We start from the raw sequence: 46,618 nt of genomic DNA, 5'->3' as shown, positions 1-46,618 counted from the left end.
ATCTTGCTTGATGATGTGAATCCGCAGATGCCGCAGGCGCGCAAGGACATTCAGCGGTTGGCGGCGTTGGGGGATACGTATGCGAATGCGTCGCCGGATTTGTTCGATTTTTTGAACAATGCGGTGATCACCTCGCGCACGATCAACGCTCAGCAGAAGGATTTGGATCAGGCGTTGTTGTCGGCGGCCGGGTTCGGCAATACCGGTGCCGAGTTGTTCAACAAGGGTGGGCCGTATCTGGCGCGCGGTTCTGCCGACCTGGTGCCCACCGCCCAGCTGCTGGACACCTACAGCCCGGAAATCTATTGCCTGATGCGCAGCGAAAACGATGCGCTGGCCGCCACCGGCGCCTCCGAGGGCGGATTCAACGGCTACTCGCTCAACATGGACACCGAGGTGCTCTCCGGGCTGGGACTGATCGCGAACCCGGTGTCCGCGGTGCCCGTCATCGCGTCACTGGTTGGTGGGGTCGCCGGAGTGGTCGGTGGCGCGCCGAACCCCTACATCTACCCCGAGAACCTGCCGCGGGTGAACGCGCGCGGCGGACCCGGCGGGGCGCCGGGGTGCTGGCAGAAAATCACCCGCGATCTGTGGCCGGCACCCGAGCTGATCATGGACACCGGCAACAGCATCGCCCCCTATAACCACCTGGACACCGGATCGCCCTATGCGATCGAGTATGTCTGGGGCCGCCAGGTCGGCGACAACACAATCAACCCATAGCGGTGTGCGCCGGCCGGCGCACACCGCTGTGAGAACGCTTACCGGGCAAGCCATTTCGTCCTGCCTCAAGCCTGGGAGGCCGCCTCCGCCCGAGCGCTGGATTTCACGTCACGTCCCGCGCCGGCCGACATGGAGGCGGCCTCACCGCGAGCCAGACCGACCGTCGCGACGATCACCACCACCGCCGTCGCCGCGAGAACAAACCACTCCCAGCCGGCGGTCTCCAAAGTCTCGCCGAGCACGATGATCCCGAGCACCCCACCCACCACGGGCTTCGCCACGATGATCGTGGGCAGCGAGGCGGTGAGCGCGCCGGCCCGATATGCCGATTGGTGATAGACCATCCCCGCCGCCCCGCAGAACACCAGTGCATACACGTCAAATGAGTGCCACCATTGCCCAGGGCTGTGTTCCAGGATGTCTACGACGCCCTTCATCAGCACCGCAAACATCGCCAAGAACGAACCGGCCACCGCCGCCAACAGCACCGCCGCGACCGGGCGGTCCGCCCAGATGCGAGCCCCCAGCAAACCGAGCACCAACACCGGGCCGATCACCGCCGCCACCACGATCCAGATGTGCAGCGGCGCCCGCTGCTGGCCGCCGGTCGGATCTCCGACCGCGATGACTGCCGCAAGCGCGACCGCCAACAACAGCGCCCACGTCCACTCTCGCCGGGTGATCGAGTTACCGGTCATCCGGGAGTAGATCGGCAGGGCGAACAGCAGCGCCGTCACCTGCAACGACATGACGAGCAACACCGAGCCCTTGTCGAGCGCGGCGGCCAGCAGCACGTAACTGCCGATGTCTCCCAAACCGCCCAGCCACCAACGCTTATCGCGCAGCAACATGCCGAACAACGTCAGGTGGCCCACCCGTTCCTCGGTGACCTCCTGCGCGGACCGTTGCCGGACGACGTTGCCGATTGCGGACGCCAGCGCGGCGCACAGCGCGAGAATGGCCGCCAGATTCCCATCCGACATGGCATTACCTCCTCGCTGGGTGCCGTTGCGTTACCCATCCAATCTAGCCGCGACCTGTGCGACCGGCGCGTAGAAGGTTGCCCGGCCGAGCGGCGACACAGCGCGGCCCGGGTCAGAGCGGAAATTTCGTCCCGGTCAGCCGCTCGGACAGTTCCCAGAGAGCGGTGGCGGTGCCCGCGCGCTTTGCCGGCCAGTTCCGCCAGGTCGGCTGGGTGCGGCCGTACAGTCCGAATCGTGGGCCGACGAAGGTGTCGCCCGGCAAATCCTGCGATGCCGCGTACAACGTCTGGCGGGCGCCGAAGTCGGCGTCGGTGGACACGATGCGGTCGACCGCCAGGACCGCCGCGTCGCCCAGTTTGCGACCGGAGTTGCCCTGCAGGTTGGTGTGCGACCAGCCGGGGTGGGCGGCCAGGGCCCGCAGCGATGTGGGGACGCCGTTCAGCCGCCGCTGCAGCTCCTTGGTGAACAACAGGTTGGCCAGCTTCGATTGGCTGTAGGCCAGCCAGGCCGAATACGGGCGGGAGTCGAAATTCAAATCTTTGAGACTGATGTAGCCGAAGTGGTGCATCAGTGAGGACACCGTCACCACGCGGTCGGTCAGCTTGGGCAACAGCAGGTTGGTCAACGCGAAATGGCCGAGGTGGTTGGTGCCGATCTGCCCCTCGAAACCATCGACGGTCACCGCGTGTTTGGTGGCCATGATGCCGGCGTTGTTGATCAGAACGTCGACCTTGTCGATGCCCTCGGCAAAGTGCCGCACCGAGGACAGGTCTTGCAGATCGAGCCGCCGCACCTCGGCGTTCCCGGTCGCGGGGCCGGTTGCCGAAGCGGTCATGCGCGCGGCGGCCGCGTGACCCTTGTCGGTGTTGCGGACCGCAAGGATGACGTGGCCACCGACCCGCATCAATTCGCGCGCGGTGACCTCGCCCAGGCCGGCGTTGGCCCCGGTGATGATGATGGTTCGTCCGGCGAACGAGGGCAGCTGTGCTGCGGTCCAATCGGCCATGGCAGACACCCTAACTTCGCAATTGCGACGGCGGCTGTTGGCCCGAGGGGCCTTGCGGCGCCGTGCAGCAGCGTTGTTGGTCCACCGGTACGCCCGGGTATCGTGCCTGGGATGACCAGCGAAATCCCGGCTGAGCGGTTGCCACACACCCGGCAAAGGCGGAATTGTGTCAGGTACGCAGCGGGGATCGCCGGATGTATCTAGGCGTCATCGTCAATCCGAAAGCGCGGAAGAATCGCGCCGCTTCACGCGATCGCATCGCCGAACTGCGCCGCATCGTCGGTCCGTGGGGCCAGGTGCACGAGACCAACTCGATCGAGGAGCTGCGCGACACCATCCAGCAGATCGCGCCACGGGTCACCCACCTGGTGGGCGACGGCGGCGACGGCGCGCTGCACTGGTTGATCAACGAGATCGAGCACTGCATCAGCGATCCGCGGCGCTGGCCCACGTTCGTGCCGACCAACGGCGGCAGCGTCAACGCCGTCGCGCGCAAGGCCCGGGTGCGCGGGCGGCCCGAAGCGATCATCCGTGCGCTGACGGCGGCAGCCGAAACGGATCAGCCTCCGCCCGAGGTGAGTCTGGACACGTTGGTGCTCGACGGCGAAACCTCCGACGGCGCGGCGTTTCATCGGGTCTGCTTCGGGCTGGCGGCAGGGGGTGTCGGGAACCGTTTCTACGACCGATATTACGACTCACCCGATCACGGTCGGCTGGCCGTCGCGCGAGTGATCGCCCGCAGCTTCGGCGATTACCTCACCTCCAAGATCGCCCCAAGCCGCGTCAAGACGCCGAATTACGCCTCCATCCTGTTCACTCCGACGCGAGCGCGCGTGGTGATCGACGGCGATGAGGTTCCGTCGCGCACGCACAGCCTGCTGCACGCCGGTGCGATCGACCTGCGCATCGGGGGCCCGTTTCGGTTGTTCCCCAAGGCTTCCGAGCCCGGTGCGCTGCATTTTCAGGCGGGGCACCTACGGCCATCCAGGATCGTGGCGCAGCTTCCAACGGCCCTGACCAACGGCATGCTCCGCGGCGACGGGCTACGCGATGTCAACGGCCACGAGATGATCATCGAAGCCGAGGACGAGCCGCTGTCGCCGATCATCGACGGCGAGCGGTTCCTCGGCATCGTGAAACTGGTGGCTCGCGCGGGCCCGCGGATCCGCATCGCCCAGCCCGCGTAGTCGCGCAGGCAGGCGGCTCGGCGGCGCGGACGGGCCACGGCTTCCCGGGCGCGAATCAAATTGCGTTTTCCGATTTGCAATTTCGCCATTCGGCGCGATGTGCGGAATAAATTTCGGGGCCCACGTCCGTTCGACAGGGAATGCAGAATACGTGAATTCGTAGATACGTAGTTCAGTATCTCAGGCCGCAGAGCAGGCATAACGCCTGGTGGGTGCCCACTGAGATACTGAAGTCCGTAAGCACGTAGATCAGCATCCGTGCAATTAATTCCCCCGGTTAAGTTTCGCCTGTGAATGTGGTGTACGAAGGCCGCTAATGCTGCTCAACGCTTTGCTCGGGACGGGCTTGCGGCGCTACATTGGTGTTTATATTTAACGACGGAAGTCGTTCTCGGGCTAAGCCAACGTGGAAGGGGGATCACTCCTACGATGGAGACGCTGATCGATTACCTGCAGATGTGGGAAGCGCAGAAACCGGACCAGACCCTCTTCCGATTCGTCGACGGCGACGGCCGCGAACTCGAGCACTACACCTACCAGGCCTTCGCCGAGCGCACCCGCGAGCTGGCCGCCTATCTGTCCAACGAGGCCGGACTCGAGTCAGGCGATCGTGCGCTGCTGGTCTACCCGCCAGGCTTGGAAATGATCGCGGCGCTGTACGCGTGCGCGCGCATCGGAGTGATCGCCGTTCCGGTCAGCCCTCCGTTGCCGATGTCCTTCGATTCCGGGCTGGCCAAGCTGAGCTTCATAGCCCGCGATTGCCGGGCCACGGCCGTGCTGTCGACGAAGCAGTTCGAGTACGACTTCCGCCTGCTGCTCGCTCAGCGCCACGGCGAGCAGGTCTGGACAGACGAGTCCGGCGCCGGCCTGCCGGACCTGCCCTGGTATGCGACCGACGGTGCCCAGGAGTTCGGCGGTGCCCCGGTTGAGGACACGCCCGGCGACGTTTTCTTCCTGCAGTACACCTCGGGGTCGACCAGCAATCCCAAGGGTGTGATCGTCACCCACGCCAACGTCATCGCCAACGGCTCCGCCTTCACCGGCGACGTGGTGCTGGCGTCGTGGCTGCCGCAGCACCACGACATGGGCCTGATCTCGGCCTACATGTTCATCGTGCTGCTGGGCGGGACCACCCATGCGATGTCGCCCCTGGACTTCCTCGCCCGGCCATCGTCCTGGCTTCGACTCATCAGCGACGTGCGCGCCACTCACACGCCGGGACCGAACTTCGCCCTCGAATACTGCCTGCGCGAGGACAAGCTGCCCGCCGCCGAATTGGCCGGCGTCGATTTGAGCAGCCTCGAATGCATCGTGGTGGGCGCAGAGCCACTGCGCGCCAGCACCTTCGCCCACTTCCGGCAGCGGTTCGCCGAGTACGGTCTGCGGCCCGAGGCGCTCACCGGCGCCTACGGCATGGCCGAGTCCACCCTGATCGTGTCGATCCGCGGGCGCCAGACCATCGCCGTCAACAAGCGCGGGCTGGAGCGCAACGTCGCGCGTATCGAGAAGGCGCTGCCGGAAAACAGCAACCAGGTCCCGTTGGTCAGCTGCGGCAAGCCCATCGAGGAGACACTGGTTCGTATCGTCGATCCCGAATCGCGCCAAGCAATGCCTGACGGGCGGGTCGGCGAGGTTTGGCTGACCGGACCCTCGAAGGGGGCCGGCTACTGGAACCGTCCGGAGCTCACCGCGGAGATGTTCGGCGCCCGCATCGCCGGCGATGACCAGCACACCTATCTGCGGACCGGCGATCTCGGATTCCTTTACGAGGGTGAGCTTTTCGTCTGTGGGCGCAGCAAGGACCTGATCATCGTCCGCGGCGTCAACTGCTACCCCTCCGACATCGAAGCCGTCGTCGAGCGCACGGCAGCGCACGTCCGCAGCGGCTGCGTCGCCGCCTTCTCGGTCGAGCACGACGAGCAGGAAGCCTTGATCGTCGTCGCCGAGGTGCGAGACGAGCACAACCTTCCGGACGCCAAGGCGCTGGCCCGGGCGATCCGGCGGCACTGCCACATCGATCCGCACGCGATCGTCTTCGCTCCGCCGCGCAGCATTCCCAAGACCACCTCGGGGAAGATCCGGCGCGCTTCCACGCGCCAGTTGTGGCTGGATGGCGCGCTGCCCGCCTTCACCAGCTGGGTCAACCCGTCGGCGAACCGAACTGACGGTGTCCTGCGCGCCGGCGCCGGTCCGCTGGAGCGCTTCCGCAACCTCATCGAGAGCTACGACCTCACCGGCGACGAGGACTGCTCGTTCGCCGATCTCGGCATCGACTCGCTGGCATTGGCCGAACTCCGCACGGACCTGCAGGCCTTGCTGGAGGAGAACGGCGCGGGGGAGCTGGCCGAAGAGGTCAACACCCGCCTACTGCAGCGGCTGACGGTGTCCGAATTCTTCGGGCTGATAAGCCAATTCGGCGAGGGATCCGGGCAGCCGCTCGACGCCCTGCGCCGGGCCCTGGATCAGATTTCCGCGGAATACGAGGCCCACGAGGCAGCCCAGATGCGGGCCGACGCGGCACTGCCGTTGCCGGAGCTGGCGCCCGCGCGCCCGGGTGAGCCCACCGATCTGCTGCTCACCGGCGCGACCGGATTCCTCGGGCCGTTCCTGGTGAGCAGCCTGCTGGGGCGGACCTCCTACACGGTGCACGCGCTGGTGCGTGCCACGGACGCCGCGCACGGTCTCGACCGGATCGTCGCGTCGCTGCGCCGCGCCCAGCTCTGGACGCCGGCGCTGGAAGCCGATGTTCGCGCACGGGTACGCATCATCTGTGGTGATCTCGCCCAGCCCGCGCTGGGCATTGGGGAGGCGGCCTTCCAGCAACTGGCGCAGGACGTGGATGCCGTCGTGCACAACGGTGCCCTGGTCAACTACGTACGCACCTACGACGCCCTGCGTCCCGCCAACGTGGAGGGCACCCGCGAGCTGTTGCGGCTGGCGATGACGGCCCACCGCAAGGCTTTTCACCTCGTCTCCAGCACGTTCATCTACGGCTGGAGCACCGAGCCGGTGGTCGGGGAGTGGGATGCGAACGAAAAGATGGCCGGGCTGGACTTCGGTTACTCGCAGACCAAATGGGTCGCCGAGCAGTTGGCGCTGGCCGCGCAGCGCAAGGGGCTCGACGTCCGCATCTACCGCCCCTCGCTGATCTCGCCCACCCGCGCGGGCTTCGGCAGCCAGGACGACATCCTGGTGCGCCTGACCGCGTTCATGATCGAGCACGGGGTCGCCGTCAACGCGCTCAACCAGATCAGCCTGCTGCCGGCCGACTTGATCGCGGATCACATCGTCACGCTGATGGGCCTGCCGGATGAGTCGGGCAGCGTCTTCAACATGACCGCGGACGACTACTACAACCTCACCGACGTCACCCGGATCCTGTCCGAACGCTACGGATATCGGTTCGACTACTACGACATCCCGTCCTTCACCGAGCAGCTGAACCGCCGCTGCACGCCGAATGATCAGATGTATCCGCTGGTCGACTTCCTCACCCGGTCGGCGGACAAGATCGCGGCGATGCGGGACAAGCGCTACGACAACACCCAGTACCGCCACCGGCGGGGGCTGACCAAGGTCCGTCTGCGCGAGCCCGCCCTCACCGAAACGGTCGATCATCTGGTCCGGTTCTTGCGCAGCGAGCGTTTGATCACTGAGGTAGAGGACGAGGAACAGCGCAGCGCCTAGCGGCGATCGCAAGCGCGGCGACGCCGGGCGCAGCGGGTCGCCGCGAGAGGACCTGACGACGACCTGACGACGGAAAGGGGATGGCACGATGTTCACCGTCGATGACAAGGCAACGGGCCCGCATGACGCCTCGCTCGACCACGAGCGGATCGTCCTGCAGGCGCGTGACGTCGACTTCGACTGGTCGACGCTGCCGTTCTACTACGTGCCCAACGAACCCTTCACCACCCACTTCTGCAATGTGCTGCACCTGTTGCTGCCGGCTGGTGAGGAATTCATCGTCAACGCATTCAAGGACACCTTGCCGTTGATCAAGGACGACCAATTGCGGCGCGATGTGCAGGGTTTCATCAGCCAGGAGGCCATGCACTCCCAGGCGCACGCGGGGGTGCTGGGACACTTCGCGGCCAAAGGCATCGACGTGACGCCGTTCACCGACCAAATGCGTTGGCTATTCACCCAACTCATCGGCGACCGGCCGCGGTGGAGCCCGCGCCGGCGACAGAGCTGGCTGCTCGAGCGGGTGTCGATGGTCGCCGCCCTCGAGCACTACACCGCCATTCTGGGAGAATGGATTCTCGACACCCCGCAGCACGACGCCATGGGCACCGATCCGGTGATGCTGGACCTGTTGCGCTGGCACGGCGCCGAGGAAGTCGAGCACAAGGCGGTCGCCTTCGACACCATGAAGCATCTGCGTGCCGGGTATTGGCGGCAGGTACGCACCCAGCTGCTGATCACGCCGGCGTTGCTGTGGTTGTTCGTCCGCGGCGTGCGATTCATGTACTCGGTCGACCCATACCTGCCGCCCGGCACCAAGCCGCGCTGGCGGGACTACTTCCGCGCGGCGCGCCGGGGTTTGGTGCCCGGGCCCTTCCAGTTCCTCCGGGTCATCGGCGCCTACTACACACCCAGTTTCCATCCGTCCCAGCTGGGCGGGGTGGGTCGCGCCGTGGACTACCTGGCCCGTTCGCCCGCCGCCCGCGCGTCGCACTGATGACGACCGAAGTCGCATCAACCACGGTCGCGGCCTCCGACGGCGTGCGACTGGCGGTGCACGCCTACACCGACATCGACCCGGGGCGGCCGACCATCCTGGCCATCCACGGCTACCCGGACAACCACCACGTGTGGGATCCGGTGGCAACGACATTGGGGACATTGGGTCACCGATTCAACGTCGTGGCCTACGACGTGCGTGGCGCCGGCCAATCCTCCGCGCCGGCAGGCCGTTCCGGGTATCGGCTTGCGCAGCTGGTCGCCGACATCGGCGCGGTGATCGAGCGCCTCGGCGTTGACTCGGTGCACCTGCTGGCCCACGACTGGGGGTCGATCCAGGCCTGGGCGGCGGTCACCGACGACGCGGTGATGGGCAAGATCGCCTCATTCACGTCGGTCTCCGGGCCCCACCTGAACTACGCGGGCAGGTTCCTGCGGTCGGCGTGCACGCCGCGCGCGCTCCTCGACGTCGTCAAGCAGATCCTGGCCTCGTCCTACATCTGGTTTTTCCTGTGCCCGGGCATTCCGGAGTTGGCGATCCGGTCCCGGGCGACGGTGAAAGTCTTTGAGGCGGTTGAGCGTATCGGGGGATCGACCACCCGCAGCGAGCGCGGTGCGGCATATCGCTCGAGCGAGGACTACCTCAACGGGCTCAACCTGTACCGCGCGAACATGCCAAAGCCGATCCTGTCCCCCCCGGCGCAATTGCCGCAGACGACCGTTCCGGTGCAGGTCCTCGTCGCGCGCCAGGACTACTTCGTATCGCCTGCCCTGCAACGGTTTACCGGCTCCATCCCGGAGAACAGCAGCGTCGTCCCGATCGAGGGCGGCCATTGGGTGGTTACCGCGCACCCCGACGTGGTCGCCCGGCTCACCGGTGAGTGGGTAGACCTGATCGCCCGCTCCGCAGACCGTCGCGGCATCGGTCAGATGTGAGGATGACTGTGGCACAGACTATTTGGGACGGCATTCCGGCCGACCTCTACGGCCGCCGCAAACGTGACCGCATGTACACGGCGTTGTACGGGGTCGGGACGCTGTTCGGCGGCATGGCGACGGCGTCGCGGTGGACCTCCTCTCGCGTCGAGCCCGTGCAGCGCACCACCACCGCGGTGGTTATCAAACGCGAGCTGCTCACCCCCGATGTGGTCGCGTTGACGCTGGCCGACCCGGCCGGTGGGCTGTTGCCGTCCTGGACGCCCGGCGCGCATATCGACGTTCGGCTGCCGTCGGGCCGCCGACGGCAGTACTCGCTGTGTGGTTCGCCCGGCCGGCGCACCGACTATCGCATCGCGGTGCGCCGCATCGCCGAAGGCGGCGGCGGCTCGATCGAGATGCACGACACCTTCAAGGTGGGGGACAGGTTCGAGTTCGAGGGGCCCCGCAACGCGTTCTATCTCGTCACCGACGAGCGCGAGGTGTTGTTCGTGATCGGCGGCATCGGGGTGACACCGATTCTGCCCATGATCCAGACGGCTCAGCAGCGCGGAATCACTTGGCGTGCCGTGTATGCCGGCCGCAGCCGCGACTACATGCCGCTGCTGGATGAAGTGGTGGCGGTGGCCCCCGAACGGGTTACGGTGTGGTCCGACGACGAGCGCGGCGGAGTCCCCACCGTAGCGGACTTGCTTGCCGACGCCGGGCCGAGCACGGCGGTCTATGTGTGTGGCCCCACCGCCATGCTGGAATCGGTGCGCACCGCACGTAACGAACACGCGAACGCGCCACTGCACTACGAACGTTTCGGCCCTCCTCCGGTGGTCGACGGGGTCCCCTTCGAGCTGGAACTGGCCCGCTCGCAGCGGGTGCTCAGGGTGCCGGCAAACCGGTCGGCGCTGGACGTCATGCTCGATCGCGACTCGACCACCGCGTACTCCTGCCAGCAGGGGTTTTGCGGCACGTGCAAGGTGAAAGTCCTTGGCGGGCAAGTCGATCGCCGCGGGCGCAGCACCGAAGGTGACGGCGAAATGCTGGTCTGCGTTTCCCGCGCAAAGACCGGTCGCGTGGTGATCGACGCCTGAGTGCGGTGATGGGCCGCCAAGGCCATCCCTCAAGGCGTTAACGCCACGAAACAATGAGGTATCTGTGCAGTCGGTTTCGGGACGGTCTAGATGGGCCCTGGAAGTTCCCCTAGGCTGCAAAGCTCTGCATGGACGGATTGGATGGCTGCTTGGTATTGCTCCTCGCTGAGGCTTTTTGCGTAGTAGCGGTCCATGCGAAGCCGGTATTGCTGGTCTCGGAGTTGCCGGATGCGGTCGAGCCTGGCGGCGTCGGTTGCGGAGAATTTGAGCTGCTCGACGCTGATTTGGCCGGCCATGACTCGTTCAATCGGTGAGAGCCGGTAGCCGCAATGGGCGAGTAGCTCCAGATAGGCCTTGCAGTACGGCCGTTCTCCGACTCGCCACGTGTCGCGTTGGGTTCCCCATTCGAAAGCGGCCAGCACCATCGCCAGGATCACGACCTTGGGGCGCGCGTCGGCGTTGGCCAGCGCAGCCAAGTCCTCATCGCGGGATTCGTTGATTCCGAGCAAGTTTGCGGCCAAGCTCATGCTGGCCGGGCAGTGTAACTCGGTCAGATAGTGGAAGTTGCGGGCAATGAAGATGTCGATCCACGGCGGCAGTGCCGCTAGGAGATTGGTCCGAACCCAGTCGCGGCGCGCGTTGGCGACCGCCGCGGCGTGTCGGTCCAGTTCGCGCATCATCACCCAGTCACGCTTGGCATCGGCGGCCGCCTCGGATTCCAGCTTGACAGGCCGGCACCCGGTGAATGTGGGGCCGCTCATCACCTCGTCGAGGCTTAATGGTCGCCCTTGATCAAAGGTCAGGTACGAAGCGTAGACATCCAGATCCCGCGATCCAGTCCATCGGGCCAACTCGCCCAACGTTTTCTCGCCGGGCAAAAGCCTGCAGATGTTGTCCTGCTGTTTGAGGTCGTCGCGGGTATAGATGAGGCCGATGTCCCCGTGCTGCCCCTCGCGACGAGTGCCGAGGTACACGCGCCAACCGGCCGGTCCGGCGATTCCCGGTACGTAGTGCGAGGAGATTTCGACCAGCAGGTCATCGATGGTGGCCGAGGCGGGGAAGACCCAGAACTCGCGGTGAGAATCGACATCGTCGCCCATGGCGACCGAGCTTCGGTCGACAGCTACCTTTACCGTGTCAGACATGTTTGAGTCCTAACTACCTTTGACCGCGGGGCTTACAAAGCTATCGAAATCGCGTCGCGTTCACCGGATCAATTGCGTGGCCGCTGCGTCATGCTTAGGCGATGCCGAAGAAATCGTTGCCCGCGCCCGCGCAGCCGGAATCCGGGTCGGGGGAGTCCGTACTGGGGACCTGGCAAGCCGCCGGCCTGAGCATGGCCGTGATTGTGTCCGCAGTGGTGTACGGATTGGGCGCCCTGCTCGGGGCGGCGGTCACGATTCCGGTCATCTACGCCTTGGTGCGGCTGCGTGCCCACGCGCCAAACGCGCACAGTACCGCCGAGATGATTGGTGCCACCCTGGGCCGGCGGGCTGGGACGGCCGCGGGCATCGTTCAGCTGTGCGCCTACGTGGTGCTGGCCGCGAAGTTCGCCACTACCCTCGGACTGGAACTGGTGCAGCTGTTTTCCTCAACCGAAGACCCCGCGCAGATCGTTTCTCGGCTACCCCTCGGCGCCGTTGTCGCAGCCGTCGCTGCCGGGGCAACCGTGTGCCTGGCGCCGACTCGGGCAATCGCATCGGTAGTGGCGCCGCTGGTGATCGCAGGCCTGCTCGTCTACGTCTACCTCGCGGTGGCGGTCACCGCCCGCGTCGCCGCAGGCAGTGACGCGGTCGTCATCGGTACGGCGGCGACGCCGGGCCAGCTGTCCGGCCAGCTCGTCGGCTTCGGCCTGGGGATGGTGGGCATTGAACTCATCACGGTTCGCAGCGCGCGCATAGCCAGGCCGGGCAGATCCATGTTGCTGGCCGTCGCGGTGGTGGCGGTGGCGGCGGTGACGGTGTGGGTCGGCGATCACCAAAGTGTGGTGGGCCCGTGGCGGTGGAGCGCCAAACATCTGGCCGAAGCGGTGCCACAGTTCTACGCCGGCCCGGGTCAGACATGGATGGTCATCGCGGGCGTCAGCCTGGCCGTGGCCGCCGCGTTGTCCTCGGGGTGGGCGGCGGTGCGCGCCGCCGGGGGTCTGGTGGTCATGCGCGGGGCGACACCGAACGCCGGTTTGCGAGTGGCGGTGGTGGCGATCGTCGCGTTGGTTGCCGCCGTGATCTCGGCGCACGGCGCGCGCTGGATCGGGCTGGTCATCCTGGGCGCGGCGCCCCTGCTGCTGATGGCACTGTATGTGTTTGCCACAGAGGCGAATTCACGGATTCCCGGTGACAGCGTGGTGACGTGGTGGGTCCGGCTGGTGATGCCCGCGCTGGGCGTGGTGGCCGTGGCCAAACCGCTCGCGGACTCCGCGTTTGCTTCGGTGGAGGTGGCGACGGTGGTTGCCGCGGCGGCCGCAGTGTGTGCCGCGGGCGCCGCGGCGGTGCTGCTGACCCCGTCCGCCAAATCTGAGTAGTCTTACGGATCCCCGCCAACGGCGTGCTGCCGCAGGCTTATTGGCATGACCGTTCCCAACAGCACATCGAAAACCACCGCCGCCTTCTTCGTCCAGGCCGCCGTCGCGTTCGCGATCAGCTTCCTGGCCGCGCTCGGCGGAATCTACTTCCTGCCGCTTGACCCGTGGCCACGGTTGTTCCTCGGCGTCACCTTTCTCTTCCTGGTGTCGAGTGCATTCACCCTGGCCAAGGTGATCCGCGACCAACAGGAAGCCACAACCGTGCGGGTACGACTCGACGAGGCCCGCATCGAAAAGCTGCTGGCCGATTACGATCCGCTCAATGCCGCGAGCTGAGTAGTACTACTCAGGGACAACGCGTAGAAGTGCGCAGGCCCGTGCCCGCGCGATCGGCGATGCTTCTTGCATCGCATGACTTCCTCTCCACCACAAGGCTTTAATCCACCACACAGAAGGGCAATTTCGCTCCCATGACGACTCTTGTCAGGTTCCCCGACGTCGCCGAGGTGGCCGCACGCACACCGGCCGAACGCGATCGCGTCCTGGACGTCATCCGCATCACCTCCCTGGTCGGGGTGGTGCTCGGCCATACCGTGATGGCGGCGAGCATCATCGAAAACCACGTCTTGATCTGGGACAACCTGCTTACCTCCTCGATGTTGTTTCAGGCGATGACGTGGCTGCTGCAGATCATGCCGCTGTTCTTCTTCGCCGGCGCGGCCGCCTGCGTGTCCTCCTGGACTCCCGGCACCAACTGGGGAGATTGGCTGATGAGACGCTGCACCAGACTGTTCCGGCCGGTGTTCTACTATCTGGCATTCTGGGCCGTGACACTGACCGTGCTGTATCGGGCACTGCCGCAACACATCTACGAGCCGGTCGCCGGCGTCAGCACGCAGCTGCTGTGGTTCCTGGGTGCCTACGTCCTGGTGCTGGCCGCCATGCCGGTGCTGCACCGCATCACCACTGCCGGGCGCCTGGCCGCCGGGGTGGCTACGGTCTACGGGGCAATCGCGCTGATCGACGTGATCCGGCTGCACTGGCCGGCGATGATGCCGCTGGGTTACCTCAACCTGGCCGTCTGGCTCATTCCCGCCATGTTCGGCGTGGCCTACCGCCGCGGGCTGCTCAGCGGCCGCGCCGCGCTGGCCGTCGCCGCCGTCTTCTTCACCTTCGACGTCGCACTGGTGCACTGGGGGCCGTATCAGGTCAGCATGGTCGGCACCGGTGACCACCACCTCTCCAACACCAGCCCGCCGTCACTGTTGCTGGCTGGGCACGCAATCATCCTGAGCGCATTGGCGATCGCGGCCGCGCCGGCGATCGCGCGCTGGGCGCAGCGGCCGCGGGTGTGGTGGTGGACCGCCATCGGCAACTCCGGCGCGATGACCCTGTACCTGTGGCACATGCCGGTGCTGCTAGGCGTGCATCTGGTCTTCGATTACCTTGGCTGCCCTCGCTTTCCGGGCGCGCGGGACTTCCTCGCCATCAGCCTCGCGCAGGTGCTCATCGTGGTCGTCGCGGTGGCGGTGCTGTTCGTCGCGCTGCGGCCGCTGGAGAACAACCCGCTGTCCGGCTGGGACGGCGCGCCCGCGGTGACGTCGCGCGGGCGCGGCGCAGCCATGGGTGCGCTGTTGTGCGTGGCCGGCGTGGCGCTGCTCGCCGCGATCAGGTGGGGCCTCAAAGACGACGGGCTGGTGTGCATGGCCGTGGTGGTGACCGCGCTGGTGACCGCGCGAATCGTGGCCACGGTGCGATTAGGGTGCCACGCGGTAACCCGGTAGCCCAAATTCGTTGACCCGCGGGGTAAGTGGTGCGGTTATGCGCCCACCCCGCGGGTCACGGCGCTTCGTCCAGACCGTGCTCAATGGCATAGCGAGCCAGTTCCACCCGATTGGCGAGTTGAAGCTTGCGAAATGTCGCCTGCACGTGGTTTTCCACCGTGCGGTGGCTCAACGAGAGCTTCTCGGCGATCTGTTTGGCGGACAGCCCTTTTGCGACGTACCGCAACACCTCTGTTTCGCGTTCGGTGAGACTGGGACGAGCGGGACCGTCGGCCTTGCTCTGCGCGATACGCCGGTATTCACCCAGGACGAGTCCGGCCAGGCTCGGGGTGAACACGGCCCGCCCGGCCGCGGTGGCCGCGACCGCTTGCGCCAGTTCGGATTTCGAGGCGCTCTTGACCAGGTACCCGGTCGCGCCGGCCTTGACCGCCTCCAGGACGTCGTCGCGTTCGTCGGAGGCCGACAGCACCAGCACCCGCGACGATGGCGAGACGGCCAGCACCGCGGCGGTGGCCTGTGCACCGTCGCCGTCGGTCAGTTGCATGTCCATCACCACCACGTCGGGCTTGACCACGGCCGCCCGCCGCTGTGCGGCAGCCACACCGTCAGCGGTGGCCAGCACGGTGAAGCCGCCCTCGGCCAGGTCGCGAGCGACCGCGTCACGCCAGATCGGGTGGTCGTCGACGACCATCACCGTCGTCGGCGTCTCGTCATCCCCCATGGCGTCCCTCCCGGCGTGGCACGCACAACTGCCACTCGGTGCCTTCGCCGGGCTCGCTGTGCAATTCGGCGCTGCCGCCCAGCGACGTCAACCGTCCCACGATCGATTGGGAGATGCCGAGGCGTCCCTGACGGGCCGCTTCCTCGAGCCGGCCGGCGGCAATGCCCACCCCGTCGTCGCGGACGCTGACCAGGACGGCATCGCCGAGGTCCTCCACGAGCACGAACGCGTGCGCATCCGGGCCGGCGTGGGCGACTACATTGTCCAACACGTTGCCCACCGCGGCGTCGAGTTCGGTTCCCGCCCAACGCCCCAACGGTACCGGTGTGCCGGGCAGGCTGAGGGATACCCGATCGGATTCCCGGCACCGCAGCAGCGTGCGCAGGTCGATCCCGGCGCCGTCGGCGTCCCGATCGATGTCCGTGCACGCCAGCCAGCGTCGCAGCGCGCGTTCTTGCTCGCTCGCCAGATCGGCGAGTTCTGCTGTGGCGCCGCCAATCTCATGCCCCTTCTTGGCGACCAGCCAGCACCTGGATGGCTCCGTCGTGTACCTGCCGGGACAGCCGGTCGCGTTCCTGCACCGCGGCCGTCAATTGGGCCGCTCGCTGCAGCTCATCGTGGGCGCGCCGCGCGGTTTGCGCGGCCATCCCGATCGCCATGCCGATCGCCAGTTCGATGATGACGGTGGCGTTGTGCCCGAGGTTGAGCGCGAAGTAGTTCTTGACGGCGAAATTGGTGGCCATCACCGCCAGGCCCGTCAGCATTCCGCCCGCGGGGCCGAACTGGATGGCGGCGGAAATGGTGGGATTGGTGGCCCACAACGTCGTCGGCCAGGTCTGGTTCTCGGCCGCCCAGTGCGGGCTCGCGACAAGGTTGTTCGACCACATCAGCAAGACAACGATCACGAGCTCGGCGAGCACCCACGCCGGTTTGCGGCCGAACCCGCGAAGGTAGGCGAACGCGCAGGCCGCGCTCCATACGATCACTCCGGCGAAAAGCACCCAACCCAGCACTGGCCGAATCAGATCCGGATTGATCGCGATTTGAAAGCCGGTGGCATAGATGCAGCTCAGCAGCCGGAATACTTGCGCCGCGCGCCATAGCGGCGTCGCGGGATCGGGGCCTTGTTTCGCCATCGTGGTCAGCATAAGGGCGGATGGCCCCGCGGCGGACCGACCACCGATATTGGCCGAAAGTCCCTTGAGCTTGTCGCCACGCCGAAACGGTCACCGCCGAAGCCGTCAGGCAATGCCCTGCGTCATTCGGGAGTGCCGCGACTGAACAGACCACTGAGGAACGGAAATCCTTGGCGTGCCGGCTTTTACTCGCTGCCGTTGGTCTGTCGGACGCGTTCGTGCGCGGTCATCAGCAGGTGGTCGAATTCCGTCTGGGTGTTCAGCGCCAAGCCGGCACCGCGGAAGTCTCGGGCGATTTGCTCGGCGAGCGGTCGCAGCTTGATATTCGCTTCCTGGGACAGCCATTTGAGCAACTCGAAGGCCGCGCTGTCGCTGATGTCGTAGACCAGCATCAGCATGCCTTTGGCTTGCTCGATGCCGGCCCGGTTCTCGCTGATCGCAGCCAGTTTGGCGCTCATCGCGTCCTCGTGCACTTGTTCGTGCTGTTCAGAGACGTCGATGTAGAACCCGTGGGTCCCGATCACGTCACCGTCGTCGTCGAACATCCGGTCGCCGACGACGACCACGTGGTGCACATTTCCCCGGGTATCGATGATCCGGTGGCGCGTGCTGAACGCCTGGCGCTTATGAACGATTTGATCGATGGTGGCCGCGACGTGTCCGCGGTCGTCGGGATGCTTGTGGGAGAGCACCAGTTCGGTGGTCGGAGTCACGCTGCCGGCCTCATACCCGTGCATCCGTTGCACTTGTTCCGACCATTCCCAGCGCTGGTCGGTGAAGTAGAACCGAAACCACCCCGCCGGCTGCCCAGCGCCGCCCGCCAGCGCCTGTTCGACGCTGGCAGTCTGGCCGTCGAGTTCCCATTTCATCGTTTATCCGCCTCCCTGGCACCGGGCGAACGTTCGCACCGGTGGCCTGGAGCCGGCGGCGTGCGGCGGCCATAACGCGCATGCGCATGCGTGCCACGTGCGGCCGCCGCCCTGCCGCCGGTCGGTCAGGCGTTGATGACCTCGCGCGGGGCGGTGCCTTCTCTGACGGACCGCGTAGCACCGCCGCGGCCGACCGAGATCTTGCGCGGCTTGGCCTTCTCGGCCACCGGGACATGCAGGCGCAGAACGCCTTCGGAATAGGAGGCCTCGATCTTGTCGGTGTCGAGGTTTTCGCCGAGCACCAGCTGGCGGCTGAACACGCCGCGCGGCCGCTCGGTGGCCAGCATCTCGCGGTTGGGATCGACGGCCGGTCGTTCGGCGCGCACGGTCACCACATTGCGCTCGATGTCGATGTCCAGCGAGTCGGCATCGATGCCGGGCAGGTCGAACTCGACGACGAAATTCTCGCCTTCGCGCCAGGCGTCCATCGGCATCACTGCCGGCCGGGCTGCGGTACCGAGGACCTGCTGGGCGAAGCGGTCGAGTTCACGGAACGGATCTGAACGCATCAGCATGGTGGTCACCTCTCACTCCAATCTAGGCGGTGGTTCAGGCAATCCTATGTCCAGCGACATAGATTTTATATAGCACCGTCGACAGAAGCGCGCAAGTGTGCTAAACAGATTTCCTGAAGAGGTAACTACGGGGAGGCGCGCGATGGTCGACTACCGCGGAAACGCGGGTACCCCGGCGTCCGACCATGGGGTGTATGGCATCTCGGTGGCCGCCGAACTGTCCGGGATCCCGGTGCAGTCGCTGCGGCTCTACGAGCGCTACGGCTTGATCACGCCGTCGCGCAGCCAGGGCGGTACCCGCCGCTACAGCGCCGACGACCTGGTCAGGATCAAGCGCATCAGCGCGCTGGTCGACTCCGGGGTCAACCTGGCCGGCGTCTCGCGCATTCTCGATCTCGAAGACCATAACGCCACGTTGTCGGCGGTCAACACCGATCTGCGGTCCACCAACCGCACCTTGCGAGAAGCCGCGAAAACGGCGAAGCCCGTCGAGCAGGGCACAGTCTGAGGCCATCGCGGATTGCACCGGCCCACGTCGGGTACTCGTCCCGCTATGCCTTTAAGGAGAAGCGATGGGTGAGTTGACGGAAACCGGCGCCGCGGCCGTCGATGGTGCACGGCAGGAAGCGGACGCCTATCGCGGCGACAATGACCGACCGCTGGGAGGCTACGTGGCGGTCATGGCCGTCTACAGCGTTGTGGTGGTCGCCGCGGTGCTGGCCGCGCTGGCCACCGGACGCGCGTTGCCGAACCGGTGGCGGGCCCAGGACCTCCTCATCCTTACCCTCGGCACCCACAAACTGTCGCGAACTCTGACCAAGGATGCGGTGACGAGTCCGCTGCGCGCGCCCTTTACGCAGTATGCGGGCACCGGCGGCCCGGCCGAAGTCCAGGAAGAGGTTCGCGAGCAAAGCCAGCTGCGGCACAGCCTGGGGGAGCTGCTGACCTGCCCGTTCTGCCTGGACATGTGGGTCGCCACCGGGTTCGCCATCGGCCTGGTGTTCGCCCCGCGGTTCACCCGCCTGATCGCCGGCGTATTCAGCGCGCTGGCCGGTGCGGACTTTCTTCAGCTCGCCTACGCGATGGCGCAACAGTCGGCCGAAGACTGAGGCGTCACCGCGTCAGCTCGTCTTCGGCATCGGGATGCCTTCGCTGGCCATGAATTGCGCGTCGTCCTCGGATGTCAACCCGATCGAGACGACGGAGCGGGTGAACAGTGCGTCGGTCAGGTAGGCCAGCGACACCGCCCACCGGTTGACGCCGCGGGGAATCGCGTACAGGTGGTAGGACCTGGTGACGGCTTTGGCGGGCAGTCCGGACAGGTGGATGTTGAGCGGATTGGCAACCGCGTGGCGCGGTCCGAGGTCGACCACCAGACCCAGGTTGCGATGCTTGTATTCCTTGCTGCTGCCGTAACCGAGGCTGGCCGCGACGTTGCGGGCCAGCGCTTTGCCCTGGCGGGTCGCGTGTTGAGCGGTCGGCGGGGTGATCTTTCCCGGTTGGGTCAGATCGGGCACCGCGGCCGCGTCACCGGCCGCGAACACCTCGGGGTGACCCGGAACCTGCAGGTCAGCCTGAACCGTGAGCCGGCCCTTTTCGGTCGGTAGGCCCAGGTCTTGGATCAACGGTGCGCCGGTCACCCCCGTCACCCATGCGATCGTGCGCGTATCGATACGCGAATCATCGCTCAGCACCACGTGATCGGCATGCGCCTCCTTGAGGGTGATGCCGAGCCGGACATCGATACCACGCTTGCGTAACAACTTGAGCGCGGCGTCACCCAGCTTCTTTCCCACCTCGGGCATCACCTGGTCGGCCAGGTCCAGCAGCAGAAACCGCACCTCGGCGGGGCTGAAGCCCATTTGTTTGGCCGCCGCGTCGGCCAGCGCCCGCAGCTGGGCCACCAGCTCGGTGCCCGAATACGACGCGCCGACCACCACGACGGTGCGCCGGGCTGCGGCCACGCGAGGATCATCCTCGATGTTGGCCAGCTCCAGTTGTTCGACGAAGTGGTCTCGCAGGTAGAGGGCCTCGGCGGTGGTCTTCAATCCGCGCGCGTGTTTCGCGAGCCCCGGGATATCGAACAAGCGCGTCACCGAACCCGGCGTCAGCACCAGCCGATCCCAGGACATCGAATGGCTGCGCTCTTCTGGGTCGCAATAGGTCAGTGTGTTCTGGGTGAAGTCCACGGCATCCACGCGACCGCGTAATGCGCGCACACCCTTGAGCGAATTAGCCAGTGGGACAGCGACAAAGCGAGCATCGACTACGCCGCCGGCGACGTCGGGCAACAGCGGCGTGTACAGCATGTAGTCGACGGGGGAGATTATCGTGATGTCGACCGGCGCACGCCGTCGGCGCAGAATTCGGGCCAGCCGGCGGGCGCAGGTGAATCCGGTGAAGCCGCTTCCCACGATCACAATGGAGGTCACCGATCCGATTGTAGGCGGCTTCGCCAGATGCGCCGTGGTTCCTCGTCGCATCTGCGTGCTCAGTCGCCGTGAAATACGTTGGCTGGGAAGGTTTTACGATGCTGGGGGTCGGCGATAGACGGTTACCGATCGTCTCGTGTGCTGGGCCACTGGGCGGCGTCCCGACCAGTTTCGGCGTCTGGCCTTGCGCTTCGTTGTATGGCCAATAGACTTCTTTTGGGGGCGTTCGCAGACGTGTGAATGTGCCACAAGTTGAGAAAGGGCTCTGCGGGCCAGTGCGGCTCCGGGGGTGGTCTTATGCGGGATGGCAGTGCGACGATCGTCACTCAGCTCGTAGAGCTGGTGGCCAATCTGCAGCGTGAACAAAGCGATACCGCGTCGGGGCTGCACGAGCTCATCGAGCATGGGGTCGACCACGTGATCGGCTCCCAGTACGCCGGGATCACCTTGGCCGAGAAGAACAAGTCGGTCAGCAGTGTGGCCGCCACGCATCGTTACCCGATGGTCCTCGACGCGATCCAGAACAGGTGCGGCGAAGGGCCTTGCCTGGCTGCGGCGTGGGAGCACCACATCATGCACATCGCCGACCTGAACGCCGAACAGCGCTGGTTGTGTTACCGGCGGTATGCGCTCGAGCAGACGCCCATCCGCTCGATCCTGTCCTATGAGCTCTACGTCGACCACAGCAGCATGGCCGCGCTCAACTTCTATGCCGACCGTCCGCAGGCATTCAGCGAGGAATCCGTGGAGGTCGGCGCGGTTTTCGCAACGCATACCGCCTTGGCGTGGTCGATGATGCGCCGGCAAGAGCAATTCCGCAGCGCCTTGGCCTCACGAGACATCATCGGGCAGGCCAAAGGGGTGGTCATGGAGCGCTTCAATCTCGACGCCGTCGAAGCGTTCGAGCTGCTCACCCGGGTTTCGCAGAAATCCAACATCAGGCTGACCGACGTCGCGGCGACACTGATAAACAGTGAGCATCCCCTCAAAGGCCACCGGCGCTGAATAACGACTTCCGCGACCGGTCGGCGCAACGACCAACAATCCCGGCCCCCAGTCCATTTCATCCGACGGTGCACTGCACGTTGCCGCGTCCGCCCCGGCCGGGCCGCTGCCCACCACGCTCGCGTCGCGTTAAGTCACCGCGGGGGTTACCCGTGCCCGCGCGGACCCACCCCTTGCGTGCCGTTTCGACGAGTTAGGGACGGGTATGCGCCACCCGTATGAAGGCTGTTACCTGGCACGGCAAGCGCGATGTACGGGTGGATTCGGTGCCCGATCCGAAGATCGAGCAGCCCACCGATGCCATCATCGAAGTCACCTCGACCAACATCTGCGGATCCGACCTGCATCTGTATGAGATTCTCGGGGCTTTCATGAACCCAGGGGACATCCTCGGTCACGAACCGATGGGCATCGTGCGGGAGGTTGGCACGGAGACCGGCGACCTGCGGGTGGGCGACCGGGTCGTCATCCCGTTCCAAATCTCTTGCGGCAGTTGCCACATGTGCGGTCAGCAGCTCTATACCCAGTGTGAGACCACCCAGGTGCGCGACCAGGGCATGGGAGCGCCGCTGTTCGGTTATTCGGAGCTCTACGGCTCGGTCCCCGGCGGACAAGCCCAACTGCTCCGCGTCCCGCAGGCGCAGTTCACTCACATCAAAGTCCCTGTGGGCCCGCCCGATTCGCGGTTTGTCTACTTGTCGGACGTGCTGCCCACCGCGTGGCAGGCGGTCGACTACGCCAACATCCCCGACGGTGGCTCGGTGACCGTGCTCGGGTTGGGTCCCATCGGGGACATGGCCGCGCGCATCGCCGATCACCTGGGCTACCGCGTCATCGCGGTCGACCTGGTGCCCGAGCGGCTGGGCCGGGCCGCAAAACGCGGGATTCACACCATCGATTTGGGGCGGCTCGACTCCTCCCTCGGTGACGCGATCCGCGACCGGACCGACGGACGGGGAACAGACTCGGTCATCGACGCGGTGGGCATGGAGGCGCACGGCTCGCCGGCCGCCAAACTGGCGCAGCAAGTCGCCGGGGTGTTGCCGGATGTGTTGGGCAAGCGGCTGATGCAAACCGCCGGCGTGGATCGTCTCAGTGCCTTGTACTCGGCCATCGACATCGTGCGGCGCGGCGGAACGATCTCGCTGATCGGCGTGTACGGCGGAATGGCCGACCCGCTACCGATGCTCACCCTGTTCGACAAGCAACTGACGCTGCGGATGGGCCAGGCCAACGTCAAGCGGTGGGTCGATGACATCATGCCGCTGCTGACCGATGACGACCCGCTTGGCGTCGACACCTTCGCCACTCACGTGTTGCCGCTGGACCAGGCCCCGCACGCCTACGAGATCTTCCAGAAGAAGCAGGACGGTGCGGTGAAGGTCATACTCAAGCCGTGATCACCTATGCCACAAGGCTTTCCACTTAGCCACGGTAACGCGAGGCGCGGTACCCAGTTTGACGGCCGTGACCGCAGGGTATTGATTGCGCCATGACCACCGCAGACGCTCTCGCTCCCACACCGACCGGAGAGGTGTGGCCGGGCAGGGCCTACCCGCTGGGCGCGACGTACGACGGTGCGGGCACCAATTTCGCCGTGTTCAGCGAGGTTGCCGAGCGGGTGGAGTTGTGCCTGTTCGACGCCGAGGGCACCGAGAGTCGCATCACCCTGCCTGAGATCGACGGCTTCATCTGGCACGCCTACATACCCAGCATCGAACCGGGCCAGCGCTACGGCTACCGCGTCTATGGTCCGTACGACCCACCGGCGGGGCTGCGATGCAACCCGAACAAGCTGCTGGTGGACCCGTATTCCAAAGCCATCGACGGCTCGTTCGAGTGGAACCAGTCGCTGTTCAGCTACAACTTCGGCGACCCCGACAGCCGCAACGACGACGACTCGGCGGAGAGCATGCCCAAGTCCGTCGTGATCAGCCCCTACTTCGACTGGGGCAACGACCGCCCACCGGACCACCATTACGCCGACACGGTCATCTACGAAGCACACGTCAAGGGCCTCACCCAGACCCACCCGGACATCCCCGAACAGCTGCGCGGCACCTATGCCGCGGTGGCCCACCCCGTGATCATCGAGCACCTCAAGGGTCTCGGTGTCACGGCCATCGAGTTGATGCCGGTGCACCACTTCGCCAACGATTCCACGCTGGTCGACAAGGGCCTGTCCAACTACTGGGGCTACAACACGATCGGCTTCTTCGCGCCCGACTTCAAGTACTCCAGCGCCACCACGCCGGGCGGGCAGGTCCAGGAGTTCAAGGCCATGGTGCGCTCGCTGCACGAGGCCGGCATCGAGGTCATCCTGGACGTGGTCTACAACCACACGGCGGAGGGAAACCACCTGGGCCCCACGTTGTCGATGCGCGGCATCGACAACGCCGCGTACTACCGGCTGGTCGATGACGACAAGCAGTACTACATGGACTACACCGGCACCGGTAACAGCCTCAATGTCGGTCATCCGCACGCGCTGCAGCTGATCATGGATTCCCTGCGCTATTGGGTGACCGAGATGCATGTCGACGGTTTCCGCTTCGACCTGGCCTCGACGCTGGCCCGTGAGTTCTACGACGTCGACCGGCTGTCGACGTTTTTCGAACTCGTGCAACAGGATCCGACGGTCAGTCAGGTCAAGTTGATCGCCGAACCGTGGGACGTCGGGCCGGGCGGCTATCAGGTGGGCAACTTCCCGCCGCAGTGGACGGAGTGGAACGGAAAGTACCGCGATACGGTCCGCGACTTCTGGCGCGGCGAGCCCGCGACCCTCGACGAATTCGCCTACCGACTCTCCGGATCGGCAGACCTGTACGAACACACCGCGCGGCGGCCGGTGGCGTCGATCAACTTCGTCATCGCCCATGACGGCTTCACGCTGCGGGACTTGGTGTCCTACAACGAAAAGCACAACGAGGCCAACGGCGAGGACAACAACGACGGCGAAAGCCACAACCGATCCTGGAACTGCGGCGTGGAGGGACCCACCGCCGACGAGCAGGTCAACGCGCTGCGCGCCCGCCAGCAGCGCAACTTCCTGACCACATTGCTGCTGTCCCAAGGTGTGCCGATGATCTGTCACGGCGACGAACTCGGGCGCACCCAGAACGGCAACAACAACGGCTATTGCCAGGACAACGAGCTCACCTGGATCGACTGGGACAGCGCCGACGCCGGATTGCTGGAATTCACCCGAACGGTGTCGGCGCTGCGGGCCGAGCATCCGGTGTTCCGCAGGCGCCGGTTCTTCTCCGGAAAGCCGGTGGGCCGGCGCGGGCAGGACGGTCTGCCGGACATTTCCTGGTTCACCCCCGAGGGCACCGAGATGACCGACGAGGACTGGGGCGCGAGCTTCGCGAAGTCCGTTGCGGTGTTCCTCAACGGCCACGGCATTCCCGACCGCGACGCGCGAGGCCAGCGCGTGCTGGACGACTCGTTCCTGCTGTGCTTCAACGCCCACTACGAGCCGATCGAATTCACCTTGCCGCCAAAGGAATTCGGCGCGGCCTGGCAGGTCGTGGTGTACACCGGGCCCGAGGAGACGACGCCCGCCGACGAAGTGCCCGGCGGCGGCGGACTCAACGTGGAAGCACACACCGCCGTGGTGCTGCAGGCCCTACCCTCGGACTAGCTCATTGTCGCGGGCGGCCCGAGCCCGGTCGGTTCACTTTTCCCACCACATGAGCCGCATCCTGCGGCCGCGTTCCCCCGTTTCTGCGGATCGAGCGGGTTGCTCGCGCCGATCAGGCGACATCGGTTAGCTTTGTGCGCACACTATTGTTGCCGCATTGATGCCGCCAAACCGCGGCCTCGCCCCGACTGCCGGGAACGAAAGGGACCGCCGATGGCCAGGCCCGGCCCCGGCGTGCGTCCGGAATCGGCATCGAACCGGCCGGCCCGGACCGCCGCGTTGGCGGTGCTCGTCGTTGCCGCGGTGACCTGGGTGGGCTGGTCGACCGGGGTCGACGGGCTGACGCGGATCTACCCGAGTTGGCCGCCGATGACGCCGTGGACAGCGTTATGGCTGGGGGCGTTGGGCGCCGCGATCCTGGCGCAAGCGGGCCACCGGTCGCCCAGCCGCATTTGGGCCGGGCGCGCTTTAGCGGTCCTGGTGGGTGTGCTTGCCGTCGTGATCCTGCTGGAGTACACGCCGGCCGGGTCGCTCGGCGTGGACCAGGTGTTGTTCGGGGAAACGCTGCGGGCTCGGCAAACATCATGGCCGGGGCGTCCCAGCCCGCAGACCGCGGCGCCGGTCCTGCTGCTGGCCGTCGCCGTTGGGCTCATCCGGGTGGATCGCGGGACCCGCACCGTCTGGCCCGTGTGCCTGGCGGGCAGCGCGGTCATCCCGTTCGTGACCGTCGGGGCCTACTTGTTCGACGCGTTGGCGCTCGTCGGTGTTTCGCCCTCGACCGGCCAGGCCCTCTCGACGGCCTCGGCGCTGCTGGTGCTCATCGCCGCGACGTCGCTGGCGCGACCCGATCGCTTTCCGGTCGCCTGGCTGCTCGGCCGCCCCGATCGTCGGTCATTGGTGCGGTTGGCCGGAATCCTTGCCGGCTTCCCTCTGGTGGTAGCGCTCTCGAGGCCGGCGTTTTTGGCATTCGGTCTGGGCGAGCACGCGGAGTGGACTTTCTCGATACTGTTCAGCACCCTCATCGTCGGGGCGGTCACGTTCTATTTCAGCCAGCGGGAGCAGCAGCTGTTGATCGCCAGGGAAGTGGCCAGCACGCAACGCGCCGAGGCCGAGGCGCGTTACCGCATTCTCGCCGACAACGCGGTCGACATCATCGTGCACTTTCGTGGGGGCGAGGTCGCGTGGGTCTCGCCGTCCGTGCAGGCCGCATTGGGTGGCACGCTTGCGAGCTGGACCGGTTCGGCCTTTGCCGATCGCATCCATCCCGGGGATCGCGACAAACTCGTCGCCGCCGTGCGCAGGATCGCCGGCGGCGAACAGGTTCTGCAACGGTTCCGGGTGTGTTCGGTCGACGGCGATTACCACTGGGTCGACGGTCACGGAAAGCCCTACACCGACGCCGACGGCAAAACCGATGGGCTGATCGCGGCGCTACGGGTGGTCGACGATCAGGTCGAGGCAGAACAGCGACTCGAACGGTTGGCGCGGTTCGACACCCTTACCGGCCTGGTGAATCGGGCCGAGGCCCTCAGCCGGCTCGAGTCCGCGCTGGCGCAGCCGCAACCCGCCGGGACGCACGTCGGCGTCCTGTTCTGCGACGTCGACCACTTCAAGGCGATCAACGACACGTGGGGGCACGGCACGGGCGACTTCGTGCTGGCAACCCTGGCGGCACGGATCCGGGCGAGCGTTCGCCGCGGGGACACTGTGGGGCGGACGGGCGGCGACGAAATGCTCGTGCTGTTGCCCGGCGTCCGCAGCGGCGACGAACTCGCCCAGATCGCCGAAAAGATTCGCAGTCGTGTCGCCGAGCCGATCCACCTGTCCGGCAACATGGTTCGCGCGACGTTGAGCATCGGTGCCACGCTGGCCCTTTCCGCCGAATCCGTGGACGCCGTCACGGCGCGGGCGGACGAGGCGATGTACCGCGCCAAATCGGGCGACCGCAACACCGTCGTTCCGAATTAACCGCCGAGTGATCACCACGCACCGCGTCGCATCCGGTAGGTTTCTCGCGACAGCGTCTTGCGTTACAGGAGAGGGCGAATATGTCAAGGACAGTGGTGGTCGGCGCCTCGAGTGGGTTGGGGCGTTGCATAGGTGTCGGCCTTGCGCAGCGCGGCGATCAGGTCGCGCTGCTTGCCCGGCGTCGTGAGCGCATCGAGGCCGCAGCCAAGGACGCCGGCCCGAACGCCATCGCCATCGAATGCGATGTCACCGACCAGGCATCCTGTCGTTCGGCCATCGACCATGCCGCCGACGCCCTCGGCGGCATCGACAACGTCGTCTACACACCCGCCGTCGGGCCGCTGGTCCGCATGGTGGACACCGATGCCGACACGTGGCGGCGCATCTTCGACACCAACGTCATCGGGGCGTCGCTGGTGACGGCCGCGGCGGTGCCGCACTTGACCGCGTCTGCCGGAAAGGCGGTGTACCTCTCCTCGGACGCCGGCACCTTCGGGCCGCCCTGGCCGGGGCTGGGCGCGTACGGCGTCAGCAAGGCGGCCCTGGAACGGCTCGTGGAAGCGTGGCGGGCCGAGCACTCCGACATCGGCTTCACCAACCTGATCGTCGGGGAGTGCGCGGGCGGCGAAGGCGACGGGCAGACGGGAATGAACGAGGGCTGGGACATGGACCTCGCGATGAAAGCGGTCCCGCTGTGGTCGTCGCGCGGCTGCATGCCCGGCAAATTGATGCCCGTCGAGGACCTTATCGACGTGGTCCACACGATCCTGCGGACCAACGCCTCGACGTCGATGCCGCTGGTGGTGGCCCGCGGCGCGCCAGCCAGCCCGGCGGCGTTCGCCGAGGCCAATCAGTCGTAACTCAGCGGCGGCCGAGCTTCTCCTTGGCCAGGTCGGTGACGAACCGCGCCGCCGACGTCGGCCGGAAGGCCAGCGCCGCTTCGGTGAGCGCGTCACGGGAGGCGATGGGCAGTTCGATGTCGGCGGCGGCGACGTTGAACTCGAGCTGCTCGACCGACGAGGCGCCGGGGATGGCGACCACGCCCGGATAGCTGATCAGCCAGGCCAGTGCCACCTGCGCCGGCTTGGCGTCGACATCCTTCGCGACGTCGCGCAACAGCTGCAGCAGGGGCTCGATGCGGCGCAGGTTTTCGGTGCCGAACAACGAATTCACCGCGCGCACGCCACCCGGACGGTTGTCCACGCCGTACTTGCCGCCCAGCAGCCCCTGTTCCAGCGGGCTGTAGGCGATCACGATGCGGTTCTCCCGCTCGGCGAAGGGCACCAGATTCTTGAGCGCCTTCGGGTAGGCGAGCGAGAAATGCACCTGGTTGCTGATCACCGGCCGGCCGAGCGCGGCGTCGGCCTTCTGCCACCGCTGCAGCGAATAGTTCGAGACGCCGGCGGCGCCGATCTTGCCGCGCTCCAACAGGTCCCGCATTCCCGGCATGATCACCGAATCGGGAAATACCGGGTTGGGCTGGTGGATCTGGTACAGCGGAATGCGGTCCAGCCCCAGCCGCTGCGCGCTGGCCCGTGCGCGTTGCTTGACCACGGCGGGGAAGGGGGCGACGGGCATGATCTTGCTGGCCACCGCCACCTCGGTGCGCTCGTCGCCGAGCGCTTCGCCCAGGATCCGCTCGCTTTTGCCCAGGCCGTACACCTCGGCGGTGTCGAACAACGTCACCCCCAGGGCACGGGCGCGGCGCACGATGTCACCCGCGGCGCCGGCGGCGTAGCTATCCCCGTAACCCCACTCGCGTGAACCGAACTGCCAGGTGCCCAAGCCGATCCGGCTGACCCGGCCGACCCCGTCGACGTCGACAAATTTCATCCGTTCAGCCTAGTGGCGATCGCAAGCGCGGCGGAGCCGGGCGCAGCGGGTCGCCACGGATGAGCCCGGTGGCGATCGCAAGCGCGGCGGAGCCGGGCGCAGCGGGTCGCCACGCATCAGACCCGGGGCGATCGCAAGCGCGGCGGAGCCGGGCGCAGCGGGTCGCCACGCCCGGCGCCGCAGCGGGTGCCTGCTCAACCGGGGATCTTGCCCAGGATGTAGCTGGCAATGCTCACCGCCGCCGCGCGGGGCGGCCCACTGTCCGTGGTGCCGCTGGCGGACACGTTCAGGTCGATGACGACGTTCGCCTTGGCCGCAATAGCCCGTGCCGAGCGCACCTGGATGCCTTTGGGCGTCAGGTCCAAGGTGGTGATGCCGTTGCCGGCGTCGGCGGGGGCGCTCACCGACATCGGGATCGGTTGCCCACCGGCAGCGGTCACGGTGACGGTTGAGCCCCCGCACTGATGCCATCCCGACAGCAAGGTGCCCAGCTGGGATTGGGCCGCGGACGGATCGCGGAACGCCGCGACGCCCTGGATGACCTGGATGGACTTCAGCATGCTGCGCGTGTCGGTGAATTCGCCGGCGTGATAGCCGGCCAACGCGCCGGGGGTATAGGCGTCCGGGCTACCCGCGGCGATGCTTCCCCAGCATTCCGGGCGGTCGATGCTGCCGTCTTCCGCCGAGCGGCCTGGGCTGTTCCAGGTGGGCCCGACGTCGAGATTCGCATCGGCGGTGATGTTCCGCAGGGCGTCGAGCCCGGGCAGCAACGTGGCGATGGTCTCCGGCGGGACCGTGGGCGGCGGGGGCCCGGCAGCCGTGCTGGAGCCGGGCGGCGTCCGGTGCGAAGCGGGGGAACCGGCCAGGGTGGCCCAGCCGGCCAGGGCGACCACCGCCAACATGACGAAGATGTAGGACAGCGTCACGCCCACCAGCGCACGGTCCCGGCCGAGTTCGCCGGTGCGGCGAATCTGCGCCAACCCCAGATGCCCCAGGATCGCTCCCACGGGCGCGAACACGAATGCGAAGACCAGCGACAGCGTCGCCAAGGTGTTCACGGGCGGACGATAGGGCGGGGCCGCCGGCGGCGGACTGAACGGCGCCGGCTGCACCGGAAGTGGCTCCGCTTCGGGCGGAACGCGGCCAAGCGGGTCGTAACTCAGCGGGTTTTGCCAGTACGGGTCCTGCGGGTTGGTCACGCCAGCGCCTCCTTAGCGGCCGAACCTGCCCGAAATGTAGCCGACATGGGCCGTTGGCTAAACCGGGGCCGTCACAGGCGCGGTTTGGCGATGCTGACGACGTACGGCGCTCCGGCGAAGGTCAGGTAGACCCGCTGCGGCCCGATGGCCATGCCCGAGAGCCGGTCCGCCTGCGCGGCGGGAGGCAGTCCCGACCGGTAGTCGATGGTGCGCAGCACGGGGATTCGCCCATCCGGGAAGCCGGTGAAGCTTGCCGTTTCGAGCGTCACGAGTTGACGATCGGTGGCGGCGTAGATCCTGGTGTCGTCGGTGCCGAGTTCGCGGATCGGCGACGGTAATTGCGTGCTGGCCAGCACCTCCATTCCCTGTCCGCCCCGGCGCGAGTCGACGGCACGCAAGGTGTTGTCGTCGTGGCCGGCGACGTAACTACGGGTTACCGCCGTGCCGTCACCCGCCGAGACCGCAACGTCCATGCTCAGTGAGCCGCGCTGCGTCGGGGGTGACGACGTTCCCTGAAAGTGGCGGATGCCCGACGGCCCGTACAGGTGGTAGTCGAATTCGCGGCCACGGTTGGCGCCGTCGATGGTGTCCGCGCCCGCATTCGTGGTCGCCGTGGGTAGCTTGCGGTAGCCGTACTGATCCACCGGTGTCACCGCCTTTCCATCGGCCGACAGCGCAAGCAGCATTCGCAGTCCCGCGTCTTCGGCCAGATAGGCCGGGGCCGGTCCGGCGTCGAAATCGCTGACCTGACGCAGACTTTCCAGGTCGACCGCGGCCACCCGGCCATGGTCGGGCTGCGGTACGAACACCACTCGCTCGTCCTTCTGGCTGATCTGCAGGTTGCGTCCGGACGCCACGGCTGCGGAGAACCGCGTCTTGGCATCGTTGCCGCGATCACCGGCGGTGACCTCGGCCAACCGGTGATCATCGGTGAGTGCCACCAGGGCGTGCATGTGGTACGACCACACCGGCGCGTGCAAGGGGGCAGCGGCCTGCCAGAGCTCGACGTCGGGTGCGCTTTCCAGGGACGTCCCGGGCTGCGAACAGGCTGAAGTTATCGAGGCCGTCGCGACCGCGCCCACCACTCCGCCGCGCAGCAACGCCCTGATTCGGGGACCCATTCTGGTGACCATAAACCGCCCGCTCCTTTCACCGTTTGTGCACGACATACCCCACGTCGGCACGCCCACACCCGTTTGACGGTCGGATTCGTCGGGTAGCCGATTCGGGGAGCGCGCACAGCCCTGCGCGCCGAATCGAAGCAGATGGGAGGGACACTGTGGCACCGAGCGCCATGAAGTCGCCCACCGACGTGGTCGACTTCCTCGTCAGTCAACATGAGCAGATCAAGGCGATGTTCGCCGAAACCCTGGCGGCAACCGGCAAGGCGCGGGAGAAGGCCTTCGTTGAGCTGCGGCGACTGCTTGCCGTGCACGAAACCGCCGAGGAAGAAGTGGTTCACCCGCGCGCCAAACGCAAGATTTCCAACGGCGCCGCCGTTGTCGACAAACGGCTGAACGAAGAGCACGAGGCCAAGACCGTTCTGCAGAAGCTGGAAAAGCTCGACGTCGACAGCGAGGAGTTCACTCGCGAACTGACGAAGTTGCGTGATGCTGTCATCGAACACGCTGAGCACGAGGAGCAAGACGAATTCACCAAGCTCGGTGAGGAATTGAGCGGCGACGAGCTCGAACGGATGGGCCGCGCCGCCAAGCTCGCCGAAGCGATCGCTCCCACCCGCCCGCACGCCGGGGTGGAATCCCAGATGGCCAATCTGGCCGCGGGACCGTTTGCCGCCATGCTCGACCGAGCCCGCGACGCCATCACCGGCAAGGGCTGACGCCGCCACCCCCGGCGTGGTACCCCCGCTCGGTGGGGGAGCGGGGGTACCCACGCCCTTCGTTGAAAAGTCCATGGCCGCAACACCGAATGCCCCTGGTGCCGCCCGCTACCTCCCGAAGGAGCGGGGTCTTGATTCGCTGCGTACCGCGGCCGAAACATGCCGCGGCTGTTCGCTTTTCGAAGACGCCACCCAGACGGTGTTCGGCGACGGCGATCCCGGCGCGCCGATCATGCTGGTGGGTGAGCAGCCCGGCGACCAGGAGGACCGCGCCGGTGAGCCGTTTGTCGGCCCCGCCGGGCGACTCCTCGCCCGCGCGCTCAAGGACGCCGGTATCGATCCGGCGCTGATCTATGAGACCAACGCGGTCAAGCATTTCAAATTCAGCCGCAAGGGCGGCAAACGGCGCATCCACCAAAAGCCCGGCCGTACCGAAGTCGTGGCGTGCCGACCCTGGCTGATCGCCGAGATCGAGGCGGTGCGGCCGCAGGTCATCGTGTGCCTGGGTGCCACCGCCGCACAGTCGTTGCTGGGAGCCACTTTTCGGGTGTCCACGCAGCGCGGACAAACGCAGCGGCTGCCGTCATCGGTCGACGTACACGTGACCCCTGAGCCGACGGTGATGGCGACGGTTCATCCCTCGTCGGTGCTGCGCGACCGCAGCGACCGGCACGACGAGGTCTACAAGTCCTTCGTCGAAGACCTGCGCGCTGCGGGTTCAGCACTGGCCAAGGGCAAGTGAGTTGAACCTGTTCGGAGTCAACTCTTCTTGTGCGGCAAGAACTCCTGCGCCTTGGTCTTCAGGCCGACCTTGACGAAGCCCACGCGATCTTCATCCCCGGAGAGCACCGCCGTCGTCGCCGACTTGAACTGCTCCCAGGTCGCGTGCGGCGGAATCGGTGGCATGTCCGGGTCGGTGTAGACGTCCAGCACGGTGGGACGGTCCGCCGACAGCGCATTGCGCCACGCGTCCGACAATTCCTCCGGGTCCTTGATGGCCATAGCGTTCAGCCCCAGACTGGCCGCGAAGGCGGCGAAGTCGATATCGGGAAGGTTCTGGGACTCCGCGAATTTCGGTGCACCGGCCATGGCGCGCATTTCCCAGGTCACCTGGTTCAGGTCGTTGTTGTGCAGGATCGCGATGATCAGGCGGGGATCTTTCCACTCCTGCCAGTACCGCTTGATCGTGATGAGCTCGGCCATGCCGTTCATCTGCATGGCGCCATCGCCACTGAACACGATGACGGGCCGGTCCGGCTGGCCGAACTTGGCGCCGATGCCATACGGAACGCCGGGACCCATCGTCGCCAGCGTGCCAGACAGCGACCCCCGGATGTTGCCGCGGAACTTCAGTAGGCGTGCGTACCAGTTGGCCGACGAGCCGGAATCGGCTGTGAGGATGGCATTGTCGGGCAACTGAGGGGACAGCTCGGAGAACAACCGCAGCGGGTTGACCGGATCGGCGCTGACCATGGCTTCCTTTTCCATGGTTTCCCACCAGCGGGTGACGGTCTTCTCGATGCCCTCGCGCCACGACCTGTCCTCCTTGCGACGCAGGTGCGGGATGAGGGCGCGCAGCGCGGTCTTTGCGTCGGCGACCAGGTTGACTTCGTAGGGGTAGCGCATCCCGATCATCCGGCCGTCGACGTCGATCTGCACCGCGCGGGCTTGACCGAATTCCGGCAGGAACTGCGTGTACGGGAAGCTGGATCCCACCGTCAGCAGCGTGTCGCAGTCACGCATCATCTCGTAGCTTGGTCGCGTCCCCAGCAGCCCGATCGAACCGGTGACCCAAGGCAATTCGTCGGACAACACATCCTTGCCCAACAGCGCCTTGGCCGCTCCCGCGCCAAGCAGGTCGGCGACTTGTGCCAGCTCTTCGTGGGCGCCGCGCGCGCCGGTACCCACCAGCATGGCGACCTTTTTGCCGGCATTGAGGATATCGGCGGCACGCGAGATGGCCGCATCGTCGGGGGCGATCGACGGGTACTCGATGCCCAGGCTGGAGGGCACCATCTTGAACGCGTGCTCGGGCGGCGAGTACGGCAACTCCTGAACGTCACTCGGAATGATCAACGCCGTCGGGGCCCGCTGGGTCATCGCAATCCGGATCGCCCGGTCCAGCACGTTGGGCAATTGTTCCGGGACGGTGACCATTTGGACGTATTCGCTGGCGACGTCTTTGAAAAGGGTCAGCAGGTCGATCTCCTGCTGGTAATTCCCACCCATCGCGCTGCGGCTGGTCTGACCGACGATGGCCACCACCGGAACATGGTCGAGTTTGGCGTCGTAGAGGCCGTTGAGGAGGTGGACCGCACCCGGTCCGGATGTGGCGGCGCAGACCCCGACCCGACCGGTGAATTTCGCGTAGCCGACCGCCTCGAAAGCGCTCATCTCCTCGTGGCGCGATTGGATGAACTTGGGTTTGTTGTCCGCGCGGCCCCACGCGGCCAGCAGCCCGTTGATGCCGTCGCCGGGATACCCGAATACGTGTTCAACCCCCCACGCCCGCAAGCGCTCTAGCAAGTAATCGGAAACCTCTTTTTTGGACATGTTTTCCCTCCTGGGCGGACGGTTCTACAGCGCTGGCGGATGGGCGTGTGTGGCTATTGTTTGAACCACCTGCATGGCACTGCCGCGGACTGGCGGGCCAACCGGTCCCGGCCCCCGCTGACAGGCGCACCTGATGCAGGCTGCCACCGCATAGGCGGCTTTGGCACTTCCCACACGAGCCGTATTACCCGGAATCGACTCTGCTATTCGCTGAAATAAGGGAGGTCAGCCGACTCTCAGCCAGTTTTCAGCCGGCGATTGTGGAATTGTTCAGGCCGACTTGGGCAGCGCCGACGATCCACTGGCGCCGTGGCCTCTGGCCACCCGTCGGATCAGCATGCGGGTGGCCTTGTCCAGGATTTCCTGCGCCACATCGGGCTTACGGGCGCGTTCGGCGCGGCGCACGGCGGCGGCGATGGTCAGTCCCTGCTCGTAACCGGTGACCACTCGGGGATCCACGTAGGAACCGCGCGCCACCGCCGGGGTGTTGCCCAACTCCTCGGCCACCTCTTTCATCACGGCGGATTCGACCCGCTTGGCGACCCGGCGCGAGACCGCGGGCTCGGCGTCGGCGAACGCCGCGGCCGCCAGCACCGTCCCATGCCACGTCCGCAGGTCCTTGACCGTGTAGTCGTCGCCGACCAGCTCCTTGAATCGCCGGTTGAGGTCATCGGCACGCACATCTAGCCATCCGGAAGCCGTGCGGCACACCAACAATCGTTCGGTGCGGTCGGGCCGGCGCATCAGCCCACGAACCGCGCGGACAACTTCGGGATCCTCGATCTCCACGGTGCGCCGGACGCCGCTCTTGGCCGGGAAGTCGAATTCGACCGCGGCACGCCGCATCACCACGTGCTCACACAGCAGGGTGGACAACCCATAGGACTCGTTCTCCTCGGCGTATTGCTCGCCGCCAGCGCGAAAGTAGCCGCGATCGAGCAGCCGCAGGGCGAGCGCCAGCACCCGCTTGCGGGTTAAACCGTGGCGCGCCAGATCTTTGGCTATCGCGGCACGCCATGCCGGTAGCCGCGTGGACAGCTCCAGCACGCGGTCGAATTTCTCCTCGGCGCGTTCCTGCTGCCAGGCGGAGTGGTACAGGTACTGCCGGCGGCCGGCGGCGTCGACGCCGACGGCCTGGATGTGGCCGTTGGGATACGGCGAGATCCATACGTTCTTCCAAGCCGGTGGAATGACGAGATCCTTGATGCGCTGCAAAGTTTCCGGGTCGGAGAGCCTCTCGCCGTCAGGCCGGTAATACGCAAAGCCTTTACCGCGGCGCTTTCGCACGATTCCTGGCTTGCTCAGCTCGCTGCGACGCAGTCGCATCCTTGGGCCCTCCAGTTCCGTTAGCTGACTGCACAATTACCCTGCGGAGAGGTTGTTCACACGCGAGAGAAGCACCGTAGACGTGGAAACGACCCGCCACATCGTTGTGGCGGGTCGTTTCGAAAGCGATCAGCCGGCCATGAACTCCTGGTAAGCCGACTCCAAATACGGCGGCAGGGCGGTGACATTGCACTGCCGTTCGGTGTCGCCGATCGGTGCCAGGATGCCGCGCAGGTCGTTGTACTCCTGCGGGTGGCCGGTGAAGTAGCCGCGCAGACTTGATTCAGCCTGCGGGCGCGGCTGCCCGTAGGCCGCCGTCACCACCTGGTTGGCGCCTGGGTGCGCCGCCAGATACTGCTGCGCCGAGCCCTCCACTGAGGAAACGGTGTTGTTCACACCGCTGGGACTGCAGTCGGGTGCTGCGGCCGCTGATGGCGCACCGAGGATGCCCATCGCCATTCCCCCGAGCAGACATCCGACACTGATCCCGGCGACTTTTCGGCGCGCGACAATACTGCTGATTTTCATGATTGGTGTTGTCCTTCGAAGCGAAACGATTTCTCTGCGAGAGGCTCCCGATCCTCGAAATCCAACGTAGCGGAAGCGAACAGTACGGGTGTTCGCCGACATCGAACGTTAGGGGCTGTTGCGGCTTCTGGAGCGGTCGTTTGCTAAGCAAACGATCAAACGATCCGCGGGTTATTAAGAAATGGGGCCGGTTCTTAGGAAATCGTGATCAGGATCGTGACGCAATCGTTATCTGAAGCCGGGCTTTCCGTCGCCGTCCATTGCGTGATGGCCGTCGATGCTGGACGGCGCCAGGGTGTGCAACCACGTGTCGACGTCGGGGCCGACGACCACCGCATGATCGCAGGCCAACAGCGCTCCGGCGCCCAGCGCGGCGACCGCGGGTTCCACTTTGCGGACCTGCCGGCGATCACCTTGCTGGATAAGCAATTTCGATGCCAGGTCGGGTAACCGGATGGCGTCCGGTCCGGTGATGATGCGCGGCGTGTGCGTCTGTCCCAGGGCTGCCTCGACCAACACGTCGGCGACGGTATCGGCGGCGATGGGCTGAATCAGCCAGTCCTCGACCATCACCTCGTTGTCGTCGCAGCTCACCGCGTCGTGGTTGGTGGCGAACTCATACCAATGGGTCGACTTGACGATCGTAGTCGGCACCGGGCCGTCGAGCAGGATGCCCTTTGCTTGCCGTTTCGCCTCGTAGTAGGCGAAGCCGTCGAACACCGGGTCTTCGATTCCGGCGATCGTCAACACCACCAAACGCTGCACGTCCTGCGTCGCGCACGCGCCCACGATGTTGTGGGAAGCGGTGGCGAGGGTTTGGCCGATGTCGGAGCGCCCGTCGGGCGGCACCGGGTTGGATACGTCGATGGCGACGTCGACTCCCTTGAGCGCCTGCGACAGCTGCGCTCCGTTGAACAGATCGATGCCATGCCTGCGCGATATCTCAACCACTGCGACATCGCGCGCTTTCAGCCGGGCGACCACGCGAGTACCCGCTGTGCCCGTCGCCCCGATCACAGCGATGGTGGTCATGACTGGTCCTCACCCCCGGCGTTTCGTCGTCGATCTGTACCCGGTAATACCTGGTTCAAACTCGTCGCTTCGGCGAGCCGGAACGTGAGCTTGGGGGCGCGAACACCGATTGGGTGATCACGCGCACACCTCGCCTGGAGTGTCCATGGGGACGCCTTTTGGGGCGTTTGATGGGCCGCGCGGCGGGAACGCCCTAGGTGCCATCGAGCGCAAGTTCACCAACCACCGAGAGGGAGGTCGACCCATGGGAGACCAGAAGAGCGGGCCGCAGGAAGCGGTCAAAGGCGCCGTCGAGGGCGTGAAGGGCAAGGCCAAGGAGGTCGGCGGGACCGTACTCGGTCGCGACGACCTGACCGAAGAGGGCCAGGCCCAGCAGGACAAGGCCGACGCCCAACGCGACGCGGGCAAAAAAGAAGCGGAAGCCGAGTCGGCGCGGGCCGGCGCGGACGCTGCCGAAGAGCGCGAGAAGAAGAACCAGTAGGCCAGCCGCACAGGGGCCCGGTCCGATTGTCGGGTCGGGCCCCTTTCGCGCATCGGCTATGCCGATGGCGATGCCGATGCCGCGGCCGCCAATCGATGGTTTCAAGCCGCCCCACCGGGTTATCCCGTTGAGACGGTTTTCGCACGTGGCGTGCGGCGGATGAGCGAGGTGGCAGATGAGCCTGGGACATCGGGTGTCCAGCGTGGTCGCGTTTTTGCGCGCGGGCTGCCCCAAGGGTGCACCCGACGTCGGCTACGGGCCACTGCTCGCGCTGTTGCCACGGCGAGTGACTGACGACGAAGTCATCACCATCGCCCGGAAACTCCGTACACCCGGCTGCCGCAAGATCGACAACGCCGATGTCGGCGTGGCAATCATCGGGGTGACCGACGCCATGCCCAGCACGTACGACGTCGAGCGTGTGCTGGTTGCGATGGAATCGGCTGGCGGTCAACAAGACTGACGCGGCGGAGTTCAGTCCCGTTGCAGGTCTACCACCAGCGGACGATGGTCGGAAATGGCCATGAGGTCGGCCTCGACGGCGCCGCCACGCAGCCGGGGATCGTCGGTCAAGATGTGGTCGAGCTGACGGTTGGGATTGCCCGCCGGAAACGTTTCGGCTGCAGCCAGCGCCCGCATGCCCGACCAGCGGTGCACGGTCTTCGGTGTCATATTCAAGTCGCCGGTCAGCAGCCGCGGTCCCGGGAAGCCGCGCAGGTCGTGAATCAGTCGGCGCAACTGACGCCGATTCCAGCCGGGAACAAAGGACAAGTGCGTGTTGGCCACCGTCAGCTCACCCATCGGGGTGCGCAACTGCGCAATGACGGCCGCTCGCGGCTCCTCATCGACGATCATCATCCGGTTGGGCCCGGGAAGGTACATCGGAAACCGCATCGGAATCCGGGGTAATCGAAGCACCTGCCAACTGGCGACGGGATATCGGGACAACAGCGCAATTCCGTAGGCTGCGGTCCCAGGCTGTTCACGGCCCGTCGCGGCCATCCAGGTTGCCCCCGGCGTACCGGAAATGGCCGCAACGAAACGGTGTTCCACCGCTCCCATGGCTTCGGCGGCCGCGGCGGTCAGGTCGGCGCGCTCGGACCGTGGCTGATCGCAGTCGACCTCTTGCAGGCTGAGCACGTCGGGATCAAGGCGGCGTACGCAGTCTCGCAGCCGTTCGACCACCACGCCATCGCCGACGGTGCGGCCGTGCAGGATGTTGAATGTCGCCACACGCATAGCGTTTCACCTACCCACTTTCACCGTCACGCAGTCACCCGGGCATCGCCGCCGCAGGCAAGTCAGTGGGTTATACAAGCCCCACCGGTGTGCATCCCGGTAGGGGGTGCGGTCAACGGAATATGACCTCGCCCACCGTGAGCAGTCGCGAAAGCACAAAGCCCGGCAGTACGGGCGCTGATTCGCCTGTGGTGGGCGTGAATTGGCTTCGATAGCATTGCGCCGCGCGGCGTTTGCGCTCCGTTGCCCAACCGGGCGTGGGCACTGAGTAGGCCCGGTCCCACGGCACCGCGGTGTCGGCCGGAAGTGCCCAGTGCCACATCCAGATTGGATATTCCAGCAGTACGGCCCCGGTGTGCGCGCATGCAGCCGAGGCCGCGCGCCCCACCGCTTCGTGGTCGGGGTGGCCGTCGCCCCGCCAGGTGGCCGCACACCAGGTCGCGGGGCCGGCGCCTGCGAGGACCTCGGTCAGCATCTCGGTGAGCTCGTCCTCGTGGTTGGCCAGTTCTCCGTCGGGCAAACCCAGCGACACTGCAGGAGGGATGTTCAAAAGATTTGTTGCTCTGCGCAGTTCGTATCGAAGGATGGTTTCCATGCGAAGCCGCTCCGAGGCGGACGCCCCGGAGTGCGCGGGACCGCCATCGCTGACGCAGACCACCTGAACGGGAACTCCGGTTGCGGCCAACTGGGTGATCATGGCACCCAAGCCAAGAGTTTCGTCGTCGGGGTGAGGGGCCACGACGACGAGCTTTTGACATTCCGTGATATCGAGTACCGGCAGGGGTTTCTCCTCGAAAGCGGCCAGCCACAACGGCGCTGGGGTGCCGCCGTGCGTCAGCGGCTTGACCGCAAACCTGGCGCAGTTATCTGCCGGCAGGGTTTTCATGGGTCCATCGTCCCGTGTTGGCCCGCCAGATGCCCGAGCTCGGCAAGGTCCCGCTCGGCATGGCTTTGCCGGATATAGATGCTCAGGTCGGCGACCCGTTGCGCGTGCCGGCCGTCCTGGCACAGCGGGCCGGGGCCCAGGGCGCGCCCGGTGCGGGTGATGGCTTCGTCGACCGCGTGTTCCACGACCGTGCGCACGCGACGGGCCAAAAGCTGTGCGGTGCCGGCGCGGTCGAACGGGTCATCATCGATCTGGCTTGCGGCCGCGGCCAGGATCGCGTCGCTGGCGGCCAGCGCGGCGTCCACGGCGCCCAGGTGCGCCAGTGAGTATGCGTCGGCCGATTGGCTTGCGGCGCAGCGGTATAACGGATCGGCAACCCTGCGGGCCCCACCCAGCCAACAGGCGGCCACCCCGATGGCGCCGTGCCAGAAGCCGGGCCGATTCAGGTAAGCTCCCGGGTCGCCCACAGCGACGGCTTGAGCGTTGGTGAACTGGACTGGCCTGGTGTCACTTCCGGCCATTCCGGCATTCCACCACGTGCTGGGCAATGCCTTGACGGCCGGGTCGGTCGCGGCGACCGCAAACAGGCCGCGCGTTCCGTCGTCGAGTCGCGCGGTCACCAGCGCGTGGGTGCAGAACCCCGCACCCGCACACCACACCTTGGTGCCGCTGAGGGTGAACGCGCCATCGATATTTGTGGCCAACAGCGTTGCGTCCGGGGATTCGACCGCCCACACCCCCCACAGCTGACCCGGTTCGGGCGGCTTACCGCCCAACTCGTGCAGTATCGCCACCGCGTCAACGTGGGCTTCGGCGATCCTGGCCGCCACGATGTTCTCCTCGGCCAGCCGCGCCAGCCGTTGCCAGCGTTCGGCGGTGCGGCCCGAGGCGGGAAGCGGCAACTCGAGTCGTCCAGACTCCAGCCAGTGCTCGACCAATCCAGCCGTCACGCGCAATCACCCACTGGTGCTCTGTCCAATTGCCTCAGGTCAAGTTCGCCCGTTGACATTGTGCGAAAACCCTCGACGCCACAGCAAGGCCCAGCGCGCAAGCCGATGCTGGCGCCTTCGATGCCGGCCGGAATGACGACGGCCGCAGCATCATACGCGCGTGGCATGGCAATTGACATAACACACGATTTCCCAATCGGCCGCAAATTAAACGGCCTTACGATCGTCCGCCTGCCAGGTTGCCCTGCCGCCGGCGGGGTATGACCTATGCACTATGGGATTTCCTAACGCACGTATCGACTGCGCCACGCGGCTGCGTGAGGCGCTGAAGGGTGCGGCGTCGGCGCTCAAGGAAAAAGGGCCACGATTCGCCCTGGCCGGTAGCTACGCGTTATGGGCTTACGGCGCACCGGAACCCAGCCACGATGTGGATCTCGTGGTGGCCGAAGCCGATGTGGAAACCGCCGTGACCACCCTCACCAATGCCGGATTCGTCATCGAACGTCCTCCCGAGGATTGGCTGTTCAAGGCGCGTACCGGCGACACGCTTGTCGACGTGCTGCACCGCATCAACGGCGTATCTGTCGACGCGGACACGTTGGACCACGCCGAACAGCGGGAAGTCCTGGCAATCAGCATGCCCGTGCTGCCGCCCACCATGGTGCTCGTCCAGCAGTTGCGATCCTTGGGCGAACATCACTGCGATTTCGCCAAACTACTGCCCGCCGTGCGCGCGGTGCGCGAACAGCTGGATTGGCAGCGCCTCAAAACTGAGACGGCCGAAAACGATTACGCGGTCGCCTTCCTGGTACTAGCCGACCGGCTTGGCCTGTCGAGTCAGTGATTGCGCAGTTTGGCCACCAGCTTGTCTTTTGTGAGCCCCGAATAGCCTGACATGCCCAGCTCTTTGGCCCGTTTCTTCAGTTCGGAAACGGTCCAGTCCTGGTAAGACCCGGATTTGCCGCCCTTGCGAGCGACCGACGATTTGCCCCGGCCGGCGGTCGCATTCGAAATCCGCGCCGCTTTCTCCTTGGAGTCGCCCTTTTTGCGCAGATCCTGATAGAGCTTTTCGTTTTTGATTGACGAACGCGGCATGTTCCATCCTCCTGTCCACGATGAGACGCTTTTTCAGTTATGCCCGCCCTGGCCGCAGTGAAAACCACTTAGGCCGGCCAACCACCTAGGCCGGCACCGGATCTGTGCGCCGCTCCCAGCAGCGGTGTCCGGCGAGAGCGGCGGCGAACTCCTCGGCGAAGCGGTCGGGCAGCTCGTCGGCGGCGGCGGTGGTGGTGACGACGGATTGGTCGTTGAGAACGTCGGTGTCCTCGGCGAGCCGGTTGGTGATGCGGGCGGTGCGCAGCAAGTCGATGCCCGCCCCGTACGCGCCGATCGGCTTCAGGTGTTTGTAGGCCTCGGTGACGAAGTGCACCGCGTACCCATCCTCGGACAGCGTCGACACAGACCGCGGTCCGCACGCCACCACGACGGCGTCGTAGAGCACCGAAGCCATCGTGGTGAACGATCGGTCAACGCGGAGCTCACCGCCGGACCCGCCCTCCAACGTGCCGCCGGCGACGGGGGCCAGCACCTCGACCAGCGCGCCCCGTTGGCCCATCTGCTCGATGAAGCGTTGCGTTCCCACCACATCGACGCCGTCGGCGGCCAGGACGGCGATCTTGCGCGAGGCGATGGTATCGCTGACACCGATTTGGGACAGCGCCGGTGACGCGGAAACCCGGTCGTCGACGGGCTCCTCGGGCGGCTCGGGCAGCCCCAGCTTGGTCGCCACCTGGGCGGCCAGCGCACCGTCCACCCGTGCGAGTTGTCCCACGACGGCCGAACGGATCTCGGGCACCTCGACCTTGCCGAGCTCGAAGGCGAACGCGGCCACGATGTGTTCGGCTTCCACCGGCGACATGCTCTGCCAGAACATTCTCGCCTGACTGTAGTGATTCTCAAAGGACTTGGCGCGCTTGCGCATTGCCTGACCATCCACCCGCTGGGTGTAGTGGCGGAAGACATTCTCGTCGGCCAGCGCTGGGCATCCGCCGCCGATGCTGTTCTTGTAGTAACTCGACCGGCCCTGCGGGATGGCGTGCTGGCCGTAGCCGTCGTGCTGGTTGGTACGGACCTCGGCCACCGGTCGGTTGATCGGCAGCTGGGCGAAATTCGGGCCACCCAGCCGGATCAGCTGCGTGTCGAGGTAGGAGAAGTTACGGAACTGCAGCAGCGGGTCATTCGTGAAATCGATGCCCGGCACCACGTTCGCCGTGTGAAACGCTACCTGCTCGGTTTCGGCAAAGAAGTTGTCGGGGTTGCGGTTCAATACCATCTTGCCCACCGGACGCACCGGCACCTGCTCTTCGGGGATGATTTTGGTCGCGTCGAGAAGGTCGAAATCGAAGTTGAACTCGTCCTCCTCGGCAACGAGCTGCACGCCGAGCTCCCATTCCGGGTACTGGCCCGAGTCGATGGCGTCCCACAGATCGCGGCGGTTGTAATCGGGGTCTTTGCCGGCGATCTTCTGGCATTCATCCCAGATAAGTGAGTGCACACCGAGCCGGGGTTTCCAGTGGAACTTGACGAAAGTCCCTTCACCGCGGTCATTTACCAGCCGGAACGTGTGCACACCGAAGCCCTGCATCATCCGGTAGCTGCGCGGCAACGCGCGGTCCGACATCAGCCACATGATGGTGTGCAGGGTTTCGGGCTGCAGCGACACGAAGTCCCACAGGGTGTCGTGGGCCGACTGTGCCTGCGGAATCTCGTTGTGCGGCTCGGGTTTCACCGCGTGGACGAAGTCGGGGAACTTGATCCCATCCTGGATGAAGAACACGGGGAAGTTGTTACCCACCAAATCGTAATTGCCTTGCTCGGTATAGAACTTCGTGGCGAAGCCGCGCACGTCGCGCACGGTGTCGGCAGAACCCCGTGATCCGGCCACCGTGGAGAACCGCACGAACACCGGAGTTTGAATACCCGGCGACGTCAAGAATCGCGCCGCGGTGTACTGGGCCAACGAATCGTCATACGGTTCGAAATAGCCGTAGGCGCCGGCGCCGCGCGCGTGAACCACGCGTTCCGGGATGCGCTCGTGGTCGAAGTGGGTGATCTTCTCCCGGGCGTGAAAGTCCTCCAGCAGTGTGGGCCCCCGCTCGCCGACCGTCAGCGAATCGTCGGTGTGGTCGACGCGTACGCCCTGCTGAGTAGTCAAATATCCGGTGTCGCGGCGGACTCGCGCGGCGTCCAGATCTCGCTGCTTGGGATTCTGGTCGGTGGCCATGGCCTTGCCCTCCTTGATTTTGCTGTGATGGGCCGCTCAACGACGTCTCAACCGCGTGGAGTACCACCGCCAAACTGGGGCAAACGGCGCAATGCGGCCCCTATCCATCGCTTCGTGGGTTGCCTACCATCGATGGGGGTAGTCGGGAGTGGTGATCAAGACGGCTGACGAAGACGGCGGCCTTCGGGGCGTGATAGCGATCGGTGCCTCGGCAGGTGGCGTCGAGGCGCTGTCGAATGTTGCCGCCGGTTTATCGCCGGATCTACCGTTCGCCTACTTGATGGTGTTGCACGTGCCCGCCGGCGCGCCCAGCGTTCTGGCGCGCATCATCGACCGCAGCGGTCCGCTGCCCGCGGTCGCCGCCCAGGACGCCGCGAGCCTGCAGCCAGGGCACATCTATGTCGGTATTCCGGATCGTCATTTGCTGGTCGCCGACCATCACGTGCTGCTGTCACAGGGACCCACCGAGAACGGGCACCGGCCGGCCATCAACGCGTTATTCCGTTCAGTGGCTGTCGAGTTCGGCCCCCGCGCGATCGGCGTGCTGCTCTCCGGCGTGCTCGATGACGGTGTGCTGGGAATGGCCGCCATCCGTTCGCGAGGCGGCACCACCATCGCCCAGTTACCCGAAGACGCATTGTTTCCGGCGATGCCGATCAACGCCCTGGAAGCAGGTGTAGTGGATCGGCAGGCTACGGCGGCCGATATCGGCGCGGTCCTCAAAGAGCTGTCGTGCCGGGAGATAGAGGACTTCGACATGGAACGAGACGCTGCGATGGAACTCGAGAACCGCATCGCGATGATGTCACGGTTCGCGACCAACTTCGACACCCAAAAATTGGGTGAGCCATCGGGCTACACCTGTCCCGATTGCAACGGTTCGCTGGTTTCCATCAGCGAGGGCAATTTCCGCTGTCAGGTCGGCCACGCGTGGACGGCCGAGGCCTTGCTCAGCGCGCGAGACAACGAGCTCGAGGGGGCGCTGTGGATCGCGGTGCGCAGCCTGCAGGAAAAAGCGAGGCTGGCCCGAGACATGGCCGGCAAGGCCGGAGCCGGTCTCCTGTTCCGGCGCTACACGGGAATTGCCGAGGAAACCGAACGGGCGCTGCACGTGCTCAGCGACCGCCTATCCGGCACTGCCCAGCAACGCGGTGAAGCCGGATGAGCGAGCATCGTCTGGCTATCCGGATCGAGGTGGAGCGTCAGGATGTGCCGATCCTGACGCTGGAGGGCCTGCTGGATAGCTCTACCTATCGAACCGTCCGCGACGCCGTGATCAAGGCCGCGATCGACGAGCCTCGTGCGGTGATCGTCGACATCAATCGGCTTCATGCGCCATCCGCCTCGGCCTGGACGGTGTTCACCAGCGCTCGTTGGCATGTCAGCGTCTGGCCGGACGTGCCGATCCTGCTGGTGTGTGCGCAACCACAGGTGCAGCGGACGATCGCCTTGGCGGGGGTCACCCGTTATGTACCGATACATTCCACCCGAGAGCTCGCGCTGGACGCCGTGCGTGGTCAGTCCATGAAGATCCGGCGACGGGCGCGCACCGAGCTTCTGCGGTCCAGCGTCAGCATCGATCTTGCTCGTGGTGTGGTCACCGATTGGCTCACCCACTGGGGCGCCCGTGAGGTGATCTCGGTCGCGGCCACGGTCGCCACCGTGTTCATCGAAAACGTTCTCGATCACACCGAGAGTGCGCCGGTGTTGATCGTCGAGAACTATCAAGACACCGTCACCGTCGCCGTCGAGGACAACAGTCCGCACCTGCCGGGCCGGCACGAAGATGCCGAGCGCGGCGCCGACATCGTCTCCGGACTGGCCATCGTCTCGGCGGTGTGTCGGGTGTGGGGCGCGACCCCGACACCGTCGGGCAAAACGGTCTGGGCGTTGCTCGGTATTGAAAACCAGCTCTAGCGCCGCGAGTAGTGTTCAAGTCCTTCGGTGAACCACTTATCGGACGGGACTTCGGCATTGGAATCCAAGACTGACGAGGCTTTCGAGGCCTTGTTGCGCTACATGCGGGATTCGCGCGGCTTCGACTTCACCGGCTACAAGCGCACCTCGCTGATACGTCGCGTCCGTCATCGGATGGACCAGGCGGGTTACGCCACATTCGACGAGTACCTGGACTTTCTGCAGGCCAGCTCGGATGAACTCACGGCGCTCTTCAACACCATCCTGATCAACGTCACCTCTTTCTTCCGC

Annotated in this window: 43 protein-coding genes and 1 pseudogene (1 of these 44 cut by a window edge); 24 read left to right on the top strand and 20 right to left on the bottom strand. The window is 65.9% G+C overall.

Annotated features, from left to right (window positions below; translation table 11 throughout):
• Positions 1 to 723, top strand: a 723-nt coding sequence (locus A5782_RS21760) for an MCE family protein (protein WP_197694303.1), incomplete at its 5' end; no start/stop codon positions are given.
• A gap of 65 nt (positions 724 to 788) precedes the next feature.
• On the opposite strand, the gene A5782_RS21755 is transcribed toward A5782_RS21760, so the two are convergent.
• Positions 789 to 1,706: a DMT family transporter gene (locus A5782_RS21755; RefSeq protein ID WP_067104158.1), complete on the bottom strand. Its 918-nt coding sequence runs from the start codon at positions 1,704 to 1,706 to the stop codon at positions 789 to 791.
• A 112-nt stretch (positions 1,707 to 1,818) separates the two neighbouring features.
• Positions 1,819 to 2,712 carry an oxidoreductase gene (locus A5782_RS21750; RefSeq protein WP_067104157.1) on the bottom strand — a complete coding sequence of 298 codons (894 nt, stop codon included), beginning with the start codon at positions 2,710 to 2,712 and terminating at the stop codon, positions 1,819 to 1,821.
• A 194-nt stretch (positions 2,713 to 2,906) separates the two neighbouring features.
• Between A5782_RS21750 and A5782_RS21745 the strand changes: the two genes are divergently transcribed.
• The 5 genes from A5782_RS21745 to A5782_RS21725 all read left to right on the top strand — a co-directional run bounded on the left by A5782_RS21745 (position 2,907) and on the right by A5782_RS21725 (position 10,606).
• Positions 2,907 to 3,899 carry a diacylglycerol kinase family protein gene (locus A5782_RS21745; protein ID WP_067104156.1) on the top strand — a complete coding sequence of 331 codons (993 nt, stop codon included), beginning with the start codon at positions 2,907 to 2,909 and terminating at the stop codon, positions 3,897 to 3,899.
• 429 nt (positions 3,900 to 4,328) lie between these two features.
• The gene (locus tag A5782_RS21740) at positions 4,329 to 7,586 is read left to right on the top strand and encodes a thioester reductase domain-containing protein (RefSeq protein WP_067104155.1); all 3,258 of its coding nucleotides are present in this window, start codon (positions 4,329 to 4,331) and stop codon (positions 7,584 to 7,586) included.
• Positions 7,587 to 7,674: 88 nt separating this feature from the next.
• Complete coding sequence (locus A5782_RS21735) at positions 7,675 to 8,583, top strand: metal-dependent hydrolase (RefSeq protein WP_067104154.1); 909 nt, start codon at positions 7,675 to 7,677, stop codon at positions 8,581 to 8,583.
• Positions 8,583 to 9,521 (top strand): alpha/beta fold hydrolase, encoded by a 939-nt coding sequence (locus tag A5782_RS21730; protein WP_067104153.1) that lies wholly within the window; start codon positions 8,583 to 8,585, stop codon positions 9,519 to 9,521. Before A5782_RS21735 ends, A5782_RS21730 begins: the two co-directional genes overlap by 1 nt.
• Positions 9,522 to 9,523: 2 nt before the next feature.
• Positions 9,524 to 10,606: a PDR/VanB family oxidoreductase gene (locus tag A5782_RS21725; protein ID WP_067104152.1), complete on the top strand. Its 1,083-nt coding sequence runs from the start codon at positions 9,524 to 9,526 to the stop codon at positions 10,604 to 10,606.
• Positions 10,607 to 10,692: 86 nt separating this feature from the next.
• Here A5782_RS21725 and A5782_RS21720 read toward each other — a convergent pair whose 3' ends face one another.
• Positions 10,693 to 11,751 carry a hypothetical protein gene (locus A5782_RS21720; protein ID WP_067104151.1) on the bottom strand — a complete coding sequence of 353 codons (1,059 nt, stop codon included), beginning with the start codon at positions 11,749 to 11,751 and terminating at the stop codon, positions 10,693 to 10,695.
• Between the two features lie 101 nt (positions 11,752 to 11,852).
• On the opposite strand from A5782_RS21720, the gene A5782_RS21715 reads away from it, so the two are divergent.
• From A5782_RS21715 to A5782_RS21705, 3 genes are all read left to right on the top strand, one after another.
• Positions 11,853 to 13,127 carry a hypothetical protein gene (locus A5782_RS21715; protein ID WP_067104150.1) on the top strand — a complete coding sequence of 425 codons (1,275 nt, stop codon included), beginning with the start codon at positions 11,853 to 11,855 and terminating at the stop codon, positions 13,125 to 13,127.
• Between the two features lie 45 nt (positions 13,128 to 13,172).
• On the top strand, positions 13,173 to 13,463 hold the full coding sequence (locus A5782_RS21710; RefSeq protein ID WP_067104149.1) for a YiaA/YiaB family inner membrane protein: 291 nt from the start codon (positions 13,173 to 13,175) through the stop codon (positions 13,461 to 13,463).
• A 134-nt stretch (positions 13,464 to 13,597) separates the two neighbouring features.
• Positions 13,598 to 14,911, top strand: coding sequence for an acyltransferase (locus A5782_RS21705; RefSeq protein WP_067104148.1), 1,314 nt, complete (start codon positions 13,598 to 13,600; stop codon positions 14,909 to 14,911).
• A 55-nt stretch (positions 14,912 to 14,966) separates the two neighbouring features.
• Here the strand turns inward: A5782_RS21705 and A5782_RS21700 are convergent, their stop codons facing one another.
• The 4 genes and pseudogenes from A5782_RS21700 to A5782_RS21685 form a co-directional block, all read right to left on the bottom strand.
• Positions 14,967 to 15,632 carry a response regulator transcription factor gene (locus A5782_RS21700; RefSeq protein ID WP_067104147.1) on the bottom strand — a complete coding sequence of 222 codons (666 nt, stop codon included), beginning with the start codon at positions 15,630 to 15,632 and terminating at the stop codon, positions 14,967 to 14,969.
• Positions 15,622 to 16,780, bottom strand: a pseudogene (gene macS / locus A5782_RS21695) (MacS family sensor histidine kinase). The gene A5782_RS21700 and the pseudogene macS overlap by 11 nt, the downstream one beginning before the upstream one ends.
• Positions 16,781 to 16,953: 173 nt before the next feature.
• Positions 16,954 to 17,637, bottom strand: a complete 684-nt coding sequence (locus A5782_RS21690; protein ID WP_067104146.1) for a PAS and ANTAR domain-containing protein — start codon at positions 17,635 to 17,637, stop codon at positions 16,954 to 16,956.
• A 125-nt stretch (positions 17,638 to 17,762) separates the two neighbouring features.
• Positions 17,763 to 18,212 (bottom strand): Hsp20/alpha crystallin family protein, encoded by a 450-nt coding sequence (locus A5782_RS21685; protein WP_067104166.1) that lies wholly within the window; start codon positions 18,210 to 18,212, stop codon positions 17,763 to 17,765.
• Positions 18,213 to 18,354: 142 nt separating this feature from the next.
• Here A5782_RS21685 and A5782_RS21680 point away from each other — a divergent pair, with 142 nt between their 5' ends.
• Both A5782_RS21680 and A5782_RS21675 read left to right on the top strand, forming a co-directional pair.
• On the top strand, positions 18,355 to 18,720 hold the full coding sequence (locus tag A5782_RS21680) for a helix-turn-helix transcriptional regulator (protein WP_067104145.1): 366 nt from the start codon (positions 18,355 to 18,357) through the stop codon (positions 18,718 to 18,720).
• Positions 18,721 to 18,784: 64 nt separating this feature from the next.
• Entirely contained in the window at positions 18,785 to 19,321 is a 537-nt protein-coding gene (locus A5782_RS21675) for a DUF1360 domain-containing protein (protein WP_067104144.1), read from the top strand.
• Positions 19,322 to 19,333: 12 nt separating this feature from the next.
• On the opposite strand, the gene A5782_RS21670 is transcribed toward A5782_RS21675, so the two are convergent.
• A complete protein-coding gene (locus A5782_RS21670; protein ID WP_067104143.1) occupies positions 19,334 to 20,644 on the bottom strand; it encodes an NAD(P)/FAD-dependent oxidoreductase in 1,311 nt (436 codons plus the stop codon).
• Positions 20,645 to 20,941: 297 nt separating this feature from the next.
• On the opposite strand from A5782_RS21670, the gene A5782_RS21665 reads away from it, so the two are divergent.
• The 5 genes from A5782_RS21665 (at position 20,942) to A5782_RS21645 (ending at position 28,120) form a co-directional block, all read left to right on the top strand.
• Positions 20,942 to 21,649: a GAF and ANTAR domain-containing protein gene (locus A5782_RS21665; protein WP_067104142.1), complete on the top strand. Its 708-nt coding sequence runs from the start codon at positions 20,942 to 20,944 to the stop codon at positions 21,647 to 21,649.
• Between the two features lie 218 nt (positions 21,650 to 21,867).
• On the top strand, positions 21,868 to 23,049 hold the full coding sequence (locus tag A5782_RS21660) for a zinc-dependent alcohol dehydrogenase (protein WP_067104141.1): 1,182 nt from the start codon (positions 21,868 to 21,870) through the stop codon (positions 23,047 to 23,049).
• 92 nt (positions 23,050 to 23,141) lie between these two features.
• Positions 23,142 to 25,292 (top strand): glycogen debranching protein GlgX, encoded by a 2,151-nt coding sequence (glgX, locus tag A5782_RS21655; RefSeq protein WP_067104140.1) that lies wholly within the window; start codon positions 23,142 to 23,144, stop codon positions 25,290 to 25,292.
• A 213-nt stretch (positions 25,293 to 25,505) separates the two neighbouring features.
• Positions 25,506 to 27,260 carry a diguanylate cyclase domain-containing protein gene (locus A5782_RS21650; protein ID WP_067104139.1) on the top strand — a complete coding sequence of 585 codons (1,755 nt, stop codon included), beginning with the start codon at positions 25,506 to 25,508 and terminating at the stop codon, positions 27,258 to 27,260.
• Positions 27,261 to 27,352: 92 nt separating this feature from the next.
• A complete protein-coding gene (locus A5782_RS21645) occupies positions 27,353 to 28,120 on the top strand; it encodes an SDR family oxidoreductase (protein WP_082943049.1) in 768 nt (255 codons plus the stop codon).
• A gap of 1 nt (position 28,121) precedes the next feature.
• Here A5782_RS21645 and A5782_RS21640 read toward each other — a convergent pair whose 3' ends face one another.
• The 3 genes from A5782_RS21640 to A5782_RS21630 all read right to left on the bottom strand — a co-directional run bounded on the left by A5782_RS21640 (position 28,122) and on the right by A5782_RS21630 (position 31,413).
• The gene (locus A5782_RS21640; protein ID WP_067104137.1) at positions 28,122 to 29,093 is read right to left on the bottom strand and encodes an aldo/keto reductase; all 972 of its coding nucleotides are present in this window, start codon (positions 29,091 to 29,093) and stop codon (positions 28,122 to 28,124) included.
• Positions 29,094 to 29,287: 194 nt separating this feature from the next.
• Positions 29,288 to 30,292: a sensor domain-containing protein gene (locus A5782_RS21635; RefSeq protein ID WP_067104136.1), complete on the bottom strand. Its 1,005-nt coding sequence runs from the start codon at positions 30,290 to 30,292 to the stop codon at positions 29,288 to 29,290.
• 71 nt (positions 30,293 to 30,363) lie between these two features.
• A complete protein-coding gene (locus A5782_RS21630; protein WP_231986751.1) occupies positions 30,364 to 31,413 on the bottom strand; it encodes a hypothetical protein in 1,050 nt (349 codons plus the stop codon).
• Between the two features lie 158 nt (positions 31,414 to 31,571).
• Here A5782_RS21630 and A5782_RS21625 point away from each other — a divergent pair, with 158 nt between their 5' ends.
• Together A5782_RS21625 and A5782_RS21620 are read left to right on the top strand one after the other, a co-directional pair.
• The gene (locus A5782_RS21625) at positions 31,572 to 32,132 is read left to right on the top strand and encodes a hemerythrin domain-containing protein (protein WP_067104134.1); all 561 of its coding nucleotides are present in this window, start codon (positions 31,572 to 31,574) and stop codon (positions 32,130 to 32,132) included.
• 73 nt (positions 32,133 to 32,205) lie between these two features.
• The gene (locus A5782_RS21620; protein ID WP_067104133.1) at positions 32,206 to 32,874 is read left to right on the top strand and encodes a UdgX family uracil-DNA binding protein; all 669 of its coding nucleotides are present in this window, start codon (positions 32,206 to 32,208) and stop codon (positions 32,872 to 32,874) included.
• 17 nt (positions 32,875 to 32,891) lie between these two features.
• Here A5782_RS21620 and A5782_RS21615 read toward each other — a convergent pair whose 3' ends face one another.
• The 4 genes from A5782_RS21615 to A5782_RS21600 all read right to left on the bottom strand — a co-directional run bounded on the left by A5782_RS21615 (position 32,892) and on the right by A5782_RS21600 (position 37,571).
• Positions 32,892 to 34,685, bottom strand: a complete 1,794-nt coding sequence (locus A5782_RS21615) for a thiamine pyrophosphate-requiring protein (RefSeq protein ID WP_067104132.1) — start codon at positions 34,683 to 34,685, stop codon at positions 32,892 to 32,894.
• Positions 34,686 to 34,955: 270 nt separating this feature from the next.
• Positions 34,956 to 36,011, bottom strand: a complete 1,056-nt coding sequence (locus tag A5782_RS21610; protein ID WP_067104131.1) for a DNA topoisomerase IB — start codon at positions 36,009 to 36,011, stop codon at positions 34,956 to 34,958.
• 129 nt (positions 36,012 to 36,140) lie between these two features.
• Positions 36,141 to 36,539 (bottom strand): heme-binding protein, encoded by a 399-nt coding sequence (locus tag A5782_RS21605; RefSeq protein WP_067104130.1) that lies wholly within the window; start codon positions 36,537 to 36,539, stop codon positions 36,141 to 36,143.
• Positions 36,540 to 36,767: 228 nt separating this feature from the next.
• Entirely contained in the window at positions 36,768 to 37,571 is an 804-nt protein-coding gene (locus A5782_RS21600) for an SDR family oxidoreductase (protein ID WP_067104129.1), read from the bottom strand.
• A gap of 244 nt (positions 37,572 to 37,815) precedes the next feature.
• Between A5782_RS21600 and A5782_RS21595 the strand changes: the two genes are divergently transcribed.
• Both A5782_RS21595 and A5782_RS21590 read left to right on the top strand, forming a co-directional pair.
• Complete coding sequence (locus A5782_RS21595; RefSeq protein WP_067104128.1) at positions 37,816 to 38,052, top strand: general stress protein CsbD; 237 nt, start codon at positions 37,816 to 37,818, stop codon at positions 38,050 to 38,052.
• A gap of 175 nt (positions 38,053 to 38,227) precedes the next feature.
• On the top strand, positions 38,228 to 38,515 hold the full coding sequence (locus A5782_RS21590) for a DUF3349 domain-containing protein (protein WP_067104127.1): 288 nt from the start codon (positions 38,228 to 38,230) through the stop codon (positions 38,513 to 38,515).
• 11 nt (positions 38,516 to 38,526) lie between these two features.
• Here A5782_RS21590 and A5782_RS21585 read toward each other — a convergent pair whose 3' ends face one another.
• The 3 genes from A5782_RS21585 to A5782_RS21575 form a co-directional block, all read right to left on the bottom strand.
• Positions 38,527 to 39,291 (bottom strand): endonuclease/exonuclease/phosphatase family protein, encoded by a 765-nt coding sequence (locus tag A5782_RS21585; protein ID WP_067104126.1) that lies wholly within the window; start codon positions 39,289 to 39,291, stop codon positions 38,527 to 38,529.
• 112 nt (positions 39,292 to 39,403) lie between these two features.
• Positions 39,404 to 40,177: a PIG-L deacetylase family protein gene (locus A5782_RS21580; protein WP_067104125.1), complete on the bottom strand. Its 774-nt coding sequence runs from the start codon at positions 40,175 to 40,177 to the stop codon at positions 39,404 to 39,406.
• Complete coding sequence (locus A5782_RS21575; RefSeq protein ID WP_067104124.1) at positions 40,174 to 41,127, bottom strand: acyl-CoA dehydrogenase family protein; 954 nt, start codon at positions 41,125 to 41,127, stop codon at positions 40,174 to 40,176. The genes A5782_RS21580 and A5782_RS21575 overlap by 4 nt, the downstream gene beginning before the upstream one ends.
• 274 nt (positions 41,128 to 41,401) lie before the next feature.
• Between A5782_RS21575 and A5782_RS21570 the strand changes: the two genes are divergently transcribed.
• Positions 41,402 to 41,971: a nucleotidyltransferase family protein gene (locus A5782_RS21570; RefSeq protein ID WP_067104123.1), complete on the top strand. Its 570-nt coding sequence runs from the start codon at positions 41,402 to 41,404 to the stop codon at positions 41,969 to 41,971.
• Here A5782_RS21570 and A5782_RS21565 read toward each other — a convergent pair.
• The gene (locus tag A5782_RS21565) at positions 41,965 to 42,222 is read right to left on the bottom strand and encodes a Rho termination factor (protein WP_067104122.1); all 258 of its coding nucleotides are present in this window, start codon (positions 42,220 to 42,222) and stop codon (positions 41,965 to 41,967) included. The genes A5782_RS21570 and A5782_RS21565 overlap by 7 nt on opposite strands.
• An 85-nt stretch (positions 42,223 to 42,307) precedes the next feature.
• Positions 42,308 to 44,410 (bottom strand): catalase, encoded by a 2,103-nt coding sequence (locus A5782_RS21560; protein WP_067104121.1) that lies wholly within the window; start codon positions 44,408 to 44,410, stop codon positions 42,308 to 42,310.
• Positions 44,411 to 44,558: 148 nt separating this feature from the next.
• Here A5782_RS21560 and A5782_RS21555 point away from each other — a divergent pair, with 148 nt between their 5' ends.
• The 3 genes in view from A5782_RS21555 to A5782_RS21545 are tightly spaced (at most 57 nt apart) and all read left to right on the top strand, a layout consistent with a single transcriptional unit that may run on beyond the window.
• Positions 44,559 to 45,575 carry a chemotaxis protein CheB gene (locus A5782_RS21555; protein ID WP_067104120.1) on the top strand — a complete coding sequence of 339 codons (1,017 nt, stop codon included), beginning with the start codon at positions 44,559 to 44,561 and terminating at the stop codon, positions 45,573 to 45,575.
• Positions 45,572 to 46,327: an STAS domain-containing protein gene (locus A5782_RS21550; RefSeq protein ID WP_067104119.1), complete on the top strand. Its 756-nt coding sequence runs from the start codon at positions 45,572 to 45,574 to the stop codon at positions 46,325 to 46,327. Before A5782_RS21555 ends, A5782_RS21550 begins: the two co-directional genes overlap by 4 nt.
• Positions 46,328 to 46,384: 57 nt before the next feature.
• Positions 46,385 to 46,618: the beginning of a CheR family methyltransferase gene (locus A5782_RS21545; protein ID WP_082943048.1), read on the top strand. Its footprint extends 1,608 nt past the window's final position; only the first 234 of its 1,842 coding nucleotides appear in the window; it begins with the start codon at positions 46,385 to 46,387; its stop codon lies beyond the right edge, outside the window.

The organism is Mycobacterium sp. 852002-40037_SCH5390672 (assembly GCF_001665875.1).
In the GTDB taxonomy this organism is placed as follows: domain Bacteria; phylum Actinomycetota; class Actinomycetes; order Mycobacteriales; family Mycobacteriaceae; genus Mycobacterium.
The sequence above is the reverse complement of the archived record's forward strand: the minus strand, read 5'-3'. Positions and strand labels throughout refer to the sequence as shown.

What these genes read in the sequence shown, in the direction of transcription:
- A5782_RS21580 (WP_067104125.1), bottom strand. Translation starts at nt 40,177, where the DNA reads ATGAAAACCCTGCCGGCAGATAACTGCGCCAGGTTTGCGGTCAAGCCG.
- A5782_RS21610 (WP_067104131.1), bottom strand. Translation starts at nt 36,011, where the DNA reads ATGCGACTGCGTCGCAGCGAGCTGAGCAAGCCAGGAATCGTGCGAAAG.
- A5782_RS21700 (WP_067104147.1), bottom strand. Translation starts at nt 15,632, where the DNA reads ATGGGGGATGACGAGACGCCGACGACGGTGATGGTCGTCGACGACCAC.
- A5782_RS21650 (WP_067104139.1), top strand. Translation starts at nt 25,506, where the DNA reads ATGGCCAGGCCCGGCCCCGGCGTGCGTCCGGAATCGGCATCGAACCGG.
- A5782_RS21550 (WP_067104119.1), top strand. Translation starts at nt 45,572, where the DNA reads ATGAGCGAGCATCGTCTGGCTATCCGGATCGAGGTGGAGCGTCAGGAT.
- A5782_RS21690 (WP_067104146.1), bottom strand. Translation starts at nt 17,637, where the DNA reads ATGAAATGGGAACTCGACGGCCAGACTGCCAGCGTCGAACAGGCGCTG.
- A5782_RS21725 (WP_067104152.1), top strand. Translation starts at nt 9,524, where the DNA reads ATGACTGTGGCACAGACTATTTGGGACGGCATTCCGGCCGACCTCTAC.
- A5782_RS21675 (WP_067104144.1), top strand. Translation starts at nt 18,785, where the DNA reads ATGGGTGAGTTGACGGAAACCGGCGCCGCGGCCGTCGATGGTGCACGG.
- A5782_RS21560 (WP_067104121.1), bottom strand. Translation starts at nt 44,410, where the DNA reads ATGGCCACCGACCAGAATCCCAAGCAGCGAGATCTGGACGCCGCGCGA.
- A5782_RS21565 (WP_067104122.1), bottom strand. Translation starts at nt 42,222, where the DNA reads ATGCCGCGTTCGTCAATCAAAAACGAAAAGCTCTATCAGGATCTGCGC.
- A5782_RS21615 (WP_067104132.1), bottom strand. Translation starts at nt 34,685, where the DNA reads ATGTCCAAAAAAGAGGTTTCCGATTACTTGCTAGAGCGCTTGCGGGCG.
- A5782_RS21745 (WP_067104156.1), top strand. Translation starts at nt 2,907, where the DNA reads ATGTATCTAGGCGTCATCGTCAATCCGAAAGCGCGGAAGAATCGCGCC.
- A5782_RS21590 (WP_067104127.1), top strand. Translation starts at nt 38,228, where the DNA reads ATGAGCCTGGGACATCGGGTGTCCAGCGTGGTCGCGTTTTTGCGCGCG.
- A5782_RS21680 (WP_067104145.1), top strand. Translation starts at nt 18,355, where the DNA reads ATGGTCGACTACCGCGGAAACGCGGGTACCCCGGCGTCCGACCATGGG.
- A5782_RS21740 (WP_067104155.1), top strand. Translation starts at nt 4,329, where the DNA reads ATGGAGACGCTGATCGATTACCTGCAGATGTGGGAAGCGCAGAAACCG.
- A5782_RS21570 (WP_067104123.1), top strand. Translation starts at nt 41,402, where the DNA reads ATGGGATTTCCTAACGCACGTATCGACTGCGCCACGCGGCTGCGTGAG.
- A5782_RS21685 (WP_067104166.1), bottom strand. Translation starts at nt 18,212, where the DNA reads ATGCTGATGCGTTCAGATCCGTTCCGTGAACTCGACCGCTTCGCCCAG.
- A5782_RS21630 (WP_231986751.1), bottom strand. Translation starts at nt 31,413, where the DNA reads ATGGGTCCCCGAATCAGGGCGTTGCTGCGCGGCGGAGTGGTGGGCGCG.
- A5782_RS21715 (WP_067104150.1), top strand. Translation starts at nt 11,853, where the DNA reads ATGCCGAAGAAATCGTTGCCCGCGCCCGCGCAGCCGGAATCCGGGTCG.
- A5782_RS21750 (WP_067104157.1), bottom strand. Translation starts at nt 2,712, where the DNA reads ATGGCCGATTGGACCGCAGCACAGCTGCCCTCGTTCGCCGGACGAACC.
- A5782_RS21735 (WP_067104154.1), top strand. Translation starts at nt 7,675, where the DNA reads ATGTTCACCGTCGATGACAAGGCAACGGGCCCGCATGACGCCTCGCTC.
- A5782_RS21755 (WP_067104158.1), bottom strand. Translation starts at nt 1,706, where the DNA reads ATGTCGGATGGGAATCTGGCGGCCATTCTCGCGCTGTGCGCCGCGCTG.
- glgX (WP_067104140.1), top strand. Translation starts at nt 23,142, where the DNA reads ATGACCACCGCAGACGCTCTCGCTCCCACACCGACCGGAGAGGTGTGG.
- A5782_RS21665 (WP_067104142.1), top strand. Translation starts at nt 20,942, where the DNA reads ATGCGGGATGGCAGTGCGACGATCGTCACTCAGCTCGTAGAGCTGGTG.
- A5782_RS21730 (WP_067104153.1), top strand. Translation starts at nt 8,583, where the DNA reads ATGACGACCGAAGTCGCATCAACCACGGTCGCGGCCTCCGACGGCGTG.
- A5782_RS21620 (WP_067104133.1), top strand. Translation starts at nt 32,206, where the DNA reads ATGGCCGCAACACCGAATGCCCCTGGTGCCGCCCGCTACCTCCCGAAG.
- A5782_RS21605 (WP_067104130.1), bottom strand. Translation starts at nt 36,539, where the DNA reads ATGAAAATCAGCAGTATTGTCGCGCGCCGAAAAGTCGCCGGGATCAGT.
- A5782_RS21705 (WP_067104148.1), top strand. Translation starts at nt 13,598, where the DNA reads ATGACGACTCTTGTCAGGTTCCCCGACGTCGCCGAGGTGGCCGCACGC.
- A5782_RS21585 (WP_067104126.1), bottom strand. Translation starts at nt 39,291, where the DNA reads ATGCGTGTGGCGACATTCAACATCCTGCACGGCCGCACCGTCGGCGAT.
- A5782_RS21720 (WP_067104151.1), bottom strand. Translation starts at nt 11,751, where the DNA reads ATGTCTGACACGGTAAAGGTAGCTGTCGACCGAAGCTCGGTCGCCATG.
- A5782_RS21710 (WP_067104149.1), top strand. Translation starts at nt 13,173, where the DNA reads ATGACCGTTCCCAACAGCACATCGAAAACCACCGCCGCCTTCTTCGTC.
- A5782_RS21640 (WP_067104137.1), bottom strand. Translation starts at nt 29,093, where the DNA reads ATGAAATTTGTCGACGTCGACGGGGTCGGCCGGGTCAGCCGGATCGGC.
- A5782_RS21660 (WP_067104141.1), top strand. Translation starts at nt 21,868, where the DNA reads ATGAAGGCTGTTACCTGGCACGGCAAGCGCGATGTACGGGTGGATTCG.
- A5782_RS21600 (WP_067104129.1), bottom strand. Translation starts at nt 37,571, where the DNA reads ATGACCACCATCGCTGTGATCGGGGCGACGGGCACAGCGGGTACTCGC.
- A5782_RS21595 (WP_067104128.1), top strand. Translation starts at nt 37,816, where the DNA reads ATGGGAGACCAGAAGAGCGGGCCGCAGGAAGCGGTCAAAGGCGCCGTC.